The sequence below is a fragment of the Nostoc sp. UIC 10630 genome, from assembly GCF_010747425.1.
GTDB lineage: Bacteria > Cyanobacteriota > Cyanobacteriia > Cyanobacteriales > Nostocaceae > Nostoc.
Map to the genome: position 1 here is coordinate 1 of NZ_JAAGOG010000034.1, position 51,611 is coordinate 51,611.

38 protein-coding genes and 5 pseudogenes are annotated in these 51,611 nt (G+C 42.0%); 23 read left to right on the forward strand and 20 right to left on the reverse strand.

The features are described 5' to 3' along the window. Positions 1-52: 52 nt before the first annotated feature. A complete protein-coding gene (locus tag G1O98_RS11180) occupies positions 53-193 on the reverse strand; it encodes a hypothetical protein (protein ID WP_163928887.1) in 141 nt (46 codons plus the stop codon). A 165-nt stretch (positions 194-358) separates the two neighbouring features. Beyond that, positions 359-589, reverse strand: coding sequence for a hypothetical protein (locus G1O98_RS11185; protein WP_175586630.1), 231 nt, complete (start codon positions 587-589; stop codon positions 359-361). A 289-nt stretch (positions 590-878) separates the two neighbouring features. On the opposite strand from G1O98_RS11185, the gene purD reads away from it, so the two are divergent. After that, a complete protein-coding gene (purD, locus tag G1O98_RS11190; RefSeq protein WP_163928888.1) occupies positions 879-2,162 on the forward strand; it encodes a phosphoribosylamine--glycine ligase in 1,284 nt (427 codons plus the stop codon). A 295-nt stretch (positions 2,163-2,457) separates the two neighbouring features. On the opposite strand, the gene G1O98_RS11195 is transcribed toward purD, so the two are convergent. From G1O98_RS11195 to G1O98_RS39860, 3 genes and pseudogenes are all read right to left on the reverse strand, one after another. Then, entirely contained in the window at positions 2,458-4,326 is a 1,869-nt protein-coding gene (locus G1O98_RS11195; protein ID WP_163928889.1) for a carbohydrate-binding protein, read from the reverse strand. 386 nt (positions 4,327-4,712) lie between these two features. Continuing rightward, positions 4,713-5,018: pseudogene (locus G1O98_RS39855) on the reverse strand (transposase); the annotation flags it as partial. Between the two features lie 157 nt (positions 5,019-5,175). Further along, a pseudogene (locus G1O98_RS39860) lies at positions 5,176-5,301 on the reverse strand (IS4 family transposase); the annotation flags it as partial. A 49-nt stretch (positions 5,302-5,350) separates the two neighbouring features. Here G1O98_RS39860 and G1O98_RS11200 point away from each other — a divergent pair. Continuing rightward, positions 5,351-5,551 (forward strand): annotated as a pseudogene (locus G1O98_RS11200) (Uma2 family endonuclease); the annotation flags it as partial. 94 nt (positions 5,552-5,645) lie between these two features. Here G1O98_RS11200 and G1O98_RS11205 read toward each other — a convergent pair. From G1O98_RS11205 to G1O98_RS11215, 3 genes are all read right to left on the reverse strand, one after another. Continuing rightward, positions 5,646-6,212 carry a DUF2808 domain-containing protein gene (locus G1O98_RS11205; protein WP_163928890.1) on the reverse strand — a complete coding sequence of 189 codons (567 nt, stop codon included), beginning with the start codon at positions 6,210-6,212 and terminating at the stop codon, positions 5,646-5,648. Between the two features lie 22 nt (positions 6,213-6,234). Further along, positions 6,235-6,672: a DoxX family protein gene (locus G1O98_RS11210; RefSeq protein ID WP_163928891.1), complete on the reverse strand. Its 438-nt coding sequence runs from the start codon at positions 6,670-6,672 to the stop codon at positions 6,235-6,237. 152 nt (positions 6,673-6,824) lie between these two features. After that, positions 6,825-7,361: a hypothetical protein gene (locus G1O98_RS11215; protein WP_163928892.1), complete on the reverse strand. Its 537-nt coding sequence runs from the start codon at positions 7,359-7,361 to the stop codon at positions 6,825-6,827. A gap of 44 nt (positions 7,362-7,405) precedes the next feature. On the opposite strand from G1O98_RS11215, the gene G1O98_RS11220 reads away from it, so the two are divergent. Further along, positions 7,406-9,580, forward strand: a complete 2,175-nt coding sequence (locus G1O98_RS11220; protein WP_163928893.1) for a DEAD/DEAH box helicase — start codon at positions 7,406-7,408, stop codon at positions 9,578-9,580. A 52-nt stretch (positions 9,581-9,632) separates the two neighbouring features. Here the strand turns inward: G1O98_RS11220 and G1O98_RS11225 are convergent, their stop codons facing one another. Together G1O98_RS11225 and G1O98_RS11230 are read right to left on the reverse strand one after the other, a co-directional pair. Continuing rightward, positions 9,633-10,538: an SMP-30/gluconolactonase/LRE family protein gene (locus G1O98_RS11225; RefSeq protein ID WP_163928894.1), complete on the reverse strand. Its 906-nt coding sequence runs from the start codon at positions 10,536-10,538 to the stop codon at positions 9,633-9,635. 202 nt (positions 10,539-10,740) lie between these two features. Next, a complete protein-coding gene (locus tag G1O98_RS11230) occupies positions 10,741-11,670 on the reverse strand; it encodes an NAD-dependent epimerase/dehydratase family protein (RefSeq protein ID WP_163928895.1) in 930 nt (309 codons plus the stop codon). A gap of 280 nt (positions 11,671-11,950) precedes the next feature. Between G1O98_RS11230 and G1O98_RS11235 the strand changes: the two genes are divergently transcribed. The 9 genes from G1O98_RS11235 to G1O98_RS11275 all read left to right on the forward strand — a co-directional run bounded on the left by G1O98_RS11235 (position 11,951) and on the right by G1O98_RS11275 (position 20,017). Further along, the gene (locus G1O98_RS11235) at positions 11,951-13,105 is read left to right on the forward strand and encodes a glycosyltransferase (RefSeq protein ID WP_163928896.1); all 1,155 of its coding nucleotides are present in this window, start codon (positions 11,951-11,953) and stop codon (positions 13,103-13,105) included. Between the two features lie 99 nt (positions 13,106-13,204). Further along, entirely contained in the window at positions 13,205-13,963 is a 759-nt protein-coding gene (locus tag G1O98_RS11240) for a sugar transferase (protein WP_163928916.1), read from the forward strand. Positions 13,964-14,321: 358 nt separating this feature from the next. After that, positions 14,322-15,401, forward strand: coding sequence for a GDP-mannose 4,6-dehydratase (gene gmd, locus G1O98_RS11245; protein ID WP_163928897.1), 1,080 nt, complete (start codon positions 14,322-14,324; stop codon positions 15,399-15,401). A gap of 23 nt (positions 15,402-15,424) precedes the next feature. Beyond that, positions 15,425-16,369, forward strand: coding sequence for a GDP-L-fucose synthase (locus tag G1O98_RS11250; RefSeq protein ID WP_163928898.1), 945 nt, complete (start codon positions 15,425-15,427; stop codon positions 16,367-16,369). A gap of 73 nt (positions 16,370-16,442) precedes the next feature. After that, positions 16,443-17,018, forward strand: a complete 576-nt coding sequence (locus G1O98_RS11255; protein WP_163928899.1) for a 5-formyltetrahydrofolate cyclo-ligase — start codon at positions 16,443-16,445, stop codon at positions 17,016-17,018. A 37-nt stretch (positions 17,019-17,055) separates the two neighbouring features. Further along, the gene (locus G1O98_RS11260) at positions 17,056-18,066 is read left to right on the forward strand and encodes a catalase family protein (protein ID WP_163928900.1); all 1,011 of its coding nucleotides are present in this window, start codon (positions 17,056-17,058) and stop codon (positions 18,064-18,066) included. A gap of 265 nt (positions 18,067-18,331) precedes the next feature. After that, entirely contained in the window at positions 18,332-18,529 is a 198-nt protein-coding gene (locus G1O98_RS39865) for a hypothetical protein (RefSeq protein WP_228057982.1), read from the forward strand. A gap of 286 nt (positions 18,530-18,815) precedes the next feature. Continuing rightward, a complete protein-coding gene (locus G1O98_RS39870; RefSeq protein WP_228057981.1) occupies positions 18,816-19,019 on the forward strand; it encodes a hypothetical protein in 204 nt (67 codons plus the stop codon). A 161-nt stretch (positions 19,020-19,180) separates the two neighbouring features. Then, the gene (locus tag G1O98_RS11275; RefSeq protein WP_163928901.1) at positions 19,181-20,017 is read left to right on the forward strand and encodes a carbohydrate ABC transporter permease; all 837 of its coding nucleotides are present in this window, start codon (positions 19,181-19,183) and stop codon (positions 20,015-20,017) included. Positions 20,018-20,098: 81 nt separating this feature from the next. On the opposite strand, the gene G1O98_RS11280 is transcribed toward G1O98_RS11275, so the two are convergent. After that, entirely contained in the window at positions 20,099-20,752 is a 654-nt protein-coding gene (locus G1O98_RS11280; RefSeq protein WP_193867245.1) for a sugar transferase, read from the reverse strand. Between the two features lie 444 nt (positions 20,753-21,196). After that, a complete protein-coding gene (locus G1O98_RS11285; RefSeq protein WP_163928902.1) occupies positions 21,197-25,219 on the reverse strand; it encodes a hypothetical protein in 4,023 nt (1,340 codons plus the stop codon). Positions 25,220-25,938: 719 nt separating this feature from the next. Between G1O98_RS11285 and G1O98_RS11290 the strand changes: the two genes are divergently transcribed. The 3 genes from G1O98_RS11290 (at position 25,939) to cobT (ending at position 28,630) form a co-directional block, all read left to right on the forward strand. Continuing rightward, the gene (locus G1O98_RS11290; RefSeq protein WP_012409873.1) at positions 25,939-26,640 is read left to right on the forward strand and encodes a Crp/Fnr family transcriptional regulator; all 702 of its coding nucleotides are present in this window, start codon (positions 25,939-25,941) and stop codon (positions 26,638-26,640) included. Between the two features lie 13 nt (positions 26,641-26,653). Then, positions 26,654-27,394: a DUF2232 domain-containing protein gene (locus tag G1O98_RS11295; RefSeq protein ID WP_163928903.1), complete on the forward strand. Its 741-nt coding sequence runs from the start codon at positions 26,654-26,656 to the stop codon at positions 27,392-27,394. A gap of 63 nt (positions 27,395-27,457) precedes the next feature. Beyond that, positions 27,458-28,630, forward strand: coding sequence for a nicotinate mononucleotide-dependent phosphoribosyltransferase CobT (gene cobT / locus G1O98_RS11300; protein ID WP_163928904.1), 1,173 nt, complete (start codon positions 27,458-27,460; stop codon positions 28,628-28,630). A 280-nt stretch (positions 28,631-28,910) separates the two neighbouring features. Here cobT and G1O98_RS11305 read toward each other — a convergent pair whose 3' ends face one another. Continuing rightward, positions 28,911-29,279, reverse strand: coding sequence for a hypothetical protein (locus G1O98_RS11305; RefSeq protein WP_163928905.1), 369 nt, complete (start codon positions 29,277-29,279; stop codon positions 28,911-28,913). A gap of 356 nt (positions 29,280-29,635) precedes the next feature. Between G1O98_RS11305 and G1O98_RS11310 the strand changes: the two genes are divergently transcribed. After that, positions 29,636-30,814: an extracellular solute-binding protein gene (locus G1O98_RS11310; RefSeq protein WP_175586631.1), complete on the forward strand. Its 1,179-nt coding sequence runs from the start codon at positions 29,636-29,638 to the stop codon at positions 30,812-30,814. 142 nt (positions 30,815-30,956) lie between these two features. Here the strand turns inward: G1O98_RS11310 and G1O98_RS11315 are convergent, their stop codons facing one another. Both G1O98_RS11315 and G1O98_RS11320 read right to left on the reverse strand, forming a co-directional pair. Further along, positions 30,957-31,508, reverse strand: a complete 552-nt coding sequence (locus G1O98_RS11315) for a hypothetical protein (RefSeq protein WP_243458404.1) — start codon at positions 31,506-31,508, stop codon at positions 30,957-30,959. A gap of 351 nt (positions 31,509-31,859) precedes the next feature. After that, the gene (locus G1O98_RS11320) at positions 31,860-34,463 is read right to left on the reverse strand and encodes a U32 family peptidase (protein ID WP_163928920.1); all 2,604 of its coding nucleotides are present in this window, start codon (positions 34,461-34,463) and stop codon (positions 31,860-31,862) included. Between the two features lie 296 nt (positions 34,464-34,759). Between G1O98_RS11320 and G1O98_RS11325 the strand changes: the two genes are divergently transcribed. The 3 genes and pseudogenes from G1O98_RS11325 to G1O98_RS11335 all read left to right on the forward strand — a co-directional run bounded on the left by G1O98_RS11325 (position 34,760) and on the right by G1O98_RS11335 (position 37,106). Continuing rightward, positions 34,760-35,899: a hypothetical protein gene (locus tag G1O98_RS11325; RefSeq protein ID WP_163928906.1), complete on the forward strand. Its 1,140-nt coding sequence runs from the start codon at positions 34,760-34,762 to the stop codon at positions 35,897-35,899. 20 nt (positions 35,900-35,919) lie between these two features. Next, a pseudogene (locus G1O98_RS39875) lies at positions 35,920-36,012 on the forward strand (type II toxin-antitoxin system HicB family antitoxin); the annotation flags it as partial. Positions 36,013-36,227: 215 nt separating this feature from the next. Further along, the gene (locus G1O98_RS11335) at positions 36,228-37,106 is read left to right on the forward strand and encodes a peptidoglycan recognition family protein (RefSeq protein ID WP_163928907.1); all 879 of its coding nucleotides are present in this window, start codon (positions 36,228-36,230) and stop codon (positions 37,104-37,106) included. A gap of 217 nt (positions 37,107-37,323) precedes the next feature. Here G1O98_RS11335 and ribBA read toward each other — a convergent pair whose 3' ends face one another. Continuing rightward, positions 37,324-38,997, reverse strand: coding sequence for a bifunctional 3,4-dihydroxy-2-butanone-4-phosphate synthase/GTP cyclohydrolase II (gene ribBA / locus G1O98_RS11340; protein WP_163928908.1), 1,674 nt, complete (start codon positions 38,995-38,997; stop codon positions 37,324-37,326). Positions 38,998-39,329: 332 nt separating this feature from the next. Here ribBA and argC point away from each other — a divergent pair, with 332 nt between their 5' ends. Beyond that, positions 39,330-40,388, forward strand: a complete 1,059-nt coding sequence (gene argC / locus G1O98_RS11345) for an N-acetyl-gamma-glutamyl-phosphate reductase (RefSeq protein WP_163928909.1) — start codon at positions 39,330-39,332, stop codon at positions 40,386-40,388. 73 nt (positions 40,389-40,461) lie between these two features. On the opposite strand, the gene eno is transcribed toward argC, so the two are convergent. Then, positions 40,462-41,751 (reverse strand): phosphopyruvate hydratase, encoded by a 1,290-nt coding sequence (gene eno, locus G1O98_RS11350; protein ID WP_163928910.1) that lies wholly within the window; start codon positions 41,749-41,751, stop codon positions 40,462-40,464. A gap of 350 nt (positions 41,752-42,101) precedes the next feature. Here eno and gloA point away from each other — a divergent pair, with 350 nt between their 5' ends. Both gloA and clpB read left to right on the forward strand, forming a co-directional pair. Further along, positions 42,102-42,536, forward strand: a complete 435-nt coding sequence (gloA, locus tag G1O98_RS11355; RefSeq protein WP_163928911.1) for a lactoylglutathione lyase — start codon at positions 42,102-42,104, stop codon at positions 42,534-42,536. Positions 42,537-43,075: 539 nt separating this feature from the next. Further along, entirely contained in the window at positions 43,076-45,718 is a 2,643-nt protein-coding gene (gene clpB / locus G1O98_RS11360; protein ID WP_163928912.1) for an ATP-dependent chaperone ClpB, read from the forward strand. A gap of 142 nt (positions 45,719-45,860) precedes the next feature. Here clpB and G1O98_RS39880 read toward each other — a convergent pair whose 3' ends face one another. The 3 genes and pseudogenes from G1O98_RS39880 to G1O98_RS11375 form a co-directional block, all read right to left on the reverse strand. Continuing rightward, the gene (locus G1O98_RS39880) at positions 45,861-46,241 is read right to left on the reverse strand and encodes a tetratricopeptide repeat protein (RefSeq protein ID WP_163928921.1); all 381 of its coding nucleotides are present in this window, start codon (positions 46,239-46,241) and stop codon (positions 45,861-45,863) included. A 62-nt stretch (positions 46,242-46,303) separates the two neighbouring features. Beyond that, complete coding sequence (locus G1O98_RS11370) at positions 46,304-47,935, reverse strand: tetratricopeptide repeat protein (protein WP_163928913.1); 1,632 nt, start codon at positions 47,933-47,935, stop codon at positions 46,304-46,306. After that, positions 47,932-49,257 (reverse strand): annotated as a pseudogene (locus tag G1O98_RS11375) (ATP-binding protein). Before G1O98_RS11375 ends, G1O98_RS11370 begins: the two are co-directional and overlap by 4 nt. 268 nt (positions 49,258-49,525) lie before the next feature. Here G1O98_RS11375 and htpG point away from each other — a divergent pair. Further along, positions 49,526-51,514: a molecular chaperone HtpG gene (htpG, locus tag G1O98_RS11380; RefSeq protein ID WP_163928914.1), complete on the forward strand. Its 1,989-nt coding sequence runs from the start codon at positions 49,526-49,528 to the stop codon at positions 51,512-51,514. Positions 51,515-51,611: the final 97 nt, after the last annotated feature.

The window sequence follows — 51,611 nt, forward strand, 5'->3', positions numbered from 1 at the left end:
CATGGTTCACTCTTAGACCGATATTTACCTCAGTATTATCTCGTAGTCTTTTTCAAAAATCAAATATGATTCCTATATAAGCTTCAATTGTTAATCCATGCCCTAAATCCAAGTTCTCATTAATGGATTTAAGCAGTGCAAGACGGCGTTGAGCTTTGTCCACAGCAGCAGAACCGCGAGTTTTTAAAGACATAGGAGATATTTCTTGAATAGTTCTATTTCAACATAGCGGAATGCCTTTCTACGTGAGATGAGTAGTTTTGTGGATTTAATTAAGAGTTAATATTGAGACTTTCTCTGTATTTTTACTAATCCATCCACCTGTATTTGCCTGTTGTTTTGGGATAAACGCAATCATTTATGTAACAGCGTCCTCCGAAATAGCAAATGTAGTCGCTGAAATAGCAAATGTAGTCGCTGAAATAGCAAATGTAGTCGCTGAAATAGCAAATGCGATCGCCGAAATAGCAAATGCGATCGCCGAAATAACAAATGCTGTCGCCAAAATAGCAAATGCGATCGCCAAAATAGCAAATGCGATCGCCAAAATAGCAAATGCGATCGCCAAAATAGCAAATGCGATCGCCAAAATAGCAAATGCGATCGCCTGTTATAGAAGAGTGAGTGCCTTAGCGTTCCGCAGGAAAGCTATCGCTTTACAAAAAACCTCAAAAATAAAGCGATCGCCAGAATGCCCTATCTCTTCACGGCAATGGATGTATAGTCACGAATCCTGAAACGTAGATAATTATTTCTCCCCTTTCCCTGACTCTTATGGCCACGAGGGGGCTTGCACAAGTGCGATAATTGGTGAAAAAATTGATCCGCGAGAGCCGAATAGGGTATTCTCGTTTCGCAAGGGACGCACGAGGAAATCAGTGAAAGTTTTAGTTGTAGGTAATGGAGGGCGCGAACACGCTCTGGCATGGAAACTGTTGCAATCTAAGCAAGTTGAGCAAGTTGTCTGTGTACCAGGGAATGGGGGAACAGCAAGTATGGAACGTTGCCAGAACTTGCCCCTAGTAGTAGATGATTTTGAAGGCATTAGCCGATATGCTCTAGAACATGGCATAACTCTAGTAGTAGTAGGGCCAGAAGTACCTCTATCTAAGGGAATCACAGATTACCTTCAAGATAAAGGATTGATGGTATTTGGTCCAGTCAGAGCGGGAGCGCAAATTGAAGCGAGTAAAGCTTGGGCAAAAGCCCTGATGCAAGAAGCAGGGATTCCGACGGCACGGGCTGCGGTATTTACGGAGGCAGGAGCAGCAAAATCTTATGTCAAGTCTCAGGGAGCGCCAATTGTCGTTAAAGCTGATGGCTTGGCAGCTGGTAAGGGTGTGATAGTAGCTGAAACAATTGCACAGGCAGAAAGTGCTGTTGATGCAATTTTTCAGGGACAATTTGGTAGTGCTGGTGAATTTGTCGTCATTGAAGAATGTTTAATTGGGCAAGAGGTATCAGTTTTAGCATTAACCGATGGGTTAACGATTCGTCCCTTGCTGCCCGCTCAAGACCATAAGCGAATTGGTGAGGGCGATACAGGCGAGAATACTGGTGGTATGGGAGCATATAGCCCAGCACCCATTGCGACACCAGAGTTGATGGCACGGATTCAAACAGAAGTCTTAGAAAGAGCGATCGCAACCTTACGAGCTAAAGGCATTGATTACCGGGGTGTGCTGTATGCTGGCTTAATGATTGCACCCGATGGCGACTTGAAGGTTTTGGAATTTAACTGTCGCTTTGGCGATCCAGAAACCCAAGTGATTTTGCCATTATTAGAAACACCCCTAGAAGAGTTACTTCTAGCCTGTGTACAACAGAGGTTAAGTGAATTACCGCCCATTGCTTGGAAAAAAGGAGCATCTGCCACTGTCGTTGCCGCTTCAGGTGGTTATCCCGGAGAATATGAGAAAGGGCAGGTTATTACTGGTATTGGCAACGCAGAGGTAACAGGAGCAACTGTATTTCATGCAGGTACAAAATTAAACCAGCAACAAGAAGTTGTGACAGATGGGGGTCGGGTATTAAATGTGACTGGAATCGGAGAAAATTTTGAGCAAGCGATCGCCCAAGCATACTCTGGGATCCAATATATTCAGTTTGAGGGCATATATTACCGGAGAGATATTGGTCATAAAGTGGTGAGTGCCAAGTAGGAAAACGAACGCTATAGTAAGCGATCGCATTGAACATATATTTGGACTTACACAAAGCTAGATGCTGTAGGGGCAATTTATGAATTGCCCATATTGGCTATTTATTATTTGCGTAAGTCCTGGAAAGATAGTATTTTGGACTGCCTGTACCACACCCTGACAAATGGTCGAATGGGGCTATTGCTGCTCGGTCGAAGGCGTGACATCGGCGGATGGAGAAACTGAAGCTTTGAGTTTTCTATGGAATGCTGGGACGATCGCCCTGCTTTACGGATTTAGAATTGCTCGGTTTCTTTTAATTAGGCGCTCTTACCCCATTTTGTCCCAATGCAGAATAGTCTCTGGGTGGGAAAAGGCTAGCTTGACCATTTACATCATACTTAAATCCTTTGACAGGAACAATTTGCTTGAACGTAATCCCTTGAGCGGGAGCGGGTGATATGCTTGCGTTTCTCCCATAAGCATCTGTATAGATTACTGAATTTGCAGAATTGCTAAATGCAAGACCAGAAAAGTGAGTTTCTATTTGAGTTGTTCCTCTAAAGGGCGATCGAGGGTCGTCCCACTCGACTTTACTACCAGCAGCTAATGTTTCTTCGCAAAGTAGAGTTGTAGAAAGAGGATGCGCTGGGTCGTAGCAGCTATTCACAGTCCTATTGATCTTCGTTGTGGTAGACGGATCATAAAAACGGGAAGGATTTGTGACCTTAAAGTAAAAGCTTTTTTCAGCAAAGCCAGTAAGCCAATATTCACTATTTCTTGTATTTACATCTGCCGTTTTTTGATCAACTGTCCCACGCTGGTAACAACCAGCAGTAGGAATGGCGCGATGGGCATCACCATAGGGTTGATTCGTAGGGGAGGGAGGAATGCCAGGATTTACCGTTGATAAGTTACACAAAGAAGTTTCAGGTTCTTTAAATTCTCCGGCAGCACCAAACAAAGCAAAATGCTTTAAATTGAAGGGTTCAAGCCCATCACATTTACCAGACGCAAACATTTCATGGGCTGTATTTACTAGCGCATCCGGCGAATGTGTACCCATGTGCAGTTTTAAGCTCACGTCACAGGATTTAATTAAACTGCTGTTGCTGGCATCGAACATCTGCCAATTGTTGGCAACAAGAACCTTATGCCCAAAGTGATCTTCATTTCTATGAACAGATGGATTAGATGGATTATTAGTTGCTAGTTGCTCATTTACATAGCCAAAAGCTGGCATCCCTGCAATATTAAATGCTTCTGAACTGAGCGGATCGTCGCCATGCTCGTGACCGTATGTACAATACGTATTTGTTTCAGGGTTGAAATCTACAGGCGGATGCCATGTGGGGTAGACTTTGCCATCCTCGCCATTGGTAAAATAAGTATCATGCATCCACTTGGGGCATTCCCATGTTTTGCCAGGAGACCACAGCCCATAGGATTTGGCTAGAATCTGGGAACTGGTTGGTAGTTGGTTTTGTGTTCGTATTGGTCTGCCAGAAATAGGAATAACAGGCGAACCTTGGTTAATATTGTTGGATTGGATTTTTTGTATCTCGTCAATTTTTTGCACTGTATCCTTCGCCCAGAAGGCAAACCAATTAAAGCGCATAGAACGGTTAGAGCCTGGAAACCTAATGACCAGGTTTTGTTTTCCTTTTGCAAGGCTCTTATTCAAAAGACACGGAACTGTACGATAGTTTGACAGAGAACCAGTGCTGTTGATGGTACAGCTTCCCACTACAGAGCCGCTAACTGAACCTAAGCGCACTTCAACGCTGTTTGTCCCAGAAGGTAAAGCGATACGTAGCATCAACGCTTCTACACCACTACCTAAGTCAAGGTTGTTGTATATTGCATAGTTACCATTGCCAGTGTTGGTTAGTTCCTGGGTTTGCTCTGTATACCCAATATCAAAAGGATTTTCGCTACGCTCCCAATAGTCTCCCCAGGCTGTATTTAGTCCAGAACGAAACGATGAGTTGAGAGCATCTACACGCTTAAATACAGGCCAAGGTGCCAGCGCGCTCGACGGAATAGTCAATGTGCTGGTAGCCGCCACAACCTTCAGTGGCTCCAAAACCGGAATATTTAATACATGATTAATGCCGGATAAACTCAGTAGTAACAGTAACGTAATAGCAGTGTGCAGAAAGAATCTGCTTAATTTATAGTTCACATCATTTATCCTCCGAAATTAAACAGCATTGCTGAATCAAAAGATAAATAAACTAGCCGCAGTTAACAGGCTGCTAGTTACTACATCTACTAATGACTCTTGAAATATGCTAGAGATAATAGATTAGAAATCTAACTAACAACCTCAGTATTTATTCGGGTTAGAAAATTTTCGAAATATGATTACTTCAAAATGTGATTACTATCACTCTTCCATTAATCTAGGCTAGGCATCTAGGCAAACGTATCTAAATATTGACGAGCCAGAATGAGATTGTAATTCACCGAGATCCTTATTAGATATGACTTTCAATAAAATAAATCTTCCTATTCTCCAATACTCTGCCAATTGACAAGGGTTCAACGCCCGTAGAAACGGGATGAATAATTGAGTGCTTGAGCAAATTCCTTGTAGAGTAAAGTAGCTTCATAAATATCTGTTTTACTATCCTGCTCAATGGTACTTTTACATAAATATTCATCAGGTATATTACCATAGTCAATCTTCTCACCAGACTGACGACGAAAGCGTTTATTGGAGTCAGGATTTTTATAAGTTATATATAATACTGAATCGTAGCGAAGCTTGGAAATTATATGGAAGTTAACTTACCGAGCCATCTGCAAGGCATTATAATTTCCAAAAATACCATTTAGTACTAAGTAATAAAGAAAAATAAACCCGTCTAAGAGGATGTTTGAAAAGTCCTGCTGTTGGTAGCAACAAGTTTTAGATCCCCCTAAATCCCCCTTAAAAAGGGACTTTGACCCGGTTATCCCCTTTTTTAAGGTGGGTTAGGGGGATCTAAAAGTGCCTAAAGTCACAGCGCAACACTTTTCAAACAACCTCTAATAGCTGGAATAATGAATGAATCAATTTATAAATTTGAAGTAATTCAGATGTGAAAATTACCTCGGCTTTATTCTTGTTCTTACTCCCTTTTGGTTGTCCACCTTTACGTTTCTCTTTGGGTCTCTTTCTCCATCGGCGATCGCTCGAATAATTGCCATCCTAGTAATACCATAGTTTGCGAGAAACGCAAGCCAAAATGCAGGAATATATTGACAACGGAGCTAAATTAGGCTGTTTAATTAATCCGAAAATGCGTCAGGTAGAAATCTATCGTCTTGGTAAACCAGTAGAAATACTAGCATCTTCACAAGAATTATCAGGAGAAGATGTTTTACCAGGATTTATTTTAAATTTGCAAATAATTTGGGGATAAAAATTTGATTTGCGATAACAACTGCATAACGGCTTACAGCAAACTGTCAATACCATAGAAACTTGTGTTGTTCATAGCATTGACGTAATACTGCTTATGGAAACCACCAGTTACTTCTATTGCTGTAAAACTGAAATCGTCCAAAACCGAGAAATTGTCCGTGGGATTTTTCACCTACCGGGAATGCTGTTACACCTAGTAAGTAGACACCAGAAAAGCTGGGATTACTCACAGGACGCAGGGCGATTGTCACTGTTTGTCCGGGAGTGACAGGCGGATCAAAATTCACAGTAACGGTTCGTGTGTCGCGTTCGTCTGTGACTGGGCCTAGTGTTAGCCGAAATTCTTTGCGCTCGCTCGTTCCGACAAAGGCGCGGGTATCATTAAGATTGTAGCGGATGTTCTCTGTTCCCTCCCTTTGTGCGATCGTTACCTTCTGAAGGGATTCTCCAGCATTTTCCGGCAGGTTGATAGTGAAATAGTAAGTTCCACCCCAAACATTCACATCTTTATAAGTAGTCGTTGCATTCACAAGTTTCGGCGGTTGGACAAAGTAGACTGTACCATCTCTAAGCTGCACCGCTTCAGTCACCGGAAGCGTTACTCCCCCAATACCAATTGCGAACGAAAGTGTTATCCCAAATAAAGTTGCAATACGCATAATTCAAATATAAAAAACCCACTCATTTCAATTTTAATTCTTTGGGAATGAGTGATTTGGGAATGATGGAAGCTTGTTTTTCCCAATCAGAAGATTTCGTGTACCACCAAGCCCAAGCAATTAAAACTGCTTGTAAGGGAAGCCTGACTACGTGTACCCAAGGTGAATTTGGTATATGTTCAACCTTGATCAGATTAACCGCCATATTAATATTGGCAGGGTAAACAGCAATAAAAAGAGCAAGAAGTCCCCAAGCAGCAGCTTGACTTACAGGCGGGACTAATAAGCCGATACCACCCAAAATTTCATAAAAGCCACTGATATAAACTAATACTAAAGGGTAAGGTAGTTGTGGCGGCACAATTTTGACATATTCTCCTGGAACAAGGAAGTGTGTTACTCCAACCACAATGATGCATATAGCAAGGATGACACGTAATATTTCCTTATACTTATTCATAGTTTTTGCCTTATTATATACTTCCCTCTATTAATTCAGTTTGGCTGACGGATGTTAATCTGCCTTGAGTCAATAGGAATAAAAACTGAAAATACTCTAATTAAATCAGAATAAATGACCTTCAAACAGAGATAAAATATTGTTTTTTAGAATTATCTCAGGCGTAAATTGACAAAATTTGTGGCAATTTGACCAGTCCAAAAACCACCGTATTTTGTGGAGCCTCTAGAGAAAGGAAGTTTTAGCGTGGGTGAATCTTTGACATATTTCATCCGAATCTGATATTTAGTTGGCTTAAAATTGTAAAAACTCAAAATTCCTCCGTACAATGCATAACCTGTAAGCTCAATACAATTTTTGTTATACCACTTGAATTTTGCATCCATCCAATGCTCCAAACTTTCCCCAGATATAATTAAAGGAATATCTGATTCTTCTACAGTTCTGGTTGCATTTCTACGGAAACTTGGTTCCATAGGCTTTCCATGTGGATTTAATATTTCTGGTACAAAATGAGGGAGCTCAAATCGATAAGTAGTTGATGAATTATTAGTAATTCTTACTCCAAATTTAATCGGTGTTTCTTCCCAAAAGATGGGAAGATTATACTTCCGTTCTGACATTAAGGTTTCAAAGTAAATTCCACCGACTTCAATTCCACTACTGTTATTTGATTTTTCAAGTGTCATACTAGCTACCCTTCATTATCTGTCACTAATTATTTATAAAAAATATGAGCGATGCTTTTAGCCGACTTGCACCCTTCATCCAAGAATATATTTATCATCATCAATGGACTGAATTACGACCAGTCCAAATTGCTGCTTGCCAAGTTATATTTGACACCGACGCTCATTTGCTAGTTACTGCTGCAACTGCTGCGGGTAAAACAGAAGCGGCCTTTCTGCCAATTTTGACTTTATTACATGCCAATCCTGCTTCAACTATAGGGGCATTATATATTAGTCCAATCAAAGCTTTAATTAACGATCAATTTGAGCGCCTCAACGACTTACTCAAAGAAGCAGATATTCCAGTTTGGCACTGGCATGGCGATGTTTCTCAAGGTCGAAAAAACAAACTTTTAAAAAACCCTCAAGGTATTCTCCAAATTACACCAGAATCTCTAGAAAGTTTGTTAATCAACAAAAATAATGACCTCCTTCGTTTATTCGGTGATTTAAGGTTTGTCATCATTGATGAGATTCACGCCTTTATGGGTTCAGAACGCGGCTGTCAAATTATTTGCCAATTACAACGTTTAGCACAGTTAACGCAAAGACAACCGCGCCGTATTGGTTTGTCGGCGACTCTTGGTGATTACTCACTAGCTGAAGATTGGTTAAGTTCAGGAACAGATAAGCCAGTGATTACACCGCAAACTGATGGGATAAAACGCCAAATTAAACTAGCTGTAGAACATTTTTATATTACTGATGAAGTAGATGAATCAGAAGCAACAGCTTATGAACAATATATTTTCAACCTCAGCAAATCTCGCAAATGTCTGATATTTGCGAATAATCGCACACGGACTGAATCTGTAATCGCATCTTTGCGACAAATTGCCACAGAACAAGGACTACCAGACATATATCATGTGCATCATGGGAGTATATCTGCTAGCTTACGGCAAGCCGCCGAGAATGCAATGCGTGAACCTAACAGTCCAGCAGTTACCGCCGCCACTCTAACTTTAGAATTAGGCATAGATATTGGTCATTTAGATCGAGTTATTCAGTTAGAATCACCCTTGTCTGTAGCTAGCTTTTTACAGCGTTTAGGACGTAGTGGCAGGAGAGGTGAAGCTGCCGATATGCGCTTTATCTGTGCTGAAGATAAACCATTATTAGAAGCTTCTCTACCAGAGCAAATACCCTGGCAGTTGTTACAGTCTATCGCTATCATTCAACTTTATTTAGAGGAACAATGGATTGAACCAATCAGACCGATTAAATATCCTTTGAGTTTGCTTTATCATCAGACAATGAGTATTTTAACAGCAACAGGAGAACTTTCACCTAGTGCTTTAGCTAAACAAATTTTTAGTCTGCCACCCTTTGCTGCTATTTCCAAAGAAGATTTCCAATTATTGATTCGCTATTTAATTGATATTGGTCATATTCAGCATACTGAACAAGGTAAATTAATCCTGGGTTTAATAGGAGAAAAGATTGTAAGAAAATTTCAGTTTTATGCTGTCTTTACTGAACAGCAAGAATATATTGTTAAGCAAGGTGCAACACAAATTGGTAGTATCGTCACACCGCCTGCGGTTGGAAATCAATTTGCTTTAGCTGGCAGAAGTTGGGAAGTTGTAGAAGTTGACTTTAAAAAGAAAGCTATTTTTGTTAAACAAGCTGAGGGTAAAGCTAGTATTTATTGGCGTGGTAGTAGTGGCACTATTCATAACAAAGTTTTGCAACGAATGCAACAGGTTCTATTTGAAAATATCGAGTATAGCTATTTGCAAAAAAATGCTTTACAACGTTTATGTCAAGTTCGCCAATTAGTGCAGCAGGTTGGATTAGATAAACAAAATATCGTGCAATTAGAAAAAGGTAAATGCTGCATTTTTCCCTGGATGGGTACAGTTGCTTATCGCACCTTAGAAAAATTACTCAATTCCTACTGTCGAGAATCATTGGAAATTACAAGTATCGGCGGATTAAATCCTTATTATTTCACAATAAAATTAGGTAAAGATAAATTTAAATATCTTTATCCCGAAATTGCTTCATTGTGTGAGCAAAGAATTAGCTCAGAATATTTACTCAGTACTTCAGAAGCACCGGAAATTCAAAAATACGATCAATTTATTCCTCATCCACTTTTACGAAAAGCTTTTGCTAGCGATTATTTAGATATGAGAGAACTCAAGCAGCAAGTGGCGCTGTGGAAAGCATAAATAGAGAATACCTCAAAATGCTCTGGCGATTTCTAATCACCGAGTATATTTGCTATTTTTTATAAAAATCATAAGTAGGTAATCCAGTAACATCAGTTTGGAGAGCAAACAAATCACCAGAGTAGAAACTTTTTTCGATCTCTGCTTGGCTTAGTCCAACTGAAGCAGTGGTAATGTAAAGGGTTTGCAAATTATCTCCGCCAAAAGTACAGCTAGTTGGCAATTGCACAGGTAGCTTTATCCTCAATATCTCTTCACCCTTGGGATTGAAACGAATCACACACCATCCATCCCACATAGCTGACCAGATATGTCCTTCACGGTCTATTGTCAACCCATCTGGATAGAAAGATTCATGAGTTAAATCAACAAAAATCCGACGATTAGTAATGGTTCCGGTTACTGAATCAAAATCGTAAGCATATATTTTTTGCTGAGGAGAATCTGTTAAGTAAAATGTCTTTTGATCGGGACTCCATCCCAAACCATTAGAAATAGTCAATCCCGTTTCCATTAAATGCAATGAACCATCAGTGTCATAGCGATAAAGGCTAGCTTGAGGTTTTTCTATAGAACACATTGAACCAAACCAGAAACGTCCTTGAGGGTCACATTTACCATCATTGAGACGGTTATCTGGTAGATTTGCTTCAATTTCCAAAATGGGGGTAACTACACCTGTCTGAGTGTTGAGGAATGCCAAGTGATGACGCAGCAACATAATCAATCTATCTGCATCTGCTGTTGCGATCGCACCTACCACGTCTCCCACATCAAAAAAGCCGTTTTCCCCCGTAGTAGGATTGAATTGATGCACTCGATGATTGTAGATATCAACCCAGTATAGTAGTTTCCCAGTAGAATCCCAGATGGGGCCTTCACCCAAACGGGCGCGGGCTTCTAGAACATTGTGGAGTGTATATTGCAACTTGTTCATTTTATCAATCAATAACACCATTTACAAAACCTAATTTCAATGGCATTGAAACAATGCGTTAAAAAATGTCTCCCTCACCAATAGGCAACAGGAAAAACTTTATTCAAATTCAAGTAAAAACTGAAGACGCGATGAATTGCGTCTTCCCCAGGTAAAAGAAAAATTCTTCCTTTTGGCTAAGTTTGAGATTCCCGACTTCGATAAAAAAGCGGGAATTTTGTTTCTAAATAGCTTGTAAAATCTCGTCATCTAAAGAAAAGTCTGCTTCTTTTGCATTAGCCAAATAATCATTTTTCAAAGAGTCTTGTAACCCTGAAATCAAATCATATTCAGGATGCCAGTTTAATTCTGTTTGCGCTTTATTCACCGAAGCAAAGAAATGCTGCACCCGCATCGGAAAAGCTTTGCGCTTGCCGAAATCAAACTTTTTCGGGTCGTAATGGACGATTTTTACAGCATCGGGTGATTTGCCAGCCGCCACAGCACTAGCACGGGCTAAACCATCAAAAGTGACAAAGCGATCGCCTGAGATATTATAAATCTGTCCTACGGCTTGTTTATTGCCTAAAACCTGAGTCATTGCTTGTGCCAAGTCTTTTACATGACCTAGCTGGGTGATATGCAAACCATTTCCGGGGATGGGAATCGGGCGATCGCGCACAATTCTGTCAAAAAACCACCCTTCCAACTCATTATAATTACGAGGCCCGTAAATATAAGTAGGACGAATGGAAGTAAAGGGCAATCCCAATTGAGTTAAATAAGCTTCTGTTTCATGCTTACCCTTATGGCGACTTTTGGGATCTACTAAATCTCCTTCGACATGGGGTAGTTGATCGGATTTGAGATACACTCCGGCAGAACTCATATACACAAAATGTTGCACTCGACCTTGAAAAATCTCTGCAAGTGGTTGAGTATCAGTAAGTTCTCGCCCATTATTGTCAAAAATGACATCAAAGCTTTCTTGTGATAACTTTGCTTTTAATTGGGTAGGGTCAGTGCGATCGCCTATAATTTGTCCTACTCCCTGTAAAGAAGGTGCTGGCCGATTTCCCCGATTGAAAAGCACCACCTCATGTCCTTGTTCCACTAGTAATTGAGTCAAATAGACACCAATGAACCGAGTACCACCCATAATTAGAATTCGCATAAATTCACCTTTTGCATATCAGTTGTCGTTACAGGAGTAGGGAGTGAGGAAGCAAGTGGGAGAGATGAAGGAGCAGAGGAATAATAATGCCCAATGCCCAATGCCCAATGCCCAATGCCCCATACCCAATCTGAGGTTATCATCCATCTGGAACCTCTAACGGAAAAATTGCGTCTTATGTGCTAATCTGGGGCGCTTCCCATTAATTAATCACAAGGGGAAACTTTTCAGTTAACGTCATCAAGTTAGCCTTTGTATCTTCCATTTATTCAAGTTAGCTGTGCCCTTGAAATATGCTCTGGTTCATGAGTGGCTGACACCTAAAGCCACCGGTGGTTCCGAACTCGTTGTCCGAGAAATTTTGAATCACATTGATGCTGATTTGTATGCTCTGATCGATTTTGAATCCAGCAATAGAGAAAGTTATTTATATAAACGTCAAATTGGCAAGACGTTTCTCCAGAACTTTCCATCTGCTCGCAACGGTATACAAAAATACTTGCCTTTGTGGCCTTTGGCAATTGAACAACTTGATTTGCGGCATTATGACGTAATTCTGTCTTCATCTCACGCTGTTGCCAAAGGAATCCTTACCACTCCCGAACAGATGCATATTTGCTACTGTCACAGCCCTATGCGCTATGCCTGGGACTTGACCTTTGATTATCTTCGCTACAGCAAACTGGGTAGTGGCTTACCTGGGTGGGTGACGCGATATTTATTACATCGTTTGCGCCAGTGGGATGTATTGAGTGCCAATCGCGTTGATTACTTCATTGCTAACTCGCAACATACGGCTCGGCGGATTTGGCGTTGCTATCGGCGAGAAGCAACAGTCATTTATCCACCAGTGAATATCGCGGAATTTCCATTTCTGTCTGAGAAAGACGACTTCTACCTGACAGTTTCCCGCTTAGTGAGTTACAAGCAAATATCGTTGATTGTCAAGGCTTTTAATCAACTAAAACGACCATTAGTAGTCATTGGTACAGGAGATGAAATGAATAAGATTCGCGAGATGGCAAACTCTAATATCCAAATACTGGGATGGCAACCCGATAATGTGGTAAAAAAATATATGTCTAGGGCTAAGGCCTTTGTGTATGCAGCTTGTGAAGATTTTGGGATTGCCCTAGTGGAAGCACAAGCCTGTGGTACACCAGTAATTGCCTACGGTGCAGGAGGGGCTCTCGAAACAGTGCGAGATATCCGCTCTTGTGTAGATACAGGGACAGGTATATTCTTCAAGACGCAAACAGAGGCGGCTTTAGTGGAGGCAGTAGAAAAGTTTGAAGTGTATGAGGGTTCGTTCAGTTCCGAGTATATGCGATCGCACGCCGCGCAGTTCTCACCGCAAATCTTTGCAGATCGTTATCTAAATTTTGTAAACAAGTGCAACGAAAAAGACCGTTTTCGGAATGATGGTCTTGGTTAATGTCTTATTTTTTTAGGCTTTTGGCAATTTCCCTCCAGAAGCACATCATTTTGGCTTTAATATTGGGACTATGTGTGGTGTGGATTATTAAGGAGTATGATGACTGCCCAGAGCTCACTCCTCTCCGGCAAGCGAGGCGTACGGCAAGACACTAGAGCGTCTACGCGTACTTTCTTAAAACGCGGTCAAAAAACGAAGACGCCAAAAGTTAAACCCAAAGGTTTATCTTTTCAGGGTTTAAACGGAGAGTTTGCCAAACGACTGTTCGATATAGTGTTTTCGCTGTCGGTATTGATTTTGTTCTTCCCCGTCTACTTAATTTTGGCCTTGCTGATTGCCTTCAGCTCAGAAGGCCCAATATTTTATATCCAGGAACGGGTAGGAAAAAATTACAAAGCGTTTAATTGTATTAAATTCCGAACAATGGTAAGCAATGCGGACGAAATACTCATGCAGATGATGGAAACATCGCCCGAGTTGCGACAAGAATTTGAAAGCAGTTTTAAGCTGAAACAAGACCCCCGGATTACCAAAATTGGTCAATTTTTGCGAATTACTAGCTTAGACGAATTTCCCCAGTTCTGGAATGTTTTAAAAGGGGACATGAGTGTAGTCGGCCCTCGGCCCTTAGTAGCAGAAGAACTACCAAAATACGGTTGTCACATTGATGAGATTTTAACAATCCGTCCAGGAATTACTGGTTTGTGGCAGGTATCTGGGCGTAATGACATTCCCTATCCTCGGCGAGTCCAAATAGACCTGCATTATGTCAAATTTAGAAATTTCTGGCTTGATTTATGGATCATCTTGAAAACTGTTGATGTAGTTATTCTACCCAAAAATAACGGGGCATACTGAGTCAATATTTAGGGGCGATTCTGTGGGGCAGTTAATGCCCCTAAAATTCTAATTTCAAATACCTATTTTATTCAGTCTTCACAAAACCAGACATATATGAAATTTTGACAAAAAAATAACGTACACAAAAAGAATCTTGATATATCTGGTAAAAGAAAAATATACATACTTAAAAAACCTTGGTCTATCTAAGGTTTAACTTAAGTGTTAAATTATTTTTATTAAGTATATTTATTTACGGGAAAAAGTCTCATAACAACAAGAACTCGTAGGTTTCCCGTTAGGCAATTTAGCGATTAACTGCTAGGTTGTATCAGATTAGCTGTAACTTTTTAATACACATAAGGGATAATTGAGCATGACGCAACAGAAGCGAGCGTTGATTACTGGTATCACTGGTCAAGATGGTTCATATCTAAGTGAGTTTTTACTGGAACAAGGTTATGAGGTTCATGGCATCATTCGCCGGACTTCTACCTTCAACACAGACCGCATCGATCACATTTACGAAGACCCTCACAAACAGGGAGTGCGGTTGTTTCTTCACTATGGTGACTTGACAGATGGTACGACGTTGCGACGTATTTTAGAAGAAGTCAAACCAGTAGAAATTTACAACCTCGGCGCTCAATCCCATGTAAGAGTAAGCTTTGATTCACCAGAATATACAGTGGATGCTGTAGGAATGGGGACGCTGCGTCTGTTGGAAGCAATTCGAGACTACCAACACCGGACTGGAATTCAGGTGCGATTTTACCAGGCGGGTTCTTCCGAAATGTATGGTTTAGTACAAGCAATACCCCAAAGTGAGACAACGCCCTTTTATCCCCGCAGTCCTTACGCCTGTGCAAAAGTTTACGCCCACTGGCAAACTGTAAATTATCGTGAGTCTTACGATTTGTTTGCTTGCAACGGTATACTTTTTAACCACGAATCACCAAGACGTGGTGAAACCTTTGTAACCCGCAAAATTACTAGAGCAGTTGCTGGTATAGTTGCTGGTAAGCAGAAAAAGATTTACATGGGTAATCTAGACTCTAAGCGAGATTGGGGCTACGCGAAGGATTACGTGAAAGCAATGTGGTTGATGTTACAGCAAGACAAGCCAGACGATTATGTAATTGCTACTGGTGAAACCCATTCAGTGCGAGAATTTTTGGAACTAGCATTTAGTTACGTAAATCTCAATTGGCAAGATTATGTAGAGTTTGATGAGCGTTACCTCCGTCCATCTGAGGTAGATTTGTTGATTGGCGATGCTACGAAAGCACGCCAGAATTTGGGCTGGAAAACATCAGTAACCTTTGAAGAATTAGTTTCCTTAATGGTAGAAGCAGACTTACAAGCATTGGGTCACACTTCACCCAATGGAAAAGGTTCGCAATTTCCATTGGATATTGCCACTGTTCGTCAAGAACTCGGCGCTTTGCACTTCTGATTTGCACCACAGAGGATAAAAATATGACCGCCTTAGAACTAAAAAATCAACGAATTCTCGTCACTGGTGGGTCGGGGTTTCTAGGTCGTCAGGTGATAGATCAACTGTGTAAAGCAGGGGCTGATCGTGAGAAGATTACAATAGTGCGATCGCGCGATTGTGATCTACGTGTCTGGGAAAATAGCCAACGGGCAGTTGACCAGCAAGACATCATTATCCACTTAGCAGCTCATGTGGGTGGCATCGGTCTAAACCGCGAAAAACCCGCAGAGTTGTTCTACGATAACTTGATCATGGGTACGCACCTAATTCACGCTGCCTATCAAGCTGGAGTAGAAAAATTTGTTTGTGTTGGCACTATCTGCGCCTATCCTAAATTTACCCCAGTGCCATTTAAAGAAGACGATCTTTGGAATGGCTACCCAGAAGAAACCAACGCCCCCTACGGAATTGCGAAAAAAGCGCTTTTAGTCCAATTGCAATCTTACCGCCAGCAGTACGGTTTTAATGGAATTTACCTACTGCCAGTGAATTTATATGGCCCAGAAGATAACTTTGACCCCGGAAGTTCCCACGTTATTCCAGCGTTAATTCGCAAAGTTCACGAAGCCCAAATTCAAGGAGAAAAGCAACTCCCAGTTTGGGGTGATGGCAGTCCTACCCGCGAGTTTCTGTATTCAGAAGATGCAGCGCGGGGGATTGTTATGGGGACTCAATTCTATAACGAATCGGAACCAGTTAACTTGGGAACGGGTTATGAAATCTCCATTCTTGATTTAATAACTCTAATCTGTGAATTGATGGAGTTTAAGGGTGAAATTGTTTGGCAAACTGACAAGCCTAATGGTCAACCCCGTCGTTGTTTGGATACTGAACGGGCAAAGCAAGCCTTTGATTTCACTGCTCAGGTGGGCTTTCAGGAAGGGTTAAAGAATACCATTGAGTGGTATCGTCAACACGCCGCATAACAATGTATTAGTGAATGTAGGGTGTTATAAGCTGGGCGATGCCCAGCTTATTTGTTTGAGGCTATAAATTTTCATGGACAAAGTTAATCATCAACTAAATAAAGCAAAACTACGCCGCACTCTACTCAAAACACGCCAATCAATGTCTGTTGGAGAATGGAGAGAAAAAAGCGATCGCGTATGCTTTCATTTACAAAACTCTATTTTATTTACTCAAGCAAAAACAATACTTGCGTATTTTAGCTTTCGCCAAGAACCTGACCTCAGTCCACTATTTGCAAACACCAAATACCGTTGGGGATTTCCTCGCTGCGTTGATAAATCCTTGTGTTGGCATATTTGGACACCTAAAGATTCTATTCAAAGTGGCGCTTATGGCATTATTGAACCGCACTCTGACGCTCCAATCTTAGATGCTGCCGAAGTAGATTTAATTCTCGTCCCCAGTGTAGCTTGCGACTATCAAGGATATCGCCTGGGCTATGGTGGCGGATATTATGATCGCTTGCTCAGTTTACCGCAGTGGCAGACAAAACCGACTATCGGAATTGTCTTTGATTTCGCCTATTTGTCCCAAATACCTATTGAATCCTGGGATAAACCACTACAAGCTGTTTCTACGGAAACCGGATTGACTCGGAAAGACTAAGGGTTCAGGATAATGAGGACATATTATCAAATGTTTTATGACTAATCCAACGTCATCTACCACTGAGCAGGAAGCAATAATCGACGAGATAATAGCAACTAGCCTCCAAGCTCAACAAAAAACAGGCCCAGACCTCCGCCAAATTCATAGCAAAAGTCATGGACTCCTTGGAGGAGAGTTTATTATTGAACCCAATCTTCCTGAAGACTTGAGAGTAGGTTTGTTCAAAAAGCCCCAAACCTATCCTGCGTGGATTCGTTTCTCTAGTGGTGGTTCTCCTGAAAAGCGTGGTAAATTCCACTCCGATAGCCAGCCGGATGTTCGCGGTATCGCCATCAAGGTGATGAATGTAGACGGGCAAAAAGTGCTGGATGATGAAGAAAAAACTCAAGATTTTATACTCAACAATTATCCTATTTTCTTGACCAAAGATGTTCGTGATTACGCCGATCTTTCGAGAGCAGGTAGTGGACAACTTAGCCCAGAGCGCATCCAGGAACTTGGTTATGCCTTTGCAATCTTGCAAAAGATTGGCGGACAGAAAGTAGGAAATCCGCTCTTAATTCAATATTGGAGTATGGCTCCATTTAAGTTTGGGAATCGCATTGTCAAATTATCTGTCAAATCTCAACAGCCTGAACAATCACCCGAAAAACTTCCCGAATCAGAAAATTACCTCCGGGAAGCAATAGTCAAATATTTGACTGAAGAAGGTAAAGAAGTATCTTTTGACTTCTTTATTCAGTTTTATGTAGATGATGAAAAAACGCCCATTGAAGACCATGTTAAAGAATGGCAAGAAGCAGATTCACCGTTTGTTAAAGTTGCAACTGTTCGCATTTTTAGTCAGAAATTTGATTTTGAAGAACGCAAACGCTTGGATGAGGGGATGTTGTTTTCCCCTTGGCATACACTGCTAGAGCATGAGCCTGTTGGAAGTGTGAATCTCTCTCGCAAGAGGCTTTACAGCGAACTTGCAAAGTATCGACGAGAACAAATTGCCCAACGTTTGCTGGAACCACAACCTTATGTAGCGGTTGAAGATTAACCACTGTGAATTGGCTTAAAATTGTAGGATGATAGGCTATAAGCCTACTTGATTAGATACGACTTTTGGTATTGCTGATTTGATGTATCAAAGTTATAAGTTTTGCAACAAAAACTCTTGTAGAGACGTAAAGTTTTACGTCTCTACATCTATCTATATGGATTTAGATACCGAACTTGTTAAAGAAGTCCGGTATCTTGAATCGCTTTAACCACATTTTTGATAATAAGTTACGATAAAAATAATCAAATTATCAAGTAAAGCCATGTCTGATTCAGTTCAATATGTCACTAACGCACAGGGAAATAAAGTTGGAGTACTGTTAGATTTAGAAACTTACCAACAGCTAGCTAATATATCTATAGATTCCGAATTATTGATTGGTTTAAGCCTAGATGAATTGCAAGCTTTGCGGATAGCTCTTTATTTACCAAATCCCAGATACAATTACAAGAGTTGCTAGTTAAGAATTCTGAAAATCATTTGTCAGATGAAGAAACTGAGATTTTAGACAGATTATTGGCTCAAGTTGACCAATTAAATATTATTAAAACTAGAGCTAGATATACATTACACTTTTTTCAAAATAAACAGAAAGTAGCGTGAGTGCTTATATTCCTGTTGAATTAAAAAATAAAATTCGCAGCCATTTTGCTAATTTGTGTGCTTACTGTTGCACTGCTGAAGCTTTAACAGTCACTACTTTTGAATTTGAGCATATCATTCCCTTATAATCTGGCGGAAAAACTGTGTTTGAAAATCTTTGCTTGGCTTACCCTTGTTGTAATCGTTATAAAGCAACTCGTCAAACAGCAATTGACCCTAACACTCAGAATGAGGTTAAATTATTTAATCCGCAACAGCAATTGTGGACAGACCATTTTACTTGGAGTGAAGATACTACAGAAATTGTAGGGCTTACAATCATTGGGAAAGCAACAATTTCTAGTTGAAAAATGAATCGTCTGCAATTGACTCGTGTGCGGAAAATGTGGGTGAAAATGGGTGAACATCCACCAAATATTTGAGCAAGTAAAAAATAAATAAAGCAAGTTGTAGGGTTATCAACAAAATTGTAAGAAATATTTACAAGACTCAGAAAATTATTAATCAAATGCTGAACTGGAAAAAATCACGATCGCAAAATCTGTTAATGTATGCGCTATTGGGAGCGATCGCACTGGTGATGCTCTTTCCTTTACTGTGGCTAATTAGCACAGCCTTAAAATCGCCAACGGAAAATATCTTACAGTCGCCGCCACAGCTATTGCCAGCGTCACCGACACTAGATAATTTCTTTAGTGTGTGGAACTCTCTACCTTTTGGGCAATACCTGTATAACAGCACTTTGGTATCAGTGCTAACGGTTGGCTTAAATCTACTGTTTTGCGCTTTAGCTGCCTATCCCTTGGCAAGATTGTCATTTGTGGGGCGAGACTGGATTTTTGTGGCGATTGTCTCGACGATTATGATTCCTTTCCAAATCGTGATGATTCCCCTCTATATTTTGACAGTCCAGTTGGGTTTGAGAAATAGTTATTTAGGGATGATTTTTCCGAGTTTAGCTTCTGCCTTTGGCATTTTTCTGTTGCGCCAAGCTTTCATGAGTGTCCCCAAAGAGATAGAAGAAGCCGCCCGAATGGATGGCAGTTCGGAGTTAGGTTTGTGGTGGCATGTGATGTTACCAGCAGTTCGCCCAGCATTAGTAACTTTAGCTATTTTCGTATTCATTGGTGCTTGGAGTGACTTTTTGTGGCCTTTAATTGTCATCCAAGACGAAAATTTATATACTCTTCCTTTGGGAGTCGCAAAGCTAGCAGGGACATTTTCTCTTGACTGGCGGTTAGTAGCTGCTGGCTCAGTAATTGCGATCGCTCCAGTATTATTACTATTTTTATTTTTACAACGTTACATTGTACCCACAGAAACGGGTAGCGGTGTTAAGGGTTGAATAAGAAATGGAGATAAGGGAACACTGAGAAAAACTAATGAAAAATGACTAATGACTAATGACTAATGACTAATGACAAATTCAATAAGCACCAGTTTTTTTCAATACTACCGAGATAGTTTTAATAATCAGACTCAGGTCATAACTTACAGACCACTTGCGTTGATAATCTATATCCATTTTGACGATGGTTTCAAAGTCTGTAATACTCGAACGACCATTAGCTTGCCATTCTCCGGTAATGCCTGGTTTGACTCGTAATCTCTCCCAGTGATGTGGGTCGTAATTGCTGACTTCATCAGGAGTGGGTGGACGAGTCCCAACTAAACTCATGTCCCCTACCAAAACATTCCAAAATTGGGGAAATTCATCTAAACTGGTACGCCGCAAAAATTTACCTATAGGAGTAATGCGAGGATCATCAACAGATTTAAAGATGTGACCTTTAGCTTGATTTTTAACCAAATGCTTGACTTGATCAGCATCTACGATCATGGAGCGGAATTTCCAGATGCGAAAAGTTTTTCCATTCAAACCACAGCGAATTTGAGAATAAAATATTGGACTTGGCTCATAAATAAAGGTAGCAATCGCTACAGGGATTGCTACCAGAAACGTGATTATTAGCCCTACAATGGCTCCAACAATGTCAATTAACCGTTTTCTTACGCTTAAAGTTGAAGGGTGTAAAGGCTGTTGCGAACAATTAACTGAATAAAGAGAAAGATTATTCACAAGGTCTAACTTAATTTTATAATACGAATTTTGGCATTAGTGGTGTAGACGTGGAGATGATTGATAGACAATTTTTACTACTCTTGTCTTTACCACCGAGTGTTAATATACACAAATTTTAAACAATATAAAAACCGAAAACCCAAAGTTTACAGAATCTTCCAATTGAAGTCAGAGATTGTAAATTTACAGTATTTCTATGCATCAAATTAAAACAGCTATTGTTAATGTTACACATCAAAAAACTTTCCATACTTAAGTACTAGTAGGACTTTGCAAAATTCAAAATGCTTATGACATAATAACGCTTTATGAAACTACACAAAATCAGGCTTGCCCAGGCTTGAGACAATATCCCGTTGTTCTGGAGTAAGCTCAGATTTAATAGTTATAAGCATTTTGAATTTTGAATAGTATCCTTATTTCTAGGGGTATGTACTAGTCTCAATAATGAACCTCTAAGGCGAAATTCACTGTATATGGTTCCTCTACTGATTGCTGGTTACTAGCCTTGATAGCATCTAGATAGCGACGCAAATGCAACAGTTGTTGAGAATTGGGACGATAGGTGAGGCTCCCTTGTTTTTCAAAAAGTGGTGCTGTGGCGATCGCCTGATAGTCAGGATTTTCTTGTGAACTCTGGGTTAACCAAGTTGAATCTATAACTGAAGGTATCAATCCTGAAGGGAGTTCACCTTCCAAAAAAGCCAGCAGGCGTTGCTGACAAGTGCGGGTATTGATCCCGCGACTCTCAAATAACTGGATAACTTCACCGAAAGATAAGGGTCGATCTGGTAGCAGCCGCAGCAATTCTGTAAATAAGAAATAATCAGTGTACTGTTGTCTGGGTATATCTAATATCTGGGGATGTAAAGGCAGCATCGCTAAACCATAAGCAACCCGACTGCAATTAGGAGCGCCATTTTCGCCGAGATATAAATCTTGAATAATCTTGGTGCTGGGAAGTTTCTGCCTTAACCAACGGTTTACTGTCCCAACACAAGCCACACCACCAGTCAGGATAGCTTGATTAATAGATTCTGTCGGGATACCACGAGCTACCAATAATTTGTTGAGTTCTCGGTTCAGGCGGCGCACAAAGGGGATAAATACCTGGCTTTCTAAGTCTCGTCGCTGCAAAATCCACTGCTGATCGGCTAATTCTAGGGTAAAAGATTCTTGGTGCTGCAAAATCAGCTTTAGAGCTAGTGCCGCATCTAATACCGCCTGTCCCAGTAGAGAACTTTCTAGACGCTGCTGAAGACGAATCCGCGCGGTAATATCTGGTTCTCCGACTCTCGGTAGTTCTAATTCTTCCAAGCCCAAACTTTGCCAGCGCATTTGGTCTAAACCGGGAATTGACGGTTGCCATTGCCAAGGATTACTGCTAGTAGTTTTGCGATCGCTTTTTGTTTCTAGGCGTGATTGCCGAGATTTAGGTGGTAATAGCAACTGGCAAATAATATCTTGTTCAATTCCCTTGCCAGCATAAGCAAAACTATGGAGCATAAAATCATTGTATGTCAATTGCGGTAAGCTTTCTGGGACATCAACTAGCAACATTTCTGTGGCAGTTGTCCCAATGTTGATTACCAGAGTGTTACCAACAATCGGATGCTCGCTAGTTTTTGCCGGGTGAGAACCTTGACGTTGGCTTAATTTTACTTGCTCACCGTTAGCAGCATCGAGTTCTGGGAGTAAACTAGCGATCGCTTCTTCGATAAAAAAGACTTGCTGCGGATGTTGGATGAGTTTACTGGTAAGTAAAGCTTCCCGCACATTAAAGCGGTATTGTTCCGACCAGCTAGATGGACAGGTGCAAATCACACCAGCAATATTATTGATAATCTGCGGGAAATCTTGTTCGCTGATCCCAACAGCAGCAGCCATTAAACTAGGGGTAGTACAAGTTTTTTCGGATTTGAGAGTTAATAGTAGTTTAGAGAGCGATCGCACAACCCAAATTAAAGGCCCTGCTGAAAATTCATTTAATTGTAAAACAGGTTCCCATTTTTGCCGTTCCTTCTTATAGGGAATGGCTACTTGTAAATAGGGCTTCAACTGTGCCGAGTAGAGGTTATTTGTTGTCGAATCTGCTGTTGATTTACGTGTTGTCGGAGGAGCCGAGTGGTCAGGTGCTTTATCTTGAGCAACAGCCGCAGGTGCTGTCTGCTCATTGACTTCTATATTTACACTTTCACCCTGGGGTATCGAAGCTGTAGGAAGATAAACCTCTGTTGGCAAACGAAATGATTCCTGGAAGGAACTTGTTCCCGGCGGATTTTCTGCTGACCAGTAGATAGGATGTACAACAAAAGTCGAGCGATTTAATAATGCGGCAGAAATTCCGGTTGTACCTAAATCAATTCCTAAATACCAAACTGGTTCTAGAACATTGGGCGAAACTTCTGGATTATTGATGGGGTTGGAAATTGAAGATACAAAACTGTCTTGAATGGGAGTTGTGATTTCTTTTTTTTCTTCAGTTTCTACCTGGGGAACTGTCAAACTTGATAAATTCGCAGTTGAGGTATTTTCTGTTTGCGGCTCAGGGTAAGTTGTAGGAATTGTGTCTTGAGTTTTATCAATTAGTTCCGAGACAATATCCAAATTGGTAGCTGGTTGCGAATTAGAATTTAACTGCTGATCAAAATTAGCCAAATCTCGATCTAATTGCTGCAACTGTTCTTCATCTAAAGAAATATCAGGTACAACTGGAGTCTGGTTTAACTCAACAGAAAGCAAGTTTTCTTGTGGTGAAGCAGCAATGTAGCTATCTAAAAAAGGGTCTGGCGGATCATTGTTGCTCAATATTTCCGGTGGAGCGATACCTTCGGTGGGCTTCTCTACGAGAGGCTGCGCGTAGCTTGCTTCCCCGTAGGGGTATGCCAAAGCAATTTCTGCTGCTTTCGGAGTAACTGGTGCTGTACTTGTGCCATCCTCCATAAAGGATGATACTTCCAGCAATTCCTGCTCACTACCTGCACCAGTCAATAGATCAGTTAGCGTATTAATTGTATCAACACTAGCTGGCTGAGTGTCGAGTTGCGTGGGGAAACTGTCTGTTTGTGGTGTAGAAAAGCTCAGAGGCGAATCTAGCTCAGTATCCTCTGCAAAAAATAGTTCTTCCTGTGGCTCTGATAATAAATTTGTGGCTTCTACTAAAGACTCTTGAGCTGAAATACCTGTATCTGGTGTCACAACCGCAGAATCAACGTTTTGAGGGACAGATGGACTCTCAGCGATTGTCAACGTTGATTGGGAGGCTGTGGAAGCAGATAAGTCATTTGTCAATACATCAAGGCTTGGGTTATCAACATCACCAGTACTAAATAAACTGGCGTAAAGTTGGTCTACTTCATCACCAACTAATGCAGAAATATTTTGCGATAATTCGGTCAGATTTTCGGAAGATTGAGACGAGTCTATACCAAGCTGCAACAGCACTGCATCTAGATCCTCTGTGAGGGTAGTATCCTGTTGCTCAGAATTGATTGTGAGTGGAGATGAAGTTTCTGGCAGGATTGCCTCTAGGGGTTGAGATGCAGCTTCAGCGGCAATCTCGGTTGGTTCAGGCAATGATGGTGATATATCAGATTCTACCCTCAGCAAAGATGGCGGTGAAATAGGGGATTGTTGCTGTAAATGCTGGGTCAAATTGTTGAGAAAGCTGGCCATCAACTGTTCGCCTTGCATTCCCTTGCTATGCATTCTTGCCAGTGCTTGCGACAGTGATTCGTAATAAGTATTAATATTGCGCTGTAGTGCCTCAAAGACTACATTCACAGTGCCATCTAGTGATAATAGGCGTTGATCCAACTCCCTCGCTAGCTGGGTTAACTGCTCTACACGGTCTACTGATTCTAATAAAGGTTGAGTTACAGAGGTAGCGTGATTAGTTGCTTCTGAAGAAATGGCAGAATTTTCCCCTGGTTGTGCTAACAGTGGCGTTACAGTTGGCACCAGCCGATTCATGAGTACCTGTAAAAACTCGGTAATCATTTGATCTTGGTTTGTCAACTGTTGCGCTAAGGAGTAGTTTTGCAATCGCCTTTGCTCTAGTTGCCTAATTTCTTGTATGAGAGTGGCTCGCTCTTGCAATAGCCCTTCTAATTCCGATCGCAATGGCTGGATCAAGCTCGAAAATTCACTTTTTAATTGTCCGGCTGCAACAGGACTCTGTTCCTGATTGGATTCGAGCGGCGGTAGGGGATACTGGTTATAACCTCGCTCAACAAATTTTGTTAATAAAGGCGAACGCGGTTCTTCGGAAGAATTATTTGGGATATCGCTCTCTAATGCTTCTTTTTCTTGGAGCCTTACCAAGAAGTTGCGAATTCGTTCTAAAACTTCTTTAGGTTCCTGCCCCTGACCAGACAGAAATCTAGACAAGCGCTTGCCACCACTGGCAAGTAAGTTGTCAATGTCTGCGATCAGCTTTTGAATTTCATCTGCACTGGAAGTCACTTTTATTACCTTACCTAAAAACGTATATCAACTAATGTGACAATTAATTTACAGTCACCATACCTCTGCGAGGAAGTAAGCTCCCATCTGAGAAGTTTTGAGTGGCAAAAGCTTCTATTGGGACTTGTGACTGTCATTATGTTATGGATTACTGGGAGTCGTGGCAATCTTCAGTCAGCGTTTGTTTAAGAAGCTTTGTTTTGCCGCTGATTAGTTGCCCATTTTTGAAAATGGACATGGGGAAACAAACTCTTTTTCTGGTATAATAGTACATCTTGATATCAATGCCGTAAGCGAAAATCAAGCTCATAAGTACACGTCGCAAAAAAAAGATTTATTTGAGTCTTGAGAATCATGACTCCCGCCCTTGGAGGGAATGCAAGACAATAGGACTATGATGTTCTCTTGGCTATTCGTGATTAATTGAGAAGCCCTGACCACACCGCCTAGCGGTTGGTGTGTGGTAGTTCATCTAATCAAGTTTGCAGTGCAGCTAGCGCTTGAGCAATACAACTGCCGGCTATAAACTACTTTTTGCAAAACTTTTACCCCGTTTAAACTTATAGGTAAATGATTATTTTAGAAAAAGGTTCTTGTCGTATTCTTATGTAGCATAGTTTAGTTTTCTCTCTTAAAGGGAGCTGTGCTTTGATGACTAAGGCTAGAAATGGCGCTCTTGTTTGTTGTGTGTACATAGCAGCTTCAATAAAAATGTCGTAATGGAAGACCGATATAGCTTGCAAGCACAGGCTAATCCCTGGATGATCACCTCCGCTCCCTTTTTTCAAGGGTTGCCAGAACCTGCTGTGGAATCAGCCCTTATCCATCTTGTTACCCGCACTCACCCTGCCAATCAGGTAATTCTGCTAGAAAATGACTGGGGTGGTTCTGTGTATTTTATTATGGACGGATGGGTCAAAATCCGCACCTACAATCTGGAAGGAAAAGAGGTAACGCTAAATATTCTTGGTAAAGGGGAATTATTTGGTGAAATGGCAGCGCTAGATGAAGTTCCTCGCTCCACAGATGTGATTACCTTAGCTCCAACAGTAATTGGCAGTATGCCTGCTCAGGATTTTGTCAAGTTACTTCAGATAGAACCCTTGGCTGGAGTTCGATTAGCGCAATTAATGGCACGACGTTTGCGGCAAGTCAATCGCCGATTGCGTCTGCGGGAATCTGATAGCCAGTCACGAGTGGCAGATACGTTGCTATTTTTGGCAGAAGGACAGGGAAAAAAAGGGCAAACAGGAACCGAAATCCCCAATTTACCTCATCGAGAATTGAGTAGTTTGAGTGGACTGGCACGGGAAACTGTGACACGAGTATTGACAAGGCTAGAAAAAAAAGGCTTGATTAAACGGGATCAAGACACTATTTGTATTCCCGATTTGTCAGCCTTGGAAAGAATGATAGTTTAAGAACTTGTCAAATATGAGTATTTTAGATTCTCTGCCAGATGAACCGGAGGAAGAACCATCAACTGAATCTTCAACTCCCCACAATCATTGGTTAGACAAAGAACAACAGTTAATGCCTCCTCAACTCAAGGCTGATGCGCCGTTGAGGATGGTAGAAACGGCATTTTTAGCCAGTACTGCTAGCTTAATTTGGTTTATTAATTTCTATTTTCCCTTGGGCCCAGTTTTACGGATATTTTTTCCGGTTCCCATCGCTCTAGTTTATCTGCGTTGGGGCAAGCGTGCGGCATGGATGGCAGCACTCACTTCTGGGTTACTGCTGACTGTACTGATGGGGCCAGCCCGTAGTTTGCTGTTTGTCATGCCCTACGGGTTTATGGGCGTGCTTTTGGGAGCGACATGGTATCGTCGTCGTGTTCCCTGGATTGTTTCTATCACCTTGGGTACGCTGCTGGGTACTTTGGGGGTCTTTTTTAGACTGTGGTTGCTGTCTGTTTTGTCGGGTGAAGACCTGTGGATTTATGTGATTACCCAAGTGACTGAGTTCATTGAGTGGGTATTTTTAAAGCTGAGTTTATTGGCGAGTCCCAGCGTGTTTTTGATTCAAGTGGGAGCAATCGCTCTAATTTTACTCAACAACTTTATCTACCTTTTTGTGGTACACCTCGCAGCATGGTTTCTTTTTGACCGTCTAGGCAATCCCATTCCCCGTCCACCACGCTGGGTACAAGTCCTCATGGATTATGAGGGATAGTTATTAGTCATTAGTCATTAGTCATTTGTCCTTGGTTAAATAATTAGTCCTAACTAATTCCCAATGCCCAATTCCCAAATTCGTATTTATACCCAAAAAGAACAAGGTGAAGAATGGCTGCGACGATATCGTGGTTGTCTGCCCGTATTTGGATGTGTTTTAGGATTTACTGAAACTGGTTTAATTCCAGGGATTTCCGCAGCCGGTCGAACTCCAGAGGATCGGAAATATACCGCTTGTGCAGATGCTGAGTTTTTGTATTACGGCCCAGAACATAAGCCCCAACATCCCCTACCACCATTAGCGGCTGGGGCTTCACCTGTGCTGATTTCTCGCGCTGTTTTTGAGTCGCTAAAGATACCAGTTCATTTGTTTAATGCTGGTTTACCCCACCCTCCGGCTGTGCCATTAATTGACTTGGGTGGCGCTTCTGCTAAGTGTTTAAGTGGAGGCGCTGCTATGGAAATTACAACAGTACACCACTTGTTTAAACAAGGGCTACTTTGGGGAGAACGCCTTGCTGCCAATATGCAACAGAGTTATGTGATTTTTGGTGAGTGCGTCGTCGGAGGTACTACAACTGCCCTGGCAATCTTAACTGCCTTGGGCATAGATGCTGCCGGAAAAGTTAACAGTAGCCACCCTATTTGTAACCACGGGCAAAAGTGGGCACTAGTGCAAGCAGGGTTAGAGAAAGCAGGGAGCAGGGGGCAGGATGAGATATTTCAATCTCAAATCATGACTTCCATAGATCCGCTAAAAATCGTCGCTGCTGTGGGCGATCCCATGCAGGTGGTGGTAGCTGGGATGGCGATCGCAGCTAGTCGTAGTTGTGGTGTAATGCTTGCCGGTGGGACGCAAATGCTGGCGGTTTATGCTCTGATGAGTGCGATCGCTCAAGCTTACGCCTTATCATGGCAACCAGAAGCAGTAGTTATAGGCACAACTCGTTGGGTAGCAGAAGATCCTACTGGCGCTACAGTTGACTTAGCCCTCAGCTTAGAAAAAGGCAACTTGACTCCGAGTGGAAGAACCCCTCCCCTATTAGCAACTGATCTCAGCTTTGCTGATTCTCGTTATCCTCAACTGAGAGCTTATGAGCAGGGCTTTGTGAAAGAAGGTATGGGTGCTGGGGCAGCTTGCATAGCCGCCCATCTTGGCCAAAATTGGCAGCAAGACCAACTTTTAGCAGCTATTGAATCTCAGCTTGAACGGTTAGGTACAGCATTTCATTAATTTATAGGGAATTAAATTTGTCGGGACTTTGCATCCCTCTGCGCTTTCTTAAAAACTTCCATTTGTTTCATAGTGAGGAATGCACTAAAAGCTTATTATCGTACACATCACACTATTACATATATTTACGTAATAGTGTGTTTTGCTTTTCATCAATTTGATAGTTGGATTAGTTGCTTATACTTAAATATATGCCCACAAAACCATCACTTGATATTGAGCCTAAAGGCTTGCCTTCCATACCTCCAGGCATTTTTAATTCGTTGAACTTAGGTTAAATTTAATGAATTCTTTCTCTAAGTAATTGTTCTTCCAAGGCAGCAATGCGATTGTATGCTGCTGTTAACTGCGCTGTTAGTCGTTGTATTTGAATTTCTGGTGTTATATTATCTCCGCTTTGACGATGCATATCTAGATAAATACCATCTGTTAATACATCCTTGTGTTCCATTTCTGGGTTTAAACTGACACGTCTGAGCTGATAGCCTCCAGCCGCACCATTTTCCTGATAATTATCCTTTACTTGTGTATTTGCTGTAGAACACTCTGAGAAAGTTTGAGTGACTTTAGCATCAAGTTGCTCAATTACTTGACAGAGGGCATCCAGTTTTTCGCTTAAAGTCAGGATCTGTTGCTGTAATAGCTCCATTTAATACCTTTATCCGTACATTTTCTATATGTTATTCAATTTACTCCCAACCTTAACGATACTTCTGGATTATTTAAGTATTGATAATTTTTGGTGCAAATGTGACATTTAAATCATTATTTCTAAATGTAGGTAAAGTTTGACTACAAGTACCACTAATGAAATTTATGGAGATAAATTCACTTTTAGGAAGTAATTTGCTGATAAAGTTGCTATTTTGAGTCAAATATTCCAAATTATCGGTATTAACCACAGAAAACTCCAATAATTTTCCAACTCCGCTTTTTCACCTAGTCAGCCTCTGGTGAATCTCTGCTTAATATTAGGTATAATCAAAAATCTTAAATCCAAAATCAATGGATCGACGGTCTTTTTTGCTCGGTACAAGCACACTGGCACTTTCACAACTGCTTTTTGGCTGTGGTGGAAACAGGCAGACGCAACTAAAAGTACAGTTATTAAAAGGTTCTATACCTGGTCAGGTGGTGAATCAGTTCCACAAAGGTTTGCAGCAACAGGTGCAGTTAAAGTTTGCCCCAGTCGAGCAGATAGAGGATTTATTTCAGCAATTACAAAATTGGCAGAAAAAACCAAAAGCCACCGATGAACAAGGATGGAGTCGCTTTATACCCTTTAGGCAGGGTCAAAAAACGGCTGATGCAGACCTCGTGACATTGGGAGATTACTGGCTAAAAGCAGCGATTGAGCAGAAACTGATTCAACCACTCCAAGAGTTACAGGGAAACCAATTAAAGCAATGGTCTGCTTTAGATGAAAAGTGGAAAAAATTAGTAACACGCGACGACCAAGGTAACTTGGATACTCAAGGGAAAGTGTGGGGCGCGCCTTATCGGTGGGGTACCACGGTGATTGTTTATAACCGTGACAAGTTGCGAGAATTCGGATGGACACCCAAAGATTGGAGTGATTTGTGGCGAGATGGAATGCAGCAGCGCATTTCCCTACTTAATCAACCACGAGAAGTTATTGGTCTGGTCTTAAAGAAGCTAGGCAAATCTTACAATACAGAGAATCTTGACCAAGTACCAAACTTGGAAAAAGAATTACAGACATTAAACCAACAGGTGAAGTTCTACAGTTCCAATAACTACTTAGAACCTTTAATTATGGGAGACACCTGGCTAGCGGTTGGTTGGTCAAGCGATGTACTGCAAGTTCTGGGACGTTATCCGCAACTTGGCGCAGTTATACCCCAGTCAGGAACAGCAATGTGGGCGGACTTGTGGGTGCGTCCCGCAGGTATTGATAAGGGTACTTTATCAGATCAATGGATTGATTTTTGTTGGCAACCAAGTACAGCTAAACAAATTTCGGTGCTGACTAAAAGTAATTCGCCAATTTCTACAAATATTGCCGCTTCCGACATCCAAGAACCATTACGGAGTTTGTTACAGAGCGATGTCTACGACGGGCTACGCCTACGCGAAGTTTTGGATAAAAGTGAATTTTTACTTCCCTTACCGCCATCTGCAATAAAACAATACGAGTCTTTGTTCGCCAAAATGAAGGTTTAATTGGTCATGGGGCATTGGGGCATTGGTTATTAATTATTCTCTTCCGCTCCCTCATCCCTCATTCTCTGCTCCCCTACCCCCTGCCTCACCTGCTTATCCCAACCATATTGCCTCATCTCCCCACTCCCCACTATCTAATTGTCTAGAGTGAACGCTGTAAGCCTATCTTGTTCTTAACAGTTGTTTGGATACTGCATAAAGCTGGACTTGTACTAAAGTTGCAAGTGTAAGTTGCTAAGGGTTCCTTTTGATAGTTAAATACCCGGACATTGTAACCAAAGTTACGTGCAGCGCTACCCAAGCGATTTACGAAGTCGTAGCGCTCTATATACTCTAGTAAGCTCCAAATTTGCTGATTCACGATCAAGTCTACTCGTGCAGGTTCTTTGCCAGAAGCTGGATATGCTATCCAATTATCTAATAGCTTTCTCTCAGAGTTTTGTTGTGCCCACCATAAACTCGGAACAGTTAATCCTTGTGGATGAATTGTGTTAGCTGTGATTACATAGTCTTTTGGCTTGGTCAATAAATCTAGTTCTAAAGGCGCACTCGAAGGCGACGGTATCAGGCGGGTTTGCGCTAGCGAGGGCGACGGGATTAGTAAAGTGGTGAGGGCAATGGTTAGTAGTAATGAAAATGATGTTTGGCGTTGGCGCAGCCCGCCGCAGGCATCGCACAATTTAGGTATATGCATAGCTGATACTAATTCGTAATTAAGGCATTAGTAAAAATTCGCACAATTTAAACTTTAATGGCAACGATGCGAATTATTCAATAGTCTGATGTTTAACTTTCTTGTTGATACAGCGTCGGCTTGAGATGTTCCTCCAGGACGCGAATTAATTGTATTTGTTGCTCACCGAAGAGAGCAGGGGAGGCAGGAGAAGAAGAGAAGCAGGGGGGAAGAAAATACCTCTCCTGCTCAGAAGGAGTCTGAAGCTAGGCTGTTGACTTTGTTGGTTTTAAGGCAAAATTATTTCATGCAATAATGATGTTCTTAAATGCTCCTAAAGCACTTTCCCAAGCTGGGTGTTCATAAAATGAATTATGAGCGCAATGCAGATACTCTCATAGGGCCACGAGTTACGCCCAATTGATTTTGCAGCTTCAACTCGCGCCATAGTTGGGAACCTGTAATTTCACCTTGCAATAATTGACGATAGCGATGTATTATTTTAGTCACTTGATCAGGGGTTTCATTTACAAACTCGATACGAAAGTGACGTAATCCCATCTCTATCAGACGCTGTACGTACTCGGCTCCAGTTTGGGCTGTACCGTTAAATACAGTATTGCGGCAACCTACATCTGCCTTGAGGACATGTTCGCTGCCTACACGATCTTTTAATTTTACTTCCTGCTTTTCACAAGGTCGTCCACAGTTAGTATGATCTGTACCTGTCGATAGAAAAGCACAGAATACGCAGTGTTCCATGTGAAACATCGGTATATGTTGATGGATTGTCACCTCAAACCACTGGGGTGGACAACTGGTAAGCAGGTCTTGCAGTTGGGTAATATTCAGGTCATAAGATGCCGTCAACCGTTCTAAAGCAAAGCGTTGCTGAAAGTAGTCTGCCGTCAAGGGGTTAGCAACATTGAGCGAAAAATCTCCAATACAACGGTCTTGAGAAAAGAATTGCAATTGGTCATAGTTTCGTATCAGATAGCCATCTGCTTCACAGGTACGTACCTGCTGCAAAATCCAATTTTCACCAGGTTTAGTAATTCGGGGTGGTGCAACCCAGATTGTGGGGAGTGGTGAGTTATCAGTTAAAAGTGAAGAATTGTCTGCTTTGTTTTTTTGCTGTTGTTGGCGAACCATTTGCACCGCTTCTCGGTAGGTGCGAGGATCTTCAAATTCACAGTAAAGTGTTTCAATCCCAGCTTTGAGGGCGGCTTGGAGTTGCTTGAGGTTTCGTACTAAGACGATCAGTGAAGGAGAGGAGAGGGATAAGGAAGATGAAGAGGGAAGTAAATCTTGGAAAGAGACATCAGAACGTAATTGCCAGCGTTTAGGTTGACTTCGTAATTCTTCCAACTGCACCACAATTTCCCGCCGCATCCGGTTCAATTCACTTACGGGTAGCATAAGGGAAGTGCTGAGGTGGTTGGTTAGTTTTTCCAAAACGAAAGGCGTGTTACCGAGACGACCGAATTGTTCTTGTAAACGTTCTGTATCTAAGGGTTTAGTGTGCGCCTCCACCAGAGAAATTGCAGATTCTACCTGGACAATATTACCAAGTCGATCGCGGGCGATCGCAATCAATGGCTGACCAATTTCTCCATAAACCTCAACATCAATGGGACGCTGAAATTGTGGATTCTCGCCGACAAAACTTTGACGCAGTTGCTTATCGAGTTCGGGATCGCTGGTTTTCCAAATGCGATCGCCTATATGCACTCGGCGTAGGTTCAAGTCATTTTGACCAAAGGTCAGCATTGCTTCTTTACCCTTGGACACCACAGCATAAACCCGGCCGCCTTCTTCCTTTGCTTCTGGATGACCGCAGTCAAATACAATTCCATCCCCTGGTTTTACAGGTGCTTCCAGTTTGACTGTCACCTGTTCGTTGTGGATGCGGGTGACTTCACCTAAATAAACCCCACGTTTTTTACCAAAGCGGGCGTGAACTAGTTCTTGATTATTAATCCCGCCAAACCAACCCGTGTAGAGTCCGCGAGAAAATGCCATCTCTAGGTTGTAGTGTTCTTGATTAAGTGGAAGATCCCCCCAACTCCCCTTAACAAGGGGCGCTATTTTCCCCCCTTTTGAAGGGGGGTTAGGGGGGATCTCCTCCATCACCCGATCTAGGGCTTGTCGATAAACACGGGTGACATTAGCAACATACTCTGGAGCTTTTAGGCGACCTTCAATTTTGAGACAAGTTACTCCTGATTTCACCAAATCGGGCAAAACATCTAACCCTGCTAAGTCTTGAGGACTGAGTAAATATTTGCGTTCTTTTAAATTTACAACTTCCCCATCAGCGATTAAATCGTAGGGCATCCGGCAAGCTTGGGCACATTCACCTCGGTTAGCAGAACGTCCGCCTAAAGCTTCGCTAGTCAAACACTGACCAGAATACGCCACGCACAAAGCACCATGAACAAAAACTTCCAAGGGCAGCGAAGTTTCTTGTTGGGCAATCTGCTGCTGAATTTTATTGATTTCCTGAAGAGAACATTCACGCGCCAGCACCACCAATTGACAGCCGAGGGACTTAGCAAATTCCACCCCAGCCGCACTAGTGATGGTCATTTGGGTGGAAGCATGGATGGGAAAATCAGGCGAGAGGTGACGGATGAGACGACAAATTCCGACATCTTGAACAATGACGGCATCCACACCTGCGGCAATAATTGTGCGGAGATATTGCTGCGCTTCTACTAATTCTTTGGGAAATATGAGTGTGTTGACGGTGACATAACCCTTTACGCCGCGACGGTGCAGAAATGTCATTAATTGGGGTAAGTCTGCCTCAGTAAAATTTTCTGCCCGCATTCTGGCGTTGAAGCGATCCAAACCGAAATAAATCGCATCTGCCCCATTTTCCACAGCAGCTTTAGCACAGTCCCAATTACCTGCTGGCGCAAGTAGTTCAGGACGTTGAAGAGAAGAAGGGGAAGAGAGGCGATCGCTTTTCATCAGATTTAGGGTTAAGTAGCACCATAGTGATTTTATCGAAGTTGGTGGGGGATGGTGCGATCGCTCTTTTGTATAGAACGAGCGATACACCAAAATAATTCCTGGGAATACTGAGATTAAGTCTATGTTGGCAAACAAATATGGTTAATCCTTTCACTCAGAAACCCGAACCATATCCGTTTAAGGGAGGAGATGCCTCGGAATACGAGGTATTCATAGGTAAAGCAGGTACTTGGTGTACCCGCCATCATTCGACTGGAGAGACAATCCAATCTGTTCAACCAGCTAATTTTGATATGTTTAACATTGCTAATCTGGGAGTAAATATACTCAATCTTGGTGTTGGCATTTACAATGCTGCTCAACTTCACAAGGTCACAAAGAAATTAGACCGAAATCATGAACAGATTCAATTATGTTTTAATAGCATTCAAAATGCCCTTACTGTTCAACACCGCACTCTTGAATTATTAATTTGCAATCAGTCTAACTTAGCACAGCAAATGAATATTTTACGTGAGGAAATGCGTACAGGTTTTCAAAATGTTGTAGCGGAAGTTAAAGATTTAGAAGCTCGTAGGTGTAGAGAAGAGTTTGAGACTCGAACCTTCAAATTACTTAAAGCTTATGAGCGGTTCAGTTATATGCTACCTGAATCACTGGAAGCAGATCAGCTTATTGAGAGAGCCGAAGATTTAGAAGCTTGGTTGAGAACTCAACTTAATCGTATTGATGCAGGAAAACCTGAAAGATTACCATTATTTGTGGCTCTTTCCTTTAGTGTCAGAGCTAAAGCTGATGCGTTTGAAGCTAAAGGAGGAGATTACACAAGTTTTGCTACTAAAGATATTGGTTTACTAATAAATCAACTTCGTGATGAAGCTCATGTATTTTGTGAAAGACGCAGTTTATATACTCTTGGGGTAGAAATGCCAGAAATCCTCTACCAATATGCCCTATTAAATCGAAGTCTTTGTAAGGGACGCAATTTACAGAGAAAATTAGACTCTAAAGTTATTTTTTCAGCAGAAGATGTGACTTGGAATGATGGGATGCACAAATTAAGAGAATTATTCAAACCCAATATTGAAGATATTGAATTAATAGACCTTGAACATCTTGAATTCATAGGTGGCAACCAAGATATTAAGCTAAATACTATAGCAGACTACGATTGGTACATACGTTTTGCAAATCAAGATAGATTAACTTTCAAAGTTCACTCTCGCCCCTCAATAAAACTTTCTGATATTCTGCGAAGCATAGGTCATCCAGAACCTCAGAGTGGGGGAATTGCAAAAACTACACTCAATACTCTTATGGCTTTTGCTCTGCCTGAAACAATGAAGAATATTTCCCAGCTTATACAAAACGAGTTTGAGTTAGAAAATTTTCCTAAACTTAGTGGTTTAAACAATTTAGATATACAGAAATAATAAATGAGCGATCGCTAAGTATGGTTATTCAATAGTCAAATGAGGATAATTGCTACTTGGTATACTTACCGGAATTTCTTTGGCAGCAATTCCATACTCATGGCAAAAGTTATGAAGTTTAAATAACTCCCTAGACAGAGGAAGCGTCTAAAACGATTATTTAGCATTCCAACATATACTAGTAACGTATATTTGACTAGAATTAAAGTGTTATAGTGATTATCGTTTGGATACCATCTACGGTAGGGGTTTACGGAAGTGCGCCTCTACTAAAGACATGGCAGTTTAGCTATAAGTTAATATCTACCGTTTTACGGGTATTAGAAAAATGAGGTTTAAAGACTGGGCGACTAGGGTGTTACTAATCTCGCTGATGTTCATGGCTGTAATTGTAGTGCTGCTAATTGGACGAGCGACAAAATTACAGAATAATCCGACAACATCCCATGTATCTAATCCACGGGTTATGGCCTTCAGTCAATATCCGCAGGTGCAATTCCAATCAGCGAAAGAGCCAGAGAAAAAATCTCAACGTGTTATCAAGTCCCCAGTCAAGACTAACAAGCCTGTATCAAGGTACATAACTACTCAAGCTTTTGCAAAGTACAGACCTAGTTATCAAGTTGCTTCGGTTGATCCTAGTAACTATGGAGAACGGTACGCCCAAGATGCTAATGGTATACCTCTTCACAACCAACCGATTATCGTCCTCCATGAAACTGGTTATTCTGCTTCTAGCGCCATTAATTTCTTTCAAGTAGCCCATAACGATGAAAGTGTACAGGCAAGTTACCACGCCTTAATCAAATTAGATGGAACGGTGGTTTATTTAGTACCGCCAGAAAAGCGGGCTTTTGGTGCAGCTAACTCAGTATTTGAGAGTCCACAGGGATTGGAAACTGTGCAGACCAATCCAAAGTTACCTGCATCTGTGAATAATTTTGCTTATCACGTTTCTTTGGAAACACCGCCAGATAGTTATGACAGTAACAGCCAACAAACCCATAGCGGCTACACGGAGGCTCAATATAAGTCTCTTGCTTGGTTAATTGCTCAAAGTCAAGTTCCAGACTATCGAATTACTACCCATCATCTCGTAGACCGTTCTGGTAAAAAAGTTGACCCAATAAATTTTGATGGTAATAAATTTCTGAGTTTACTTAATACTTTTCGTCAGGTTAGACCAATTTATAGAGCAAGTAAATAATTTATTCGTAATGACATGGCAAGACTAAAATGTTGCAAAAAATTGTAGGTTGGGGAGCCACTGCGTTGCACGGGTTTCCCGCATTGTAGCAAGTGGCGTTGGAGGCTGTGCGTAACCCACATTCTGATATATGTTGGGTTGCGCTCCGCTTCACCCAACCTACGTCTAATGCACTATTTTAGTCTTGCCATGCCACTACAAAATTTATTGAACCAGGCTATTTGCTAAAGCTATAGATTTGCTGCTTTTCTAGGCGATCGCTAATCGACGAAGGCAGTGTACCATCCGAGAATGTCTGCCGATCCAGTTGGACTTGTAAATTACTCAAGGGATCGCAACCAGAAGAAATCAGAAATTCTAGTTTCTGGATGTATGGCAAGGTGGCGAGGTTATCCAGAATTTGGAAGATAGCTTGTATATAAGGATGGCCACTTTGTTGATACCAATCAGAGCTAGCAACTTTTGCTTGATCAAAACCCAAGTGTACTGTCAAAGATGGCTCGTCAAATATAGCGATCGCTAACGGACGCGCTTCTTCTTGTAACAATAAATCATTACTTTTCGCTAAATGTCGCAGTTTTTCTAAGCGTTCATAACGTTCTGTCACAGCTTCCGGGTCATCTTGCCAATGGATTGCTACTGTCACCAGATAAGTCTGTAACAGCATGTGACCCAGCTTTTTCGCCTTTGTCGCTAGGTAATAAGAATTGTAGTCGGTTGCTTCAATTAACAATGGCACGCGATCGACTACTTCCAATCCATAGCCCTTAACTCCAGCAATCTTACGGGGATTATTGGTAATCAAACGAATCTTTTTGATGCCCAAATCCATCAGCATTTGTGCGCCCATCCCGTAGTCTCGCAAGTCAGCAGGAAATCCCAAACGCTCATTTGCTTCAACTGTATCCAGTCCCATATCCTGCAACGAGTAGGCTTTTAGCTTGTTAATCAAGCCGATGCCCCGCCCTTCTTGACGCAGGTATACAACTACACCTTGACCAGCAGCCTCAATCATCTTCAGCGCAGCTTCTAACTGCATCCGACAATCGCAGCGCAAAGAACCCAAAGCATCACCAGTTAAGCATTCTGAGTGCATCCGCACCATTACTGGCTCATCTTTGAAGTTACCTGGATCTCCTTTGACAATTGCAACGTGTTCTGTATTATCCAGGGTATGGCGGTAGGCGTAAATTTCAAACTGCCCGAATTGACTAGGCAGCTTAGTAATTACCTCACGATACACCAGGCGATCGTGCTGTAGGCGATAGCTGATTAAATCCGCAATACTAATTATTTTTAAATTGTGACGTTTGGCATATTCAAATAACTGTTGCAACCGCGCCATTGAACCATCGGGGTTTTGAATTTCACAAATTACCCCGGCTGGATATAGCCCTGCTAGTCGAGATAAGTCTACAGCCGCTTCCGTATGCCCTGCGCGTTTGAGTACACCGCCAGCTTTTGCCCGAATGGGGAAAATATGACCAGGACGACGTAAATCGGTAGGTTTTGTGGCTGGATTGAGAGTAACCTGGATAGTGCGGGCGCGGTCTTCTGCTGAGATGCCAGTCGTGACACCCAATTCTGGGCCAGCATCAATGCTAACAGTGAAGGCAGTTTGGTTAGGATCTGTAATGTTGCTTACCATCAAAGGTAAGTCTAGCTCGTCTAAGCGATCGCCTGTCATTGCTAAACAGATCAGCCCTCTAGCTTCCACCGCCATGAAATTAATCGTGTCGGGTGTGGCAAATTGGGCAGCACAAATTAAGTCGCCTTCATTTTCTCTATTTTCATCATCTACCACTACAATTACACGACCAGCTTTTAGGTCTGCTAAAGCGGCATCAATCGAATCAAATTTAAAAGCTTGGGTAGGATTAGGCTGTGACACAGAAAGATTTCCAGCTACCAACGTAAATTTTTTTTACAATTTCTTCTTTTAGATTGTAGCTCCTTTATAAGGCAGAGAAGTAGACTAGCAATGATTTGATAACAGGGCAAAAATTTTTGCCGTTCAAAATGGGGATTAAAAGTGCAGCGACAGCCAAGAATGAACAGGATAAGGGGGACAAATAGAATATTTTGTCACTTCGCCGCGTCCTCTTACTTTCCATCCAAAAAAAGTAGAGGGGTTTTAGGTGTTTTGTACGCTAAGAGTCTAGTCGCTGATATTGTTGATAGCTGAGAACGAATTAACTATTCATGGGATAAGGATTTCAGATCATGGGCAAATTTAGACGCGTACCCGTTGGGATTATTGGCGCGTCGGGCTATGGCGAAGTACAGTTAGTACGGCTACTGATGGATCATCCAGAAGTCGAACTGGTTTATTTAGGTGGTGAGAGTAGTATCGGTAAATCCTTTGGGGATTTGTACCCGCATCTGGCTCATGCCACTAATCTACCAATAGAAGCGGTAGAACCAGAACTAATTGCTCATCGCTGTGAAGTAGTTTTCCTGTCTTTACCAAATGGTCTGGCTTGCCAAATCGCGCCCAAACTATTAGAAAAAGGATGTAAAGTCCTGGATCTGAGTGCAGACTATCGGTTCAGGGATTTGACAACTTATACAAATTGGTATGGCATTGAGAGAAGCGATCGCACCATTGCAGCTACAGCAGTTTATGGATTACCAGAACTTTATCGCGATCGCATTGCCGAAGCTCAACTTATTGGCTGTCCTGGTTCCTATCCCACTGCTAGTCTCCTTGCACTTTCGCCACTCTTAAAGCAAGGCTTAATCGTCCCAGAAACAGCTATTATCGATGCCAAGGCTGGCACATCTAGCAGTGGACGGCAACCTCAAACCAACTTATTACTATCTGAAGCAGATAATTCCATCGCAGCTTTCAATATCGGCCGTCACCGTCATACCCCAGAAATTGAGCAAATTTGCAGTGACTTAGCTGGTCACGAACTGATGATCCAATTTACACCGCATCTTGTCCCAATGGTACGCGGTATTTTGGCAACGGTTTATGCCAAAATGAGCGATCCCGGTCTAGTGCGAGATGACTTAATCACAATTTTCTCAGCCTTCTACCGCAACTCTCCTTGGGTAAAAGTCTGCGGTAGCGGCATTTACCCTCAAACCAAATGGGCTAACGGCAGCAATCTTTGTTACATCGGCGTAGAAGTTGACTCGCGCACAGGTCGAGTGATTGTCATGTCGGCAATTGACAATCTAATTAAAGGGCAGGCGGGTCAAGCGATTCAATGTCTAAACCTAATGATGGGCTGGGATGAAACTTTGGGGTTGCCCAAGTTGGGGTTTTATCCATGATGGGGAATGGGGAATGGGGATTGGGAAAAATTCTTGCCCTAGTCCCTAGTCCCCAGTCCCTAGTCCCCAGTCCCTACTTCGGCCCTAAACCTACAGCACCAGCATAAACGGCGCGATCGCCTAGTTCATCTTCAATTCGCAGCAAGCGATTATATTTTGCTACCCGTTCACTGCGACAGAGGGAACCTGTTTTGATTTGACCGGCACGGGTTGCTACGGCTAAATCAGCGATCGTTGTGTCTTCGGTTTCACCAGAACGATGGCTAATTACTGAACGGATGCTGTTACGTGTTGCCAAATCAATCGTTTCCAAGGTTTCGGTGAGAGAACCAATTTGATTGAGTTTAATCAAAATGGCGTTAGCGGCTTTTTCCTGAATCCCTCTTTGCAAACGAGTAGCGTTCGTTACAAACAAATCATCCCCTACCAATTGCACCCGCGAACCTAACTTCTGGGTCAGCAATTGCCAACTTTGCCAATCTTCTTCATGTAAACCATCCTCAATTGAAACAATTGGGTATTGGTCAACAAGTTGTCCTAAATAATCAATAAACTCAGCCGGGGCGTGAGGTTTACCATCGTAAACATACTGACCATTTTTGTAAAATTCGCTAGCAGCCACATCCAAAGCCAAAGCTACTTCTTCACCTGGCTTGTAACCAGCTTTCTTAATGGCAGCAACCAGCAATTCCAAAGCCACTTGATTAGATTCTAGGTTCGGGGCAAAACCGCCTTCATCGCCTACACCAGTAAGCAAACCCTTCTCATCTAATACTTGACTGAGGGTAGCAAACACCTCTGCACCCCAGCGCAATGCTTCCCGAAAAGAAGTTGCGCCAATTGGGACAATCATAAACTCTTGAAAGTCCACGTTGTTTGATGCGTGTGCGCCACCGTTAATTACGTTCATCAATGGCACTGGGAGCAAATTCGCTAAAGGGCCACCCAAATAGCGATATAGAGGAATATCTAAAGATTCAGCACCTGCTTTGGCTGCTGCTAGAGAAACCCCCAAAATCGCATTTGCGCCCAAATTGGATTTGTTAGGAGAACCATCGATGGCGATCATAGTGCGGTCTAGGAGTTCTTGGTTGAGGGCATCCAAGCCTAGTAATTTTGGTGCAAGCGCTTCTTTGACGTTTTGTACTGCCTTGAGTACGCCTTTGCCCCCATAACGGCTTTTATCGCCATCACGCAGTTCATGAGCCTCAAAAGTGCCTGTGGAAGCACCACTGGGAACCTGCGCTAGTCCGACAACACCATTGGCTAAATGCACTTCGGCTTCAATTGTTGGTCTACCGCGTGAATCAAGAATTTCACGGGCTGCGATCGCTTCAATGGCAGTGTCTAAAAATTTACTCATCTGTACTTTATCCTTTATTCGAGTGTGTTACGCACCCAGTCCAGTTGCCTAACCCAATCGCTAGCTTATGCTGTTAAGAGACTTTATTGGCTGAGATTAAAGAAGATTTCCATTGTATGGATAGGGAACAAGACCAAAAACGGGTAAGGGAATCAATGAAGGCAGGAGGCAGGATAGCGCAGCGGTAGCGAGTCCGCGAGCGTCGGCAGGAGGCAGAAGGAAAACTAATTGCCCTCTCCTTCTTTCAATTAATTCTTTCCCTGATGGCATTTCTACCTGAAGACTTTCAGCTAGGTAAAATGTTGGCAGGCAGAGAATAACACTAAATCAATTACACAGAAAAGGTCAATATGCGATTACTACATACAATGCTACGGGTAGGAAATCTGGAAGAGTCGTTGAAATTTTACTGTGACCTTTTGGGTATGAAATTACTACGCCGGAAAGATTATCCAGGGGGAGAATTTACCCTGGCTTTTGTGGGCTATGGTGACGAAAGCGACAACGCAGTGATCGAACTAACCTACAACTGGGGCGTGGAAAAGTACGAATTGGGTAATGCTTATGGTCACATTGCCCTTGGGGTTGATGATATTTACGCTACCTGTGAAGAAATCCGCAATCAGGGCGGTAAAGTCGTGCGCGAACCAGGACCGATGAAACATGGTTCGACAGTAATTGCTTTTGTGGAAGATCCAGATGGATATAAAATTGAACTGATTCAACTAGGATCTCAAGGTTCAGCAGCCAAACAGGAATCACAAGAGCAACTTGTGAGTCAGTAATTCTTATAAGGGATTTCCCAAAAAATAAATTATCGCTAGGGTGGAATTTCACTTACTGAAGCTGGATTTAGATCCCCGACTTCTTGAAGAAGTCGGGGATCTGGGCAGCAAGTTTTGCTTAAGAGCGAGACGCGCGATACTTTTCGCTTTTTGCCTCCGCTTTTTAGGCGGGTTAGGGCATATCCTCTGCGTAAATCCTATTAGTGTATCCGTATTCCTAAGAGCGTAGGCGTAGCCGTCGTAGGCATCGCTCCAATAACATCATCTGGCAAAGTCCGTTCAGAACAGTGTTTTCGTTTTAAATTAGGAAATAGGTAGTAGATTAAACTATCACCAAATTACCATTCCTAAATTGCCACTGGAGATACACGCGGATATACGCTGAGAATGTTTGGATAATTAGGGACTGAGGACTAGGGACTAGGAATTAGTGACTAGGTAAAAGTTTTCCAATCCCCAGTTCCCAATCCCCAGTTCCCAATCCCCCATTACCAATGCCCAATCCCTAAACTAAAAATCAAAATTCCAAAATTATAAAGATGCAACCTACAGATCCAAATAAATTTACTGATAAAGCCTGGGAAGCAATTGTTAAATCTCAGGATATTGTCCGTGCTTATCAACAACAGCAACTAGATGTCGAACATTTAATTATTGCCCTGTTAGAAGAACCCACTAGCCTAGCAATACGTATCCTGGCTCGATCTGAGGTCGATCCAATCCGCTTTCAACAGCAGCTAGAAGCCTTTATTCAACGTCAGCCCAAAGTTGGTAAAAGCGATCAGCTTTATCTTAGCCGTAGTTTAGATGTTTTACTAGATAAAGCTGAGGAAGCTAGAGTCAGGATGAAAGACTCCTACATTTCCGTAGAACATATACTTTTGGCTTTTGCTGAAGACGATCGCATTGGACGAAAGATCCTCAAAAGCTTTAGTGTAGACGCAGCTAAACTAGAAGCTACTATCAAAGCCGTTCGCGGTAGCCAAAAGGTAACAGATCAAAGCCCAGAATCGCGCTATGAAGCTTTACAAAAATTTGGCAGAGATTTAACAGAACAGGCAAAAGCTGGAAAACTCGACCCAGTAATTGGGCGAGATGACGAAATTCGGCGGGTAATTCAAGTATTGTCTCGTCGGAGCAAAAATAACCCCGTATTGATTGGTGAACCTGGGGTAGGTAAAACTGCGATCGCAGAAGCTTTAGCACAAAGGATGGTAAACGGTGATGTTCCCGAATCTCTGAAAAACCGCCAACTGATCTCTTTAGACATCGGTAGTTTAATTGCTGGGGCAAAATTGCGAGGAGAATTTGAAGAACGCCTGAAAGCTGTCCTCAAAGAAGTTATGGACTCTAACGGTCAAATTGTCCTATTTATCGACGAATTACATACCGTAGTCGGTACAGGTTCCAGCCAACAAGGAGCAATGGATGCCGGAAATCTGCTCAAACCAATGCTGGCGCGGGGAGAACTGCGTTGCATTGGCGCAACTACCCTCGACGAGTTCCGCAAACACATTGAGAAAGATGCTGCTTTAGAACGCCGCTTTCAGCAAGTATTTGTCGATCAGCCAAGTGTGGAAAATACTATTTCCATTCTGCGGGGGTTGAAAGAACGCTATGAAGTGCATCACAATGTCAAAATTTCTGATTCGGCTTTGGTAGCAGCAGCAACTCTATCAGCGCGTTATATTAGCGATCGCTTCTTACCAGATAAAGCCATCGATTTGGTGGATGAAGCAGCAGCACAGTTGAAAATGGAGATTACCTCCAAACCAGCAGAATTGGAAACCATCGATCGCCGCCTCATGCAGTTAGAAATGGAAAAGCTGTCATTAGCTGGCGAAGAAAAGGGCACTCCCCAAACTAAAGAACGTTTGGAGCGTATTGAGCAAGAAATCGCCAATTTGACCGAAAAACAGCAAGTTTTTAACGAGCAATGGCAAGGTGAAAAGCAGATATTAGAGGCGATCAGCGCCTTAAAGAAAGAAGAAGATGCGCTGCGGGTGCAAATTGAACAGGCGGAACGTGCTTATGACTTAAATAAAGCTGCCCAATTGAAGTATGGGAAATTGGAAGGAGTGCAGCACGAGCGCGAAGCCAAAGAAGCGAGCCTTTTAGAAATTCAAAACCAAGGTTCGACATTGCTGCGAGAACAAGTCACCGAAGCCGATATTGCCGAAATCGTCGCTAAATGGACAGGAATTCCCGTCAATCGCTTATTGGAATCAGAACGGCAAAAATTGCTGCAATTAGAAAGTCATTTACATCAACGAGTCATTGGGCAAGAAGAGGCTGTAGAAGCCGTAGCAGCAGCCATTCGCCGCGCCCGTGCGGGGATGAAAGACCCCTCGCGTCCCATTGGTTCATTTTTGTTCATGGGCCCTACAGGAGTAGGCAAAACAGAACTCGCCCGCGCTTTAGCTCAGTTTCTCTTTGATTCTGATGATGCCTTGGTGCGCTTAGATATGTCTGAGTATATGGAAAAACACTCAGTTTCTCGCTTAGTGGGAGCGCCTCCAGGATACGTAGGCTATGAAGAAGGCGGTCAACTTTCCGAGGCAGTCCGCCGCCGTCCCTACTCAGTGGTGCTGCTGGATGAAGTGGAAAAGGCGCACCCCGATGTGTTTAATATTTTATTGCAGGTATTGGATGATGGGAGAATTACTGACTCTCAAGGAAGAACGGTAGATTTCCGCAACAGCGTTATTGTGATGACCAGTAACATAGGTAGCGAACATATCTTGGATGTATCGGGTAATGATTCTCAGTATGAAACGATGCGGAAGCGGGTAATGGAAGGTTTGCGATCGCATTTCCGCCCAGAATTTCTCAACCGCGTCGATGATATTATTCTCTTCCATACCCTAAATCGCACAGAAATGCGGCAAATCATCCGTATTCAACTCAAGCGGGTAGAAAATCTCTTGCGCGAGCAAAAAATATTCTTTGAGATATCCCAAGCAGCTTGCGATCACCTTGTGGAATCAGGCTATGACCCTGTTTATGGTGCGCGTCCACTCAAACGCGCAATTCAGCGAGAAGTAGAAAACCCCCTCGCCACCAAGTTATTGGAGAATACTTTTATCTCTGGAGACACGATTATCATTGACAAAAATGAGAACGGTCTGTCTTTTAGCAAAAAGGTGCTGGTGAAGGTGTCAGTACCACAGATTGCTACATAGTCGGAGAAGGTGATTAGAATTCACGGTTACACAAACAAAGTCCGTGTAACCGTGAATTATTTTATGATGTACTTTTTAGCAGCGATCGCTTTTAATTTAAACTACTTAAAATTTCAAAGGCTTAAAACTATTGCTACATCTTTTATTGAATTAAAGCTTGAAAGCGCTCATCCTCCCGAATACCATCAAAATCTAAGTCAGTTTTTGCTATCTCACGATATTTATCGGGATTTAGGTTGATAGCCTGTTGTAGATTTTTAAATGCTAATTCGACATTATTCTGTGATACATAACAGCAAGCCTTGTTGTACCAAGCGGTATGATTATCAGGTTTAATCTCTATAACTTTATCAAAACTGACAATAGCTTCTTTATAGTGTTCTAACTTCATTAGTGCAAAGCCTTTATTAGACCATGCAACGTAGTCATCATATTTCAACTCAAGAGCTTTATTACAACTTTCTATAGCTTCTTCATATCGGCCTAAGTAATAAAGTGCAAAGCCTCTATTTGTCCAGGTAATTTCAAAATCTGGTTTAAGTTCAAGAACTTTATTAAAATTATTGAAAGCTTCTTTGCAGTGTTCTAAGTCAGATAGTAAAGGATTTTTTTGTTAAGAGAATCTTGGAAAATAAAACCAATTTCTAGCGCTTTTTCATAAATAGGAATCATTCCTTCAGAAGAGTATTTTTTAAGCAATAAATAGCCTTGGTTGTTCCAGCATTGATAGTCATTGGGTTGAATTTTCAGGACTTTATCAAAACTAGCGAATGCTTCATTATAACGCAATAATCCGTATAACGCATAACCTCTATTTTTCCAAGCATGATGGTAGTCTGGTTGAATTTTCAGCGCTTCATCAAAACTGGCGATCGCTTCTTCATTACGTCCTAAATTAAATAACGCATTACCTTTACCGTTCCAAGCTTCGTAATCATCTGGTTTTAATTTCAGTGCTTGTTCAAAAGATGCGATCGCTTCTTCATGACGTTGCAGATCATCGCACAGCAAAGAACCTCGATTATTCCAAGCTACATAGTTATCTGGTTCAATTGTTAGTGCTTGGTCATAGGATGCGATAGCTTCTTCATGGTGTCCTAAATTGCCTAGTGCAATGCCCCGGTTGCCCCAAGCTTGGTGGTCATCTGGTTTAATTTTCAGTACCTTATCGAAGGATGCGATAGCTTCTTCATGGTGTCCTAAATTGCCTAGCGCAATGCCTCGTTTGCCCCAAGCTTGGTGGTCATCTGGTTTAATTCCCAGTACCTTATCGAAGGATGCGATGGCTTCTTCATGGTGTCCTAAATTGCCTAGCGCAATGCCCCGTTTGCTCCAAGCTTGGTGGTCATCTGGTTTAATTTCCAGTACTTTATCGAAGGATGCGATCGCTTCTTCATTGCGTTCTAAATTGCGTAGCGCAATGCCCCGATTGTTCCAAGCTTGGTGTAAATCTGGTTTAAATTTAAGTGCTTGGTCGTAGGATGCGATCGCTGCTTCGTATTCATTAGCAGCATATAATAAATTTCCCAGTTTAAATAGTAACCTTGGCTTCTGATTATCTGGCTGATGTTTTTCTGTCAGTAAGTCTTGAATTTCCAAGACCTTCTCAATTTTTTGTTCGGGGCTGAGTTTCAAGTATTCCTCATAGTCTCCTTCCAAAAGTAGACGGGTTGATTCTTGTTCTACTACCTCTGGTGTTGTCGGTAATTCAAATACACCAGAACGCCAATCAAAAAAATCTGGTGCGCGATGAATTAAATAGTTGATTGAAAATGAACGTAAAAGAAAGACAAAGCAAAATGAGAAATCATCTCTAAAGCGTTCTCGCTGTTGGTTTAAATGATTTAAAATATGCGGAACACTGGTTAAATTCCCAAATTGTCCTTCTGTAATTTCCCCAAAACTTCTTTTTTCATACTTATATAAAGAATATTCCAGACCTTTAATTAATAAAATATCAATTTCCTTGCCTTTAATAAACTCTACTACTGGCTGATATAAATTATCAATCGCCTCAACCAACCGCAAAACTGCAATCTTTTTCTGTGGAATCTCCTGGGGAAGTTTGACAATAAAATTGTCTGCTTCCCCAGGTGTACATTGCACAAAAAATAAACCAAATCCTGATTTTCGCTTCAGTGCGCGAAGCAAGTCTTGATAAGCTTCTTCTGGCTCTGGGGGTAAATCATCATCCCAATCGCTTAAATTTGGGTTCATGGAAGTTTCGCTACGGCTTCTTTAAATTCTGGAATTCTTTGAATCAATGGATGAATATCATACCAACGCTGCATTTCTCCATCATCATCCAAATAGCGGTATTCTAAAAGACAACGGTTATACATTAAACTGCGATACCGATCATCATTAATGATGCGCTTAGAACAAGACACTTCCGCTAACAAACACTATTGATGATTTTCCACAGTGCGGCGATAAGTATCTCTGGCTTGAGTAATTGCTCGTCGCACCGCCTTTTCTGAAACAGGTAATTCCTCACTGCGTCCAATAGCATCTTGAGTTAACAATAGCAAATTCCTCACATGACCTCCACTCATTAAACAAAGTCTGTCTAAGGTTTGGGGACTGTCGAAAATTTCCGTTTCTAGTGATAGTTCAGGTGCAATTTGCCGGACTCGTTTCTTAATTACTTCCTTAACTTTTTCGAGTCCTGGCTGATAAACGTCTCCCTCGAAAGTTTTTACCATAATCATCGGCAAAATTTGGGGATCGCCGTAGATATCTCTGAGGTCTGTTGCTCTTGTAGAATAGACCATTGAAATGGGGACAGTGTAAATCAAATGGCAATCTAAAGCTTGGAGTTGTTCGCTACGGTCTAAAAAGACTTCTTCATAGTTGGTGCGTTCTCCATCTTTTACTAACACCATCCGGTCTAAGTTATCGACAATTACCGCCAGTTTATTGTAGCCATTAGGTAAGTGCTGTTTTGCATCCAGCAGAAACTCATTTAACACCTGAATTAAAGTAACGGTGTAAGGATCAATTTTTTGGCGAATCTTCTGGCGTAATTCAGGAACAGCCCTTAAATTTGCGGTCAACTTGGCGAATTGAGTAAGTTGAGCTTCTACTCCCAGACTCTCAAATTCTATGGGAGTCTGCGCCAAATCTTTTAAATCTACCCAACGATCTTTCAACCAGTCGAGTATCGGACGAGGACTAGCAATTCCTTTTAAATCTTTGAGCAAACGGCGGGTACAGGCGAGGAGAATATCTGTATATTGGGCATCTTCAGAATCGATATCTTCTTCATCAGCTGCAAAATACACAACATAAAATTCCCGATTTTCTAAATATTTTTTTAACCTGAGTAATTCTGTAGACTTCCCCGCACCCCGATGACCAGAATACAATTGGCAAGTATTTGTATCTGCTAATCGCATCCGATTTCCCAACTCTTGCTCAATATCCGCATCTCCCCGCACATCTTGACAATCTACATATTTTGGATCGCCTGCGGCTAAGGGTTCAAAGGGGTTAAAGGCATTGTAGAGTTTTGCGAGTAGGTCTGAACTATTAACCATAGGTAAAAAATATAGCAATCATGCTCATAATAATGGAGATTAAGCAGAGACGCGATTAATCGCGTCTGTACTAGGAAGTAGGGAAATCCGAATCAGAAATGGGGGCAAACAATGCTTAAAAAAGGTGCGATCGCCTAAGCTATGCTTTTAAAATCCTAATTGGTATCATGTCCTTCTGTATTCTCCGGGTTTATCCTGGAAAGCAGAGGGCTAGGCTGTATAAGCCACTATCATCATTTCAGATACTAACATCGAAAAATTACCAATTATGCTAGAACAAGGCACTATCAGTATTCATACTGAGAATATTTTCCCGATCATTAAGAAGTCGCTTTACTCAGATCACCAAATTTTCTTGCGGGAACTCGTATCCAACGCTGTAGACGCTATCCAAAAGCTGAAAATGGTATCCCGCGCCGGAGATTACGCTGGAGACATCGGCGAACCGGAAATTGAAATTGCCATTGACAAAGATAAAAAAACTCTATCCATTTCCGATAACGGTATCGGGATGACCGCAGATGAAGTTAAGAAATATATCAATCAGGTTGCCTTTTCTAGTGCTGAAGAATTTATTCATAAGTATGAAGGCAAATCAGATCAACCGATAATTGGGCACTTTGGTCTTGGTTTCTACTCTTCTTTCATGGTGGCGCAAAAGGTAGAAATTGATACTTTATCCTACCAAGAAGGGGCGCAGGCGGTTCACTGGACTTGCGATGGTTCCCCAGCTTTCACCCTAGAAGATTCGTCCCGGACAACTCGCGGCACAACTATTACTCTCAGTCTGCAAGGAGAAGAAGAGGAATTTCTAGAGTCAGCACGGATTAAAAACCTTGTCAAGACTTATTGCGATTTCTTGCCAGTACCAATAAAACTCGACGGTGAGGTAGTAAATAAGCAAAAAGCACCGTGGCGAGAGTCTCCAAGTAATCTGAGTCAAGAAGAGTATTTAGAGTTTTACCGCTATCTGTATCCTTTTCAAGAAGAACCTTTGTTGTGGGTGCATTTAAATACTGACTATCCCTTTATCATCAACGGGATTTTGTATTTCCCCAAAATGAGGCCGGATGTAGATGTTACCAAAGGACAGATCAAGCTATTTTGCAATCAAGTTTTTGTTAGTGACAACTGCGAAGAAATTATCCCGCAATTTTTGATGCCGATGCGGGGTGTGATTGATAGTACCGATATTCCGCTAAACGTATCGCGCAGTGCCTTGCAAGGCGATCGCACCGTGAAGCGAATTGGTGACTACATTGCCAAAAAAGTAGGCGATCGCCTCAAAGAACTTTTCCGCGATAATCGTGAACAATACATCAGTGCTTGGAAAGACCTCGGAACTTTTGTAAAATTCGGCGTTCTCAACGACGATAAATTCAAAAAGCAAATCGAAGATATCATCGTCTTCCGCACCACCGCCAAGCTGACAGAAAAAGTTGCTGCTGAAACTCCAGTGGTTGAAGTCCAGTCTTCAGACGGGGATGCTTGGCAAGATGTGACTCCTTCACCCACTGCTGAAAACTCAACTCCCACCGCTCCTTACACCACACTGAAAGAATATCTAGAACGCAACAAAGAACGCAACGAAAACCGGGTTTTCTACAGCACCGATGAAGCAACCCAATCTACATACATAGAACTGCACAAAAATCAAGGATTGGAAGTCCTGTTTATGGACTCCTTCATTGACACCCACTTTATCAACTTCCTAGAGCGGGAATATCAGGATGTCAAGTTTACACGGGTAGACTCAGATTTAGATAATACTCTGCTGGAACAAGATAAAGATAAGGAAATTGTCGATCCGAAGACGAACAAAACTCGGAGTGAGACGATTAAAGAGTTATTTGAGAAATCGCTCAACAAACCCAAACTCAACATCCGTACCGAAGCGTTGAAATCAGATGATCCTCAAGGTACACCACCTGCGATGGTGCTTTTACCAGAGATTCTGCGCCGCCTGCGAGAAATGAACGCCATGATGCAGCAGGGGACAGCAGAGTTTCCCGAAGATCATATTTTGCTGGTGAACACTGCTCATCCGCTAATTCAAAATCTGGCAAATCTGAACCAAGGTACTATTATCCAAGGTGATGGTCAATCGTCTACAGATCAGTTAGTGAACTTGATTTGCCAACACGTCTACGATTTAGCGCTGATGTCTCAGAAAGGATTTGACGCTGAGGGAATGAAATCTTTCGTCGAGCGATCGAATGAGGTACTCACCAAGCTGACGGAACAAGCTAGTAAATAGTTGGGAATGGGGAATTGGGAAAGAGGGGGCAGAAGTTCTTTAATTTTGAATTTTGAATTTTGAATTGATTTCTCCCCTGCTCCCCTTCCCCCTCATC

Coding starts and splice junctions, on each gene's coding strand:
- G1O98_RS11260 (WP_163928900.1), top strand. CDS start 17,056: ATGACTAATCCAACGTCATCTACCACTGAGCAGGAAGCAATAATCGAC.
- G1O98_RS11220 (WP_163928893.1), top strand. CDS start 7,406: ATGAGCGATGCTTTTAGCCGACTTGCACCCTTCATCCAAGAATATATT.
- cobT (WP_163928904.1), top strand. CDS start 27,458: ATGCCCAATTCCCAAATTCGTATTTATACCCAAAAAGAACAAGGTGAA.
- G1O98_RS11310 (WP_175586631.1), top strand. CDS start 29,636: ATGGATCGACGGTCTTTTTTGCTCGGTACAAGCACACTGGCACTTTCA.
- eno (WP_163928910.1), bottom strand. CDS start 41,751: ATGAGTAAATTTTTAGACACTGCCATTGAAGCGATCGCAGCCCGTGAA.
- G1O98_RS11290 (WP_012409873.1), top strand. CDS start 25,939: ATGGAAGACCGATATAGCTTGCAAGCACAGGCTAATCCCTGGATGATC.
- clpB (WP_163928912.1), top strand. CDS start 43,076: ATGCAACCTACAGATCCAAATAAATTTACTGATAAAGCCTGGGAAGCA.
- G1O98_RS11215 (WP_163928892.1), bottom strand. CDS start 7,361: ATGACACTTGAAAAATCAAATAACAGTAGTGGAATTGAAGTCGGTGGA.
- G1O98_RS11305 (WP_163928905.1), bottom strand. CDS start 29,279: ATGGAGCTATTACAGCAACAGATCCTGACTTTAAGCGAAAAACTGGAT.
- G1O98_RS11205 (WP_163928890.1), bottom strand. CDS start 6,212: ATGCGTATTGCAACTTTATTTGGGATAACACTTTCGTTCGCAATTGGT.
- G1O98_RS11180 (WP_163928887.1), bottom strand. CDS start 193: ATGTCTTTAAAAACTCGCGGTTCTGCTGCTGTGGACAAAGCTCAACGC.
- G1O98_RS11335 (WP_163928907.1), top strand. CDS start 36,228: ATGAGGTTTAAAGACTGGGCGACTAGGGTGTTACTAATCTCGCTGATG.
- htpG (WP_163928914.1), top strand. CDS start 49,526: ATGCTAGAACAAGGCACTATCAGTATTCATACTGAGAATATTTTCCCG.
- G1O98_RS11255 (WP_163928899.1), top strand. CDS start 16,443: ATGGACAAAGTTAATCATCAACTAAATAAAGCAAAACTACGCCGCACT.
- G1O98_RS11210 (WP_163928891.1), bottom strand. CDS start 6,672: ATGAATAAGTATAAGGAAATATTACGTGTCATCCTTGCTATATGCATC.
- G1O98_RS11295 (WP_163928903.1), top strand. CDS start 26,654: ATGAGTATTTTAGATTCTCTGCCAGATGAACCGGAGGAAGAACCATCA.
- G1O98_RS11230 (WP_163928895.1), bottom strand. CDS start 11,670: ATGCGAATTCTAATTATGGGTGGTACTCGGTTCATTGGTGTCTATTTG.
- G1O98_RS39865 (WP_228057982.1), top strand. CDS start 18,332: ATGTCTGATTCAGTTCAATATGTCACTAACGCACAGGGAAATAAAGTT.
- gloA (WP_163928911.1), top strand. CDS start 42,102: ATGCGATTACTACATACAATGCTACGGGTAGGAAATCTGGAAGAGTCG.
- G1O98_RS11225 (WP_163928894.1), bottom strand. CDS start 10,538: ATGGTGTTATTGATTGATAAAATGAACAAGTTGCAATATACACTCCAC.
- G1O98_RS11370 (WP_163928913.1), bottom strand. CDS start 47,935: ATGAACCCAAATTTAAGCGATTGGGATGATGATTTACCCCCAGAGCCA.
- G1O98_RS11320 (WP_163928920.1), bottom strand. CDS start 34,463: ATGAAAAGCGATCGCCTCTCTTCCCCTTCTTCTCTTCAACGTCCTGAA.
- G1O98_RS11315 (WP_243458404.1), bottom strand. CDS start 31,508: ATGCATATACCTAAATTGTGCGATGCCTGCGGCGGGCTGCGCCAACGC.
- G1O98_RS11250 (WP_163928898.1), top strand. CDS start 15,425: ATGACCGCCTTAGAACTAAAAAATCAACGAATTCTCGTCACTGGTGGG.
- G1O98_RS11240 (WP_163928916.1), top strand. CDS start 13,205: ATGACTGCCCAGAGCTCACTCCTCTCCGGCAAGCGAGGCGTACGGCAA.
- gmd (WP_163928897.1), top strand. CDS start 14,322: ATGACGCAACAGAAGCGAGCGTTGATTACTGGTATCACTGGTCAAGAT.
- G1O98_RS11325 (WP_163928906.1), top strand. CDS start 34,760: ATGTTTAACATTGCTAATCTGGGAGTAAATATACTCAATCTTGGTGTT.
- G1O98_RS11275 (WP_163928901.1), top strand. CDS start 19,181: ATGCTGAACTGGAAAAAATCACGATCGCAAAATCTGTTAATGTATGCG.
- argC (WP_163928909.1), top strand. CDS start 39,330: ATGGGCAAATTTAGACGCGTACCCGTTGGGATTATTGGCGCGTCGGGC.